The 57,671-nt window shown below is 51.3% G+C and carries 46 protein-coding genes (1 of these 46 running past the window's edge); 26 read left to right on the top strand and 20 right to left on the bottom strand.

Annotated features, from left to right (window positions below; all coding sequences use genetic code 11):
* Positions 1-356 precede the first annotated feature (356 nt).
* From QET40_RS02415 to QET40_RS02440, 6 genes are all read right to left on the bottom strand, one after another.
* The gene (locus tag QET40_RS02415) at positions 357-584 is read right to left on the bottom strand and encodes a hypothetical protein (RefSeq protein ID WP_280125580.1); all 228 of its coding nucleotides are present in this window, start codon (positions 582-584) and stop codon (positions 357-359) included.
* Between the two features lie 151 nt (positions 585-735).
* On the bottom strand, positions 736-1,110 hold the full coding sequence (gene rbfA / locus QET40_RS02420; protein ID WP_280125581.1) for a 30S ribosome-binding factor RbfA: 375 nt from the start codon (positions 1,108-1,110) through the stop codon (positions 736-738).
* Between the two features lie 18 nt (positions 1,111-1,128).
* A complete protein-coding gene (infB, locus tag QET40_RS02425; RefSeq protein WP_280125582.1) occupies positions 1,129-3,210 on the bottom strand; it encodes a translation initiation factor IF-2 in 2,082 nt (693 codons plus the stop codon).
* 54 nt (positions 3,211-3,264) lie between these two features.
* Positions 3,265-4,527, bottom strand: a complete 1,263-nt coding sequence (nusA, locus tag QET40_RS02430) for a transcription termination factor NusA (protein ID WP_280125583.1) — start codon at positions 4,525-4,527, stop codon at positions 3,265-3,267.
* Between the two features lie 186 nt (positions 4,528-4,713).
* The gene (locus tag QET40_RS02435; protein WP_280125584.1) at positions 4,714-5,202 is read right to left on the bottom strand and encodes a bifunctional nuclease domain-containing protein; all 489 of its coding nucleotides are present in this window, start codon (positions 5,200-5,202) and stop codon (positions 4,714-4,716) included.
* 43 nt (positions 5,203-5,245) lie between these two features.
* A complete protein-coding gene (locus QET40_RS02440) occupies positions 5,246-5,755 on the bottom strand; it encodes a gamma carbonic anhydrase family protein (protein WP_280125585.1) in 510 nt (169 codons plus the stop codon).
* Positions 5,756-6,144: 389 nt separating this feature from the next.
* Between QET40_RS02440 and QET40_RS02445 the strand changes: the two genes are divergently transcribed.
* Both QET40_RS02445 and QET40_RS02450 read left to right on the top strand, forming a co-directional pair.
* Complete coding sequence (locus QET40_RS02445) at positions 6,145-6,744, top strand: DUF1287 domain-containing protein (RefSeq protein WP_345783045.1); 600 nt, start codon at positions 6,145-6,147, stop codon at positions 6,742-6,744.
* The gene (locus QET40_RS02450) at positions 6,737-6,982 is read left to right on the top strand and encodes a helix-hairpin-helix domain-containing protein (protein ID WP_280125587.1); all 246 of its coding nucleotides are present in this window, start codon (positions 6,737-6,739) and stop codon (positions 6,980-6,982) included. The genes QET40_RS02445 and QET40_RS02450 overlap by 8 nt, the downstream gene beginning before the upstream one ends.
* A gap of 22 nt (positions 6,983-7,004) precedes the next feature.
* On the opposite strand, the gene QET40_RS02455 is transcribed toward QET40_RS02450, so the two are convergent.
* Positions 7,005-7,349, bottom strand: a complete 345-nt coding sequence (locus QET40_RS02455) for a cupin domain-containing protein (RefSeq protein ID WP_280125588.1) — start codon at positions 7,347-7,349, stop codon at positions 7,005-7,007.
* A gap of 275 nt (positions 7,350-7,624) precedes the next feature.
* Between QET40_RS02455 and QET40_RS02460 the strand changes: the two genes are divergently transcribed.
* Positions 7,625-8,110 carry a MerR family transcriptional regulator gene (locus QET40_RS02460; RefSeq protein ID WP_280125589.1) on the top strand — a complete coding sequence of 162 codons (486 nt, stop codon included), beginning with the start codon at positions 7,625-7,627 and terminating at the stop codon, positions 8,108-8,110.
* A 241-nt stretch (positions 8,111-8,351) separates the two neighbouring features.
* Here QET40_RS02460 and QET40_RS02465 read toward each other — a convergent pair whose 3' ends face one another.
* From QET40_RS02465 to QET40_RS02485, 5 genes are all read right to left on the bottom strand, one after another.
* Positions 8,352-8,942, bottom strand: a complete 591-nt coding sequence (locus tag QET40_RS02465) for a flavodoxin (RefSeq protein WP_280125590.1) — start codon at positions 8,940-8,942, stop codon at positions 8,352-8,354.
* A gap of 71 nt (positions 8,943-9,013) precedes the next feature.
* Complete coding sequence (locus tag QET40_RS02470) at positions 9,014-9,550, bottom strand: flavodoxin family protein (protein WP_280125591.1); 537 nt, start codon at positions 9,548-9,550, stop codon at positions 9,014-9,016.
* Positions 9,551-9,964: 414 nt separating this feature from the next.
* Positions 9,965-10,942 carry a hypothetical protein gene (locus QET40_RS02475; protein WP_280125592.1) on the bottom strand — a complete coding sequence of 326 codons (978 nt, stop codon included), beginning with the start codon at positions 10,940-10,942 and terminating at the stop codon, positions 9,965-9,967.
* 222 nt (positions 10,943-11,164) lie between these two features.
* Positions 11,165-12,097, bottom strand: coding sequence for a glycoside hydrolase family 16 protein (locus tag QET40_RS02480; RefSeq protein ID WP_280125593.1), 933 nt, complete (start codon positions 12,095-12,097; stop codon positions 11,165-11,167).
* 86 nt (positions 12,098-12,183) lie between these two features.
* The gene (locus tag QET40_RS02485) at positions 12,184-13,173 is read right to left on the bottom strand and encodes a metallophosphoesterase (RefSeq protein ID WP_280125594.1); all 990 of its coding nucleotides are present in this window, start codon (positions 13,171-13,173) and stop codon (positions 12,184-12,186) included.
* 280 nt (positions 13,174-13,453) lie between these two features.
* On the opposite strand from QET40_RS02485, the gene QET40_RS02490 reads away from it, so the two are divergent.
* Positions 13,454-14,728 carry a serpin family protein gene (locus QET40_RS02490; protein WP_280125595.1) on the top strand — a complete coding sequence of 425 codons (1,275 nt, stop codon included), beginning with the start codon at positions 13,454-13,456 and terminating at the stop codon, positions 14,726-14,728.
* Here the strand turns inward: QET40_RS02490 and QET40_RS02495 are convergent.
* On the bottom strand, positions 14,710-16,128 hold the full coding sequence (locus QET40_RS02495) for a DASS family sodium-coupled anion symporter (protein WP_280125596.1): 1,419 nt from the start codon (positions 16,126-16,128) through the stop codon (positions 14,710-14,712). The two genes, QET40_RS02490 and QET40_RS02495, sit on opposite strands and share 19 nt — an antisense overlap.
* Before the next feature lie 216 nt (positions 16,129-16,344).
* Here QET40_RS02495 and QET40_RS02500 point away from each other — a divergent pair, with 216 nt between their 5' ends.
* From QET40_RS02500 to QET40_RS02560, 13 genes are all read left to right on the top strand, one after another.
* Positions 16,345-16,674 carry an autorepressor SdpR family transcription factor gene (locus QET40_RS02500; RefSeq protein ID WP_280125597.1) on the top strand — a complete coding sequence of 110 codons (330 nt, stop codon included), beginning with the start codon at positions 16,345-16,347 and terminating at the stop codon, positions 16,672-16,674.
* Positions 16,675-16,682: 8 nt separating this feature from the next.
* Complete coding sequence (locus tag QET40_RS02505; RefSeq protein ID WP_280125598.1) at positions 16,683-17,390, top strand: DUF1648 domain-containing protein; 708 nt, start codon at positions 16,683-16,685, stop codon at positions 17,388-17,390.
* A 276-nt stretch (positions 17,391-17,666) separates the two neighbouring features.
* Positions 17,667-19,079: a hypothetical protein gene (locus QET40_RS02510; RefSeq protein ID WP_280125599.1), complete on the top strand. Its 1,413-nt coding sequence runs from the start codon at positions 17,667-17,669 to the stop codon at positions 19,077-19,079.
* Positions 19,080-19,556: 477 nt separating this feature from the next.
* Positions 19,557-19,835 carry a DUF3892 domain-containing protein gene (locus QET40_RS02515; RefSeq protein WP_280125600.1) on the top strand — a complete coding sequence of 93 codons (279 nt, stop codon included), beginning with the start codon at positions 19,557-19,559 and terminating at the stop codon, positions 19,833-19,835.
* A 164-nt stretch (positions 19,836-19,999) separates the two neighbouring features.
* A complete protein-coding gene (locus QET40_RS02520) occupies positions 20,000-20,419 on the top strand; it encodes a DUF4190 domain-containing protein (RefSeq protein WP_280125601.1) in 420 nt (139 codons plus the stop codon).
* A 173-nt stretch (positions 20,420-20,592) separates the two neighbouring features.
* Entirely contained in the window at positions 20,593-22,947 is a 2,355-nt protein-coding gene (locus tag QET40_RS02525) for a hypothetical protein (RefSeq protein WP_280125602.1), read from the top strand.
* A 435-nt stretch (positions 22,948-23,382) separates the two neighbouring features.
* The gene (ilvC, locus tag QET40_RS02530) at positions 23,383-24,363 is read left to right on the top strand and encodes a ketol-acid reductoisomerase (protein WP_280125603.1); all 981 of its coding nucleotides are present in this window, start codon (positions 23,383-23,385) and stop codon (positions 24,361-24,363) included.
* On the top strand, positions 24,350-25,246 hold the full coding sequence (locus QET40_RS02535; RefSeq protein ID WP_280125604.1) for an ATP-binding cassette domain-containing protein: 897 nt from the start codon (positions 24,350-24,352) through the stop codon (positions 25,244-25,246). Before ilvC ends, QET40_RS02535 begins: the two co-directional genes overlap by 14 nt.
* A gap of 26 nt (positions 25,247-25,272) precedes the next feature.
* Positions 25,273-25,941 carry a FadR/GntR family transcriptional regulator gene (locus QET40_RS02540; RefSeq protein WP_280125605.1) on the top strand — a complete coding sequence of 223 codons (669 nt, stop codon included), beginning with the start codon at positions 25,273-25,275 and terminating at the stop codon, positions 25,939-25,941.
* 148 nt (positions 25,942-26,089) lie between these two features.
* A complete protein-coding gene (locus QET40_RS02545; protein ID WP_280125606.1) occupies positions 26,090-26,311 on the top strand; it encodes a hypothetical protein in 222 nt (73 codons plus the stop codon).
* A gap of 189 nt (positions 26,312-26,500) precedes the next feature.
* Positions 26,501-27,871, top strand: a complete 1,371-nt coding sequence (locus QET40_RS02550) for an alpha-L-fucosidase (RefSeq protein WP_280125607.1) — start codon at positions 26,501-26,503, stop codon at positions 27,869-27,871.
* Positions 27,872-28,042: 171 nt separating this feature from the next.
* The gene (locus QET40_RS02555; protein ID WP_280125608.1) at positions 28,043-29,230 is read left to right on the top strand and encodes an efflux RND transporter periplasmic adaptor subunit; all 1,188 of its coding nucleotides are present in this window, start codon (positions 28,043-28,045) and stop codon (positions 29,228-29,230) included.
* A 36-nt stretch (positions 29,231-29,266) separates the two neighbouring features.
* The gene (locus QET40_RS02560) at positions 29,267-32,398 is read left to right on the top strand and encodes an efflux RND transporter permease subunit (RefSeq protein WP_280125609.1); all 3,132 of its coding nucleotides are present in this window, start codon (positions 29,267-29,269) and stop codon (positions 32,396-32,398) included.
* Positions 32,399-32,422: 24 nt separating this feature from the next.
* Here the strand turns inward: QET40_RS02560 and QET40_RS02565 are convergent, their stop codons facing one another.
* A complete protein-coding gene (locus QET40_RS02565) occupies positions 32,423-34,906 on the bottom strand; it encodes a PQQ-binding-like beta-propeller repeat protein (RefSeq protein ID WP_280125610.1) in 2,484 nt (827 codons plus the stop codon).
* 385 nt (positions 34,907-35,291) lie between these two features.
* Between QET40_RS02565 and galB the strand changes: the two genes are divergently transcribed.
* The 3 genes from galB (at position 35,292) to QET40_RS02580 (ending at position 41,269) form a co-directional block, all read left to right on the top strand.
* Positions 35,292-38,246 (top strand): beta-galactosidase GalB, encoded by a 2,955-nt coding sequence (gene galB, locus QET40_RS02570; RefSeq protein WP_280125611.1) that lies wholly within the window; start codon positions 35,292-35,294, stop codon positions 38,244-38,246.
* Between the two features lie 20 nt (positions 38,247-38,266).
* Entirely contained in the window at positions 38,267-40,621 is a 2,355-nt protein-coding gene (locus QET40_RS02575; protein ID WP_280125612.1) for a beta-galactosidase, read from the top strand.
* A gap of 147 nt (positions 40,622-40,768) precedes the next feature.
* On the top strand, positions 40,769-41,269 hold the full coding sequence (locus QET40_RS02580; protein ID WP_280125613.1) for a hypothetical protein: 501 nt from the start codon (positions 40,769-40,771) through the stop codon (positions 41,267-41,269).
* A 21-nt stretch (positions 41,270-41,290) separates the two neighbouring features.
* Here QET40_RS02580 and QET40_RS02585 read toward each other — a convergent pair whose 3' ends face one another.
* On the bottom strand, positions 41,291-41,923 hold the full coding sequence (locus QET40_RS02585; protein ID WP_280125614.1) for a GyrI-like domain-containing protein: 633 nt from the start codon (positions 41,921-41,923) through the stop codon (positions 41,291-41,293).
* Between the two features lie 98 nt (positions 41,924-42,021).
* Positions 42,022-44,469: a sugar-binding domain-containing protein gene (locus tag QET40_RS12530; RefSeq protein WP_345783044.1), complete on the bottom strand. Its 2,448-nt coding sequence runs from the start codon at positions 44,467-44,469 to the stop codon at positions 42,022-42,024.
* A 515-nt stretch (positions 44,470-44,984) separates the two neighbouring features.
* Between QET40_RS12530 and QET40_RS02595 the strand changes: the two genes are divergently transcribed.
* Positions 44,985-46,772: an alpha-L-arabinofuranosidase C-terminal domain-containing protein gene (locus QET40_RS02595; RefSeq protein ID WP_280125616.1), complete on the top strand. Its 1,788-nt coding sequence runs from the start codon at positions 44,985-44,987 to the stop codon at positions 46,770-46,772.
* 51 nt (positions 46,773-46,823) lie between these two features.
* Here the strand turns inward: QET40_RS02595 and QET40_RS02600 are convergent, their stop codons facing one another.
* Positions 46,824-47,375: a GNAT family N-acetyltransferase gene (locus QET40_RS02600; RefSeq protein WP_280125617.1), complete on the bottom strand. Its 552-nt coding sequence runs from the start codon at positions 47,373-47,375 to the stop codon at positions 46,824-46,826.
* 14 nt (positions 47,376-47,389) lie between these two features.
* Positions 47,390-48,316: a metalloregulator ArsR/SmtB family transcription factor gene (locus QET40_RS02605; RefSeq protein ID WP_280125618.1), complete on the bottom strand. Its 927-nt coding sequence runs from the start codon at positions 48,314-48,316 to the stop codon at positions 47,390-47,392.
* Positions 48,317-48,353: 37 nt separating this feature from the next.
* Here QET40_RS02605 and metK point away from each other — a divergent pair, with 37 nt between their 5' ends.
* The 3 genes from metK (at position 48,354) to QET40_RS02620 (ending at position 52,156) form a co-directional block, all read left to right on the top strand.
* Entirely contained in the window at positions 48,354-49,532 is a 1,179-nt protein-coding gene (gene metK / locus QET40_RS02610) for a methionine adenosyltransferase (protein WP_280125619.1), read from the top strand.
* 30 nt (positions 49,533-49,562) lie between these two features.
* Positions 49,563-50,978: an adenosylhomocysteinase gene (ahcY, locus tag QET40_RS02615; protein WP_280125620.1), complete on the top strand. Its 1,416-nt coding sequence runs from the start codon at positions 49,563-49,565 to the stop codon at positions 50,976-50,978.
* Positions 50,979-51,118: 140 nt separating this feature from the next.
* Positions 51,119-52,156, top strand: coding sequence for a low specificity L-threonine aldolase (locus QET40_RS02620; RefSeq protein ID WP_280125621.1), 1,038 nt, complete (start codon positions 51,119-51,121; stop codon positions 52,154-52,156).
* 26 nt (positions 52,157-52,182) lie between these two features.
* Here QET40_RS02620 and QET40_RS02625 read toward each other — a convergent pair whose 3' ends face one another.
* Complete coding sequence (locus QET40_RS02625) at positions 52,183-53,565, bottom strand: sulfatase-like hydrolase/transferase (protein ID WP_280125622.1); 1,383 nt, start codon at positions 53,563-53,565, stop codon at positions 52,183-52,185.
* Positions 53,562-55,634, bottom strand: a complete 2,073-nt coding sequence (locus QET40_RS02630; protein WP_280125623.1) for a glycoside hydrolase family 2 TIM barrel-domain containing protein — start codon at positions 55,632-55,634, stop codon at positions 53,562-53,564. The genes QET40_RS02625 and QET40_RS02630 overlap by 4 nt, the downstream gene beginning before the upstream one ends.
* A 169-nt stretch (positions 55,635-55,803) precedes the next feature.
* On the opposite strand from QET40_RS02630, the gene QET40_RS02635 reads away from it, so the two are divergent.
* Both QET40_RS02635 and QET40_RS02640 read left to right on the top strand, forming a co-directional pair.
* A complete protein-coding gene (locus QET40_RS02635; protein ID WP_280125624.1) occupies positions 55,804-56,526 on the top strand; it encodes a GDSL-type esterase/lipase family protein in 723 nt (240 codons plus the stop codon).
* A gap of 18 nt (positions 56,527-56,544) precedes the next feature.
* A protein-coding gene (locus tag QET40_RS02640) for a glycoside hydrolase family 2 TIM barrel-domain containing protein (RefSeq protein ID WP_280125625.1) crosses the window boundary here: on the top strand, positions 56,545-57,671 show its 5' end (the start). The gene runs 2,818 nt beyond the window's last position; 1,127 of the gene's 3,945 nt are visible here — the first part of the coding sequence; its start codon is at positions 56,545-56,547; its stop codon lies off the right edge, out of view.

The raw sequence follows: 57,671 nt of genomic DNA on the forward strand, positions 1-57,671 counted from the left end.
GAAATCTTGCAGGCGAAGTACAAACATTTTCTCTCTGTGGGAAAAACACGAAAGTGTGCACTTATTGCCTGCTGTCATTCTCTAATCATTTATCTCAATAGCTTAACGAAAAAAATAATTCCCCCGGATGCAGCGTCGCACGCTGCCGGGGGGATTGGGGGCGAGTAGCCCCCATTTGTCTATTTCTGAATTATAGTTGACTCTTTTTCGTTCCAATCAATACCTAACAGCCGACATGAGAAAACCGACAAATCAGAATTTTCTCGAGAAACAAAATCATTTCCTCAGGAAATACACAATCAGTCGCCAGTTCCGAAGAGCTGACGACTGATGAATGATTTGCCGTCCTGGTGAGATTATCTCTTGATTTCTCTTATTTGATAATATCCCGGACGTTTCTGGTCCATCTTGGCAAACATCTGTTCCGCTTGTTCCCGAGTCTTGAACGTAAAATTACCTTTTTTTTGGACGAAGCTGCCAGGTTTTATTTCTGTAGATTCATGATAAATTTCCCAAATCCCTCCAGCTACCGTATCTAGTTCTTCTTCGTTCAGTTCCTGCTTATTCATAGAATCGTTGTTCATTGTTTTGAATGTTGGTTAGTTCACTAGTACAACGAATACCATGTTTGAAAGGTTACATGATTTTACCCTAGTAGAAACAAAAGAAAACCCCGCTCGAAGAGATTCCTTCGGGCGGGGCTAAGTTTCTGCGTTTGCGTTACGAGGAACTCGCTTATTCTTCTCCTTCAGGAGCGGGAGGTGCCTTCGGAAGGTTCTTGTCGATATCCTCAAGGAGGTTCACCATATCCACGCCGCGTTGCGCGGAATCGTCCAGTCGGAATACAAGCCGCGGTGTATTGCGGAGCACCACCCGCTTGGAAACGAGAGACTGGACCATGCCGTGACGGGCATTGAGTTTCTCCAGAACCTGGTCGGGATGCATGCGTCCAACGACGCCGATCCAGACCTTGCCTTCCTTAAGATCCTCCGTGATTTCCACTCCGGCAACGGTCACGATCGTATCCGGAAACTCGAAGTCGCGTTGAATAACCGTGCTTATTTCACGGCGCATCAATTCATTTACCTTATCCAGTCTGCGTGTACTCATGTGGAATAGACAATCCTATTAGAGAGTCTGTTTAATTTTTTCCAAAGTATAGCATTCGATCACATCGCCTTCTTCGTATTCGTTGAAGTCGCCGAGGCGAATACCGCATTCGAGGCCAGCCTTGACTTCGTCCACTTCATCCTGGAAGCGGCGGAGCGTCGACATCTTGCCGTCGAAGATTGCCTGACCATCTCGGAGCACGCGAGCTTCGCATGTCCTCTGCACTTTGCCGTCGGAAACCATACAGCCGGCAGCACGCCCTTTATTGAGCTTGAAGACCTGCTTGACGTCGGCATGGCCGATGATCGTTTCGCGGGTTTCCGGCTCAAGAAGACCGAGCATGGTATCACGCACCTGGTCGATGAGTTCGTACACAATGGAGTAGAGCTTCACCTGCACACCTTCGCGTTTCACCATGCGAACGGCATTGGATTCCACCTTCACATTGAAACCAAGAACGACGGCATCGGAAGAGGACGCCAGCAGAATGTCGGATTCGGAAATGGGACCGGCAGCCGTTTGGATGAAATGGCACTCCACCTTCTCGGACTTAATGTCTTCGATAGCCTTTCTAATAGCTTCGACTGAGCCTTGGACGTCCGCTTTGAGCAAGAGCTTGAGCTGAACTTTCTGGGAGCCATCGCCCATGAGAGCACGGATGTCTTCCATGCGAGACTTCCTAGGTGCATTCAAACGAGTTGCGCGGAGATCAAGCTGGCGTTCTTCAGCCAACTTCTTGGCAGCACGTTCATTCTCCATTTCAACAAGTTCATCGCCGACATTCGGAGTTTCGGCAAAACCGATAATCTCCACCGGTGTTCCGGGACCGGCAGATTTGATTTTCTTGCCGCTGTCGCTGTTGAGTGAGCGGACTTTGCCTGCAAAGGGGCCGCAAATGAAAGGCATGCCTACCTTGATGGTTCCGCTTTCGACAATAGCCGTCGCAGAGCTGCCACGCCCTTGTTCCACACGGGCTTCGATGATAGAAGCCCGGCAATTAGCCTTCGGGTTAGCTTTCAACTCCAATACTTCAGCCTGCAACACAAGCAGATCAAGCAGATCGGGAATGCCTGCACCCGTCAAAGCGGATACTTCCACGCATTCAATATCGCCACCGAAATCGGTCGGCACCAAGCCTTCTTCCATCAGACCGGTCTTGGTCTTCATGGGATCTGCTGCCGGCAAATCGCACTTGTTGATGGCGACGATCACCGTCTTTTTCGCAGCTTTAGCGTGGGCGATGGCCTCGCGTGTTTGGGGCATAATGCCGTCATTGGCAGCCACGACCAGCACGACAATATCCGTCACATCCGCTCCGCGGGCACGCATTTCAGTGAAAATAGCGTGCCCCGGAGTATCGATAAATGTCAACAACTGGCCTCCGTGATCTACGGAATAGGCACCGATGTGCTGGGTAATGCCACCCGCTTCCCCTTTGGCCACACGGGAACGGCGGATGTAATCCAACAAGGATGTCTTGCCATGGTCAACATGCCCCATGACAGTAATGATAGGCGTCCGGATTTTCAGAACTTCCTTGGGTTCTTCGACAACCGGGACGGGATCGGGTTCTTTGGGAACTTCCGGCAGAGGTTTGACTCCGCCGCCTTTTTCGCGTTTTTCGCGTTCGAAGACGAATCCATGGATATCACACAGTTTACCAACGACTTCCGCATCAATTACGGTTGAGGGATTGCCGAAAATACCCAAGCCCATCAAGTCCTTGATCAAGCGAAAAGGTTTAATTCCCATCATAGCAGCCAGATCCGAAACGGAAACCGGGGGTTTAAGGTTAATGACACCCCCCGGTTCTACGACACCGGGGTTACTATCGGCAGAGGGAAGGGGCGAATCAACTTCGGGAGATTCGGCAACAGGCTCGGCAGGAGTCTCTGGCTGAGGACGGGACTTCTTTTTACCCGAAAGGAGATCGAGAGCCTGCTTCTTTTCTTGTTTGACTGGAGTATCCGTGGCGGGAACCGGCGTCTCGCCGGCCGCTGCAGGTTCAACCTGCTGTTTCTTGCGAGGTCTCTTCGGCTTGGAACCGATGAGATCAAGCACTTCTTTTTCTGACTCGCGATTATCTTTTTGACCGGGCATAGATATAAAATTTTTTCTTGGAAATGCCGGTGAGGTTGTCCTCTCCGGCAGAGTTTACTGGTTCGCTACGTCGTGGACTTTTCCCATAACGGCTTCCGCTTCTTCCATGGAAATGTCAAGGTTGTCGGCGATATCGGCAGCCTCGAAGTCAACGAGGGCGGCAACCGTCGTACCACCCATGGAGGCAAGACCGTATGCGAGTTCCTCGGCAATGCCGAGCTGTTTACTCAGGGCCTTGGCTGCTTCTGCCAATTGCTTGGCAACACCGGCCTGAGGATCATACACGCGGACTTGAACATCCCAGTTCATCAGACGGGATGTCAAACGCGCGTTTTGTCCGCGACGTCCAATGGCCTTAGAAAGGTCCCTATCGTCATTGACAATGACTAGAACCGTCTTCGTATCGGAGTTCGCGGTAATTTCACGGGGTTCCACCGGAGTCAACGCACTACGCACGAACTCGGTGGGATCTTCCGTCCATTCGAGGATGTCCACCTTCTCGTTATTGAGTTCGCGGACGATATTTTTAACTCTTGCACCACGCAGACCAACGCAGGCGCCAACAGGGTCCACCTTGGAATCATTGCTGAAAACGGCCACTTTGGTACGGTACCCGGCTTCGCGGGCGATGCCGCGGATCTCTACCGTGTGATCGGCAATTTCCACGACTTCCGCTTCAAACAGGCGGCGGACAAGATTCGGATGGCTGCGGGAAAGAATTACTTCCGGTCCACGGCCTTCCACACGCACTTCAACGACGTAGAAACGCATCCGGTCACCGACGGAATATTCTTCCGTCGAAACCCGCTCCCGGGAGGGCATCACACCTTCGAACTTGCCCAGATCAATGTAGATATCGCCTTTTTCAAAACGGCGGACGGTACCTGTCACCAAGTCACCGGCACGATCCTTGAATTCATCGTAAAGCATTTCCTTTTCAGCATCCAAAAGTTTTTGCATCATTGTCTGCCGAGCAGTTTGGACAGCGATACGGCCAAAATCCTTCGGAGTCACGTTCACGTCAATGATATCCCCTATAGCAGCTTCGGCATTCAAGCGGACAGCCATGTTGACGGGAATCTGATTAAACTTGTCCTTGTATTCGTCTTCCGGCACGACTTCCAAAGCCGCGACAATACGCACCTTACCCTTGTTCGTGTTGATTTCTGCGCGTAGATGCTCAATCGAATTGGCACCGGGGACCATTTTCTTGTACGCGGAAAGGAACGCGGAGGCAAGAGCCGTCAGGATTCTGTCTCGGGAAAGACCTTTTTCTCTCTCGTAGTAGTCAACCAAGGCGGTAATATCGTTCGTCATGTGCGTGAAATGCTGATTGTTAATGAGGGAGACAAAAAAGAGCGGGTCATTGACCCACCCTCCTGAATGACTCCCGGGGAATGTTTTCGCGGAGATTAGATCATGCTCCCACTAGTTTGACAAGGATAATTCCTGTCTCCCTAAACTCTCATAGACAATTATTTTCGAAATCCAAAAATACGCCCGTCAAAAGAAATCGGGGCCCTCGCCATCAGGGGAGGATTTCCGGATTTCCTGCAATTTATCCGTGACGTCCTCCATGTCCGACCAAATATCGGAACGGATTGTAAACGGACATCCCTCAAGCAAAGACATAGCTAGGGCATCTCCCGGTCTGGAATCCAACTCCAACACCTTTCTTTCGGAGATTTCATTCTCCATTTCAACAATCATGCGACAGTAATAGATCCCTTTTTCGCTACGAACGATACAGGAACCACGCAAGCGAATCCCCATGCCCTTCATCATATCCCGCATCAAGTGGTGGGTCATCGGGCGGGGAATAACCTGTCCGGACAGATGGAGATTGATGAAGGCGCCAACAGCTGAATCAATAAAAATAACGACTGTTTTCCCCTCTCCATCCACTGGAGCAAAAAATGTAGCACAGCCGGCCGGAGTCGGCAACAAGGCAACGACGCGGACAGGAATAGAGAATGTTCCGGGATCCGGCATAGGAAAAAGATGAGGCGGAAAAAAGATTCACGCCATCAACAAGTTATGAATTCATATATCCACGTGAAACGCGAACGTATTTTTCAGCCCAGGCATGGTTTTTTACCTGGGATTCCGGGCCGAGATCCTTGACCACTTTGGCCGGAGATCCAAGAACCAGGGAATTGGGAGGAATCACCGTTCCCTTCGTTACCAGCGCCTGCGCTCCAACGACGGAACCCTCTCCGACTACGGCACCATCAAGGACAATGGCTCCCATTCCGATCAGGACGTCATTTTTGATTGTACAGGCATGCAGAATGGCGCCATGACCAACAGTCACGTAATCACCCACGATACAGCCATAGTTATCAGCCACGTGGAGGCAACTATTATCCTGAATATTGGAACACTTACCCACGGAAATATTGTTGATATCCCCCCGTAGCGTTACATTGTACCAGATACTCGCGTTTTCTTCGATATTTACCTGTCCGATCAGATCTGCGCTAGCGGCTATGTATGCCGTTGCGTCAATGACCGGAGTCTTCCCCTGATAGGATTCAATTGCCATACGCCATGGCATACTGGCAATTACCCCTGAAAGCCAGCAGAAAGATGTCCATACCTTCAAAACCGGACTATGTTTTCTCCGTCATTTCCCCGCCCAGACATCCACGGCTTTCCTCAAATATTCCACGATTGCTCTCTCACGCTCCGGCTCCATGCAGGCCCTTCAATGCTGTTCGTGCGAAAACAAAATACCGGCACAGATCCTCAAACAACAGGCAACAACGGAAAAGATACACGCACCCAACTTTCTATTTCCTGTTATATCCTCATTGCCCACAATCAATCACGAGATAGAGCCATGGAATTTCTTCTTTCCCCGTAGCCTGAAATAATCTATGAATAATCATGAGAATTTCTTGTTCAGCCTGGTTTTTCGCTATCCTCCTGTTCATGGTTGGCACCGTTTCCGGGACACCTCCGGAACCGGCTTTGTTCCTCGTGACAAGCGCGAGATCCCAAATCGGCGTCACAGTCTCGTACGATCCGGAATACCGCTCCATCTCCTACCCCAATGGCGACGTTCCGCAATCGACCGGGGTTTGTACCGATGTCGTTATCCGTGCCATGCGCCGGCTCGGATTCGACCTGCAAAAGGAAGTCCACGAAGACATGTCCAGAAATTTTTCCCAATACCCTAAACTATGGGGACTAAAATCCACGGACAAAAATATTGACCATCGTCGCGTCCCCAACCTCCGTACGTTCATGTACCGCCGCGGCTGGGCCATTCCCCTTTCCCCAAAATCCTCCGGCAAACAGGATCCCGGTCGCTACCACCCCGGCGATGTCGTAACTTGGTTGCTCCCGGGCAATCTTCCGCATATCGGCATTGTCTCCGACAGGAAATCACCTGAGGGAATTCCGCTCATCATCCACAACATCGGCGCCGGCACTCAGGAGGAAAACTGCCTGTTCTCCTTTTCCATCACCGGGCACTTCCGCCCCAAATGGAGCAAAACGACGACATCAACACATACTTACCATGGGTGAATTACGCAATATTCCAGGCGTCGGCAAAGAAACGGAAAAAGATCTCATCATGCTGGGATTCACAACCATCGCATCCCTCAAGAACGCCGATCCCGAGGAGCTTTACGAACGCGAATGCGCCATGCGGGGAATCCGTATCGACCGCTGCCAGCTTTATGTATATCGTTGTGCCGTTTATTTTGCTTCGACGGAAAATCCTGATCCGGAAAAACTCAAATGGTGGTATTGGAAAGGATAAACAAATACCCCCTCCAACGCTTTTAATCTTCCGGAGGAAAGGCAACCGTCAGGAGCATTTTGAAATCTTCAACGGCATAAACGGAATGAGGAAGCCCCGCAGGTAGAACGATAGCCTCACCCTCACGGAGGATGGAATCCGCGCCGTTCAAAGTAATTCGGGCCACTCCATCAAGCACCTGGATCAGTTCATCGCCAATGGACGAATGCGTACTCACGCCCTCCCCTTTACTGAAAGCAAACAGAATAAGCCGAACGATTTCATGCTTCGTCAAGGTCTTGCTAACGATCTCCCCGGGAGAATAGGAGACTAATCCGGCCAGAGACAAAGCCGACCCCTCCGGTATATTTTCTAGTTCTGTTGTCATAATTTGTACTCAATGAGATTCGTGTTCCGCAAGAACTTCTCGCAAGCCCTTTCTCCGGGCCAAACACGATCTTCCAGAATGCGGAGGCCATCACTTGCGTCCGAAGTACCTCCAACGCTTTTGATTCCAATCTGCATTTCACACACTGAGACCATCCCCCAGTCGAGGATGTTCAAATCGGTGTCTGTCTTCCAGACAGACAGAATGTCAACAAATGGTTTGAGACTCTCCTTCCCATGGATTATTAAAGTTACAGTAAGAATAACCCAGCCCATATGATAGAAAGCCAACGCAAGGAAGGAACCTTCCCCAACTCCTACGACCAAACTCCCTGCTATACCGTCAAACAAGTCGCCGACATGGTGGAACTATCCACCTACACGGTTCGATATTATGAAAATGCAGGCCTCATTCCCGGAGTGGATCGTAGCGGGAGCAACGCTCGCCTGTTCTCGGAATACAATCTAAACTGGTTGCGCCTGGTCCACTGCCTGCGCATGACCGGACTTCCAATTGAAGGAGTAAAACGCTACATCAACCTCTGCCTGGAAGGAGATTCGACAATTATGGAACGGGCGGAAATCATCTCCCGTCAGGAAAAAAACCTCCGAACCCAAATCCGCATGCTGAACAAGCAAATGGAAGTCCTAAAATACAAGAAGCGTTACTACAAAGAACTTCTTGAAAACCGGGAGAACGACGTCTGCAATCCTCTCAATCACATTCCTCAGGAAGAGCCCCATATCAAACCGAACGATTAAAACAACAGTTGACTCAATCGTTGAAGGGAGAAAAGAGACAGGCAACAACAAAAACCCATCCCTTTTCCCCCTTTCTCCTATCACCTTTCAGTACTTTACTGACAAAATTGATTGCGGAGGCGTATTCCCTATCCGCTACGAGAGATCCCCACGGCCCCCCCCGAAAGCAAACGACGGAAAAGCACACTTATATGAAAAATAGATGGCCTCCCCGGCAAAACACGGTTCTTCAGCAATCGGGTTATTCTTTGATGGTAACTGATTCTTGAATCCACTTGGCAATGGCTGCCCGGTAGCTGCGAATGCCCTTCCCGGCAAAAACTCCGCTCTTAAGAAATACCGAGCCCGGACAAAGTTTCCGTAAGTTTTCCTCACAATGAGCCAAACCACCGCCGCCATGCGTCACGAACGGAATCACAGTTTTCCCGGCGAGGTCATATCCGGCGGCAAAAGAAGCAACCGGAGGAGCAATATTGCTCCACCAATTGGGAGAACCGATAAAGATAACGTCGTACTGTCCGATATTGTCTACTTTCGTCGCCAAATCGGGACGGAATCCATCCTTGATCTGCTGTTTGGCCACCTGGGTACAAGCATTGTAGTCTTGGGGATAAGCCTCCGCCGGCTTAATCTCGAACAGGGTACCTCCTGTTTCTTTCCGAATCTGTTCCGCAACAAAGCGGGTATTTCCACCCCAGGAATAGTAGGCAATCAGAATCCGGGATGATTCAACTGACACCGGAGTCCGGAGTTGTGATCGTTCCTGTCCCTGACCGACAAGGGTTGCCAGAAGAGAGGAAACGCATAAACCGAGGAATGTTCTCTTTTTCATATGTCGATATTCTATGAATGAATTGCTTAACACGGAAGACCGGGGCGCCCTCCATCATTGATCCGATCAATTCAGGCCCCCATCCCCATGGACTTAGCCTCCTCCAAGGCAGGAGATCCCTTGATGTCGCCAACTTTCCAGGCACCGATACCATAGACAACACCTCGTTCGACGGCTCCTTCCAGACAATCCAGAAATCCACGGAAGCATTCTACAGTTCGCAACATGGCCTCGCGATTATCGTCTGCGGCTGCCAGAATAAAATAAAATTCCTTGTCCCGGATATCCAGATAACGGGGAACCGTGCGGTCGATGAAGGTTTTCATCTGGGCATTCAGAGTATAGAAATAAACAGGCGTCCCCAGAACGATGACATCAGCCTTCAAGAGTTTTTCCAGCATCTCTGCCATGTCGTCCTTCTGCATGCAGACATGGGTATCGTTGCATACGCCACAACCACGGCAGTAGTTGATTTTTTTGTCAGAGAGGCGCACTTTCTCCACCCGGTGCCCGGCATCAAGAGCCCCCTGCATGAAGGCATCGCAAAGAAGATCGGAATTACCTCCTTTGCGGGGGCTAGCCGAAATAATCAAAATATTTTTCATCATCAAATCAATAGGTTAAAATTAAAGGTTGGTCATGAAGACAGTTCAAACGACCTGCTTCGAAAAGAACTCTCGTCAGTACGTACATATTAAAACAATCCATGGTCTTTCTGAATTTGGAGATTGATAAGAACCAGTCACCCAAGGCGGAACCCGCCCTGTATCCGACCGGACTTTAACTCTATCAAAAACCCTACAGTTACTCTAATGGAAGATTTTTTTCACTCTCCTCTGAAAAAATTTCATCAAGAAAATCTATACACTTATTTCGAATAAGTTATGAAACAAAAAAAATCATTTGCCCTTTCATGAAAGTAAATGGAAGACACATCGAAAAGAAAAAGCATCCACCTTCTAGCCTGTTTTCCCGCCAAACCACCTTGATCAATCGCAGAGCCCCCCCCGTCACCACAACCACTAGTTCATCTTGTCGAGGACTGGCATCCAACCCCGCCTATCCGGATGGAACAGATAGATTTTTCCCAATGCCAGAGACACATAAAAACTCTCTTTACTGTTCCCTTCCCCTTTGAATAGATGAACCCTTCTAGCGGGAGAAGAGGATACATGAATCCACTTTTTCTTGGGGCGAGTCGGATTATAGAGGCTTGTGACTTCAATTCCATCCTTGGTAAACGTCCACTTTTCATCATTCTTTTCCGTCTTCCAGTTTCCCAGCAACTCGCCGTACGGACAAGTATCCTTCCTGGCAATCGGGCGATTCCCCAAAACTCCAATATAATCATTCAGTGCCTTAAGTTCATCCGCACTAGCACCCTTTTCCAATAAAACAGGGATTTGCTTGACGAGGTAGGCCACGTAATTCGTTGTAAGGTCTTTTGTCTTCCGGGAGCATTCATCCACAAAGCGCCTGCGTATTGTCCCTAATTCAGTTTCACAATTCACCCCCTTGCGCGACGGAGCAATGCGAGACATGGGCAATGAAAACACTTTAGACCTTTGCATTAAGTTATTCTCATCCAGGTAGAACCAAAGACGATCACCATTGTTGAACACAAGGACTTCGGAATCAGATGATTTTAGATCCACCTGAAATTTTTCCACGGAACCGTCCGGAGAGCGGGAAACCATCACCATGTCCATATTTAGAGTATGCGACCAATCTCCTCCCCAACCTGAAGCCATGAAGTAAGAAAAATTCTTTTCCGCACTATTCCCCCACACATATGTACCGTTCGTCAACGAATCGTAATAGTCCTTGACCTTCTTGGCCGTTGCAAAGTCGGAGGAATTCAGACATTTCTCCTGTAACTTTTTCAATTCAGCCAAATGAGCTTTCGTCAGGTCTGCGCAGATATTCCGACATTTACGGCGGTACGTTTCGTCGAGAGACTGGACAGAGGCAGGAAGATCCGCCCCCAGACAGCTCATCACGAAACAAAAGCATATCACTTTGAAAATTGTCCTGTAAAAAAACATTGTGTTGTTTTATTTATGGACTTATTTCAGAAGAGAAGTCAACACCATTATTGATCCCAGAAAAGAACAAACGCCCCCCAACAAGACGCACCTGACCAAAGAGCAAGAACAATGCCGATCATAGCATAGCTCTTACCAGTCGGTTTGCCTATGACAAGAGAATGCGCTAAAACTTCCCTACCGCATCTTTCCTTCCAGGTCGATCGTCCCCGTCTCCGGCGCATCTACCCTTTGATAAACACGGACATAATCAACTTCGAAAGTCGCCGGCCACTTGATCTTATCCAATTTGCCTCCCGCCTTGCCAAGGGCCAAATTCAAAATAATGGCCTGCGGCTGATGAAAGGGATTCTCCTGCTTCTCAAACAAGGCATTCTTCGTTTTGTCTAACATAGTGCGGTTCAAAAGAATGTCATCTACGTAGAGAGAAATGGAATCCTTATTCCAGTCCATGCGGAAAACATGGAATTTACTGTCCCACAGCGGATCCTTCTCCCTCAAGCGATCCACAGGTGTCCTTGTTGTACTCCATTGTCCTATAGACTTCCTCTCCGATGCCCAGCACAAATTGGCCAGATACGTTCCCTGATAGTATTCCATAATATCGATCTCGCCACAGCTCGGCCATCGTTCCGTGATCCCCACCGTCCAAAAAGCAGGCCACATTCCCTCCACGGGCAGGAACCTCCCCCTGCATTCGAATCTGCCGTAAAGCCAGGCAAACTTTTTTTTCGTCGTCAGGGAAGCGGACGAATACTCCGCCTGCTTGCGATTGAGATGCCAGCTTTTACTCTCCTTTTTGTATCTGGGGTTATTGATTTTTTCCTTCCTTCCTTCTATGACAAGGTTCCCTCCCTTGCAAAAGGCATTTTTTGCCTGGTACCACTGGGGTTCCTCATTCCGCACAAAGCCTTCCTCATAATTCCATTTTTTCGGATCCGGGCGGCCATCTTTGTCAAATTCATCATTCCAGACAAGTTTCCAACCTGTGTAGTCGGCTTTTTCCACAACCAGAGGCGCCTTTTTAGTCCCCTTGTCCTGATTGATAAAATCCTCGGCCAGAGAGGAATATCCCATCGCCGTTCCCAAAAGAGCTATCATCCATAACATTTTCATTCTACACTATCATACGGCGTCAAAAGATCCGATTTTACATTTTCCTTCCTTTTTCTGCACATCAAGAGAGAATCCGGGGCTCATCGGTATACGATCACTCTGTCCTTGATCCCCGGATAGAGTTTGTCCGCCTGTGGATAATTCTCACGAATTGGAACCGGCGGAAGAAATTCACTCTGCGTACCTTTGATCTCTATCGTCCCAGCCTCCGAATCAAGAGTGATAAATGCGAAAAGGGGGTGCTTATACTCAGCCATATGTCCGTTGGAGAACGCAGCTGCATGTCCGATCCAAAAGTAAGAAGCACTATTAATCTGAATATATTGAACTCCTTCGATAACTTTGTGGTTGTCGATATGGTGATGCCCGCAAATACTGGCAATGACTTTGAATCCTTCCGGTTTGACGGCATTCACCTCTCGGATGATCCGTCGTACATCCCCGGTACTGGAAGAACAGGGGGCCTGCCAAATGTCATCGAAGGCCTCATGGGAAAACAGAATGGACAGCTTGCGCGTTCCGAGCAGATCCTTTTTCAACCACTCGAGTTCGGCATCGCTTAACAACTCGTTGACAACCGGCAAGCCTTCCCGCTTCGAAGGCCGCTTGTCGTAGAATCTCCCTCCCTGCTTGAAGTAGTTGGCATCCAGCACGACAAAATGGTATCCGTCCACGTCAAAGGAATAGAAATTCCCCGGCATCTGCAGTTGCTTCACCAGAGCTCCTTTGTCGCCTCCGTCCATTTCGTGATTGCCTAGAACATGGTACTTTTTCCCTGGGAAACGGTTCCAGACTTCCAGCATAGCCTCCACATCCTCCGGTTTGCCATGAGTCATATCCCCGAGCTGGATAATAAAGTCCGGCCTCTTCTCAATAGCCTTGTCAATAAAGATTCCCAACCGTCTCTCCGCATCCTTTTGAAGACCTTTGTGAATATCGGAGATAATGCCGAATGTCACCTTTTTACCCTTCCCTATGTCGGGAACAGTTCCTGCGGACAGACTGGCAACAGCCGGGAACAATAGTAATTGCCCTAAAGCGGAGATAAATTGACGACGGGAAGTATCCATATAAAAATCAGGGATTTCAGATACTTACGTCCCACCAATCTCCAAAATTTCATCACCTTCGACATTTACATTTCCGTTATCTGCTCGACTCTAGAAAAAGCACTCGCCCTCCTACACATTCTGAAATCATCCGCCATACAGGCGCCCTCCTCAAGAAATTCATATTGACGAAATACCCCTGCCAATGGATAAAACCAATATTCAGGCATAATTTTCTGCCTTCGCATGACATGGCAAAATAAAATGCCACGCAGTACCGATTTTAAAAAAGACTCCAATCATGAAAGCCATCATTCCCCTTCTTGCTGGCGCCCTGTTCGCCATCTCAGCCACCGCACAGCCCCAGGAGGCCAATTCCATCAATATCATGGGGTTGAAGATCTTGCAAAGTCTTGTACCTCCAGGAAGCAGTACCAATATCACCGTTTCTCCCTACTCCATCGCTGACATGCTCCATATCATCCGTCTGGGCACTCAAGGTACCACCCGTACGGAGCTAGACGCCGTGCTGGGAAATTCCGAACAATTCAATACAACGCGAACTGTCCTGAACAAAGCTCGGCCTGTCAAACAATCCTTTATATCCAGCACCTTCTCCAACAAGAAAGAATCCCCCTTCACTCTGATTTCGGCACGAAAACTATTCGTCGACAACCACTTCAAGATCAACAACGCCTACACTAACCAATTCGAGGAAGAAGTCATTGCTCGGCAACCCTTCTCTGAAAATCAGGAGCAGGCCAGAATCTCCATCAATCAATGGGGAGCTAAGTCAACCAACAACTTGATCAAAGAAATTATCCCGCCGACAATGGATCTGAGTCAATCCAGAATCATTGCCGCCAATGCCCTTTATTTTCTGGGAAAATGGGAAGTGCCATTTAAAAAATTCGCTACGACTAAACAGGATTTCCTTACTCCTCAAGGGAAAACGACAGTCGATATGATGTCTGACAAAAGAATCATGCCCTACAAAATGATCCCCGGAGTAGGAACCAGCATCTCTCTTAGTTACAAATGGCTTCAAGAGCCCGGTTCTCCCGAGCCCGTTTTCATCGCTGTCCTTCCCGAATCCAAAAAAACAATCGGAGACTTTTTGGGCGCACTCTCTCCCCGGCAACTTGAACAATGTATCCCGGACCAAAAAGAATTAGTGCTCCTCGGCCTCCCGAAATTCAAAACGGATGGGGATTCTCTCTCTATCAATCCAGGTTTACAGAAAGCGGGTCTCCATGAATTATTCATCGAAGGAAAAGCCGACCTCAGCCTCATTTCACCAACTCTCCTTCATCTGGTCAACGTATTGCAGAAATGTTTCGTCAGTGTCGATGAAGAAAAAACGGAAGCTGCCGCCGTTACAGCAGGGATCATAGACGAATGCATTCCCGTAAGCGAACCACCCTTCAAAACACTCACCTTCGACCGCCCCTTCCTGTGGTTCATCTATGACAAAACAACGGGAAGTATCCTCTTCATGGGCGTCCAGAACAATCCGGGGGAAAACGATGCCAGCCGCGATTCTGAATCATTGCCTCCCTACATCCAAAATAAATAAGCCCAGCCGGCTTTGACGAAAACCAGCACGATGTTAATCGCAAAGCCCACCTTGATCATCATGGATTGAGGCACTTTGCCCGTAGCAAAAGCCAAGGCGTTGGGTGGCGTCGATACCGGCAGCATGAATGCGCAGGAAGCTCCCACACCAATCAGCAACACGAGAGGTTCCGCCGGAATCCCCATCTCGGCGGCAACGGTCACCATCAGGGGGCAAACGAGTGCGGCAGATGCCGTATTCGAGCAAAACTCCGTGAGCATCGTGATAAACAGGCTCACAATCAGGAAGAGTACAATCAGGCTTTGCCCCGTCCCCAGCACGGCAACTTGGGAAGCAAGAAACTGACCTGCTCCCGTCTTGATCAATATCGTACTCAAAGTGATGCCGCCACCAAAAAGCAGAAGAACGCCCCAGTCCGTGTTTTTGACAATTCCCTGCCAGTTGATCAAGCCGCACACAGGGAGCAACACCACGGCGCACAAGGCAATCAGAGCATCAATAGATGGGATTCCCCCCGGTACAAGGCCGGAAATAAAACCGCTAAACATCCAGCACAGGGCAATGACGGTGAAAACTCCCAGCACGCGTTTCTGCTTGGCATCCAGGTTGCCATGTCCTGCAACGGCACTTGCCTCCACCACGTCATCGGGCGATTTGATTTTCAGAGAAAGACAGGGTTTGAGCATCACCCACATCAATGCAAAGACCACCACGGAAAAGACACAGGCCACCGGAACACCAATCTTGAGCCAAGCCGCAAATCCCATGTGCAATTCCCGGGCTGCAATCGCATTGGGAGGTGAGCCAACCAAGGTTCCCATCCCTCCGATGGAGGCACTGTAGGCCACACCCAACACGGCGAAAATCCAGGTCGATTTATACTTGCTTTCATCCACTTCACCCAAAAGACCAATAACCAATGGCAACATCATGGCCGCCGTTGCCGTGTTGGACATCCACATCGACAAAAAGGCCGTCGCGGCAAAAATCAACCCAAGAGCCAAGCCCAGATGGCCCCGCGAAAACCGCAAGATTTTACCCGCGAGCCAGGTGTCAATTTTCTGCTCATGCAAGGCTCCCGCCAGCACAAAACCACCAAAAAACAGAAAGATCGTCGGATCCGCAAAACCCACCATAGCCGATGCCCCGGGAAGAATCCCCAGGATCATCGCCAAAATCGGTACCAGAAGGGCAGTAATCGTCACATGAACCGCCTCCGTCAGCCACAAAATGCCAATGAAGACGAGGATAGCAACACCTTTGGCCGCATCGCCATCCAGAGGGAGCCATTTGAGGAGTGCCAGAAAGAGAAGCACATCGCACAGGATGATTACATACTTGCAGTGCCCTTTCTCCGTATCCTTCGTATCATGCTGAATAGTAGGTACTTTTTTCTTCATAGCCCATGTTGTCCTTCTCTTCTAAATCCTTGCTGTCAGCAGTCCGGGGGAGAGCTGGTATGGTTCACAGTAGCAATCTTCAAGCAGCAGGTCAATAAGCCCTCGTGCCTAAAATGCCATTTCTCGGCCCTGCCATTCTTCTAAAAATTTCGGCATCTTCTTGACCTCCTCAAAAAAACAGATAATAAATCATTTAACATTCAACTTAAATGTAAAATGAGTACGGAAAGCAGTTTACAAAATACGCTCAAGGCATTAGCCGATCCCACGCGAAGAGAGATTCTGGAGATTTTGAAATCCGGGCGCCAATCAGCAGGAGACATCGGCAAACGCTTCAACATCACCGGTGCTGCCATCTCCCGCCACCTTTCCGTTTTAAAGGAAGCGGATTTAATCCGCGATGAACGAGAGGGCAAATTTATCTTCTACGAGCTCAACCTGAGTATTATGGAAGAGCTTCTCACATGGTTTGGCAACTTCCAGTCCACACGGCAGAGCAAACAATCCCAGAGTAAAGGATCTTCCCGTCCTGAACCTCAACACTAATCTCTCCCATGGATGCGCTTCAATCCCCTCAGCGCCCTTCACTCTTCAAGGGTGGCCCCATCCTGACCGAACTTACCATTGCGCTTTTGCCCTGGGTCTTCCTTGTCATCATCTACAAGGAACTTCCTGCCCAGGTTGCCGTCCACTTCAACGCCGAGGGTATTGCCGATCGCTATGCCACCAAAGAGAGTTGGGAAGTGCTGTGCCTCCCCTCCGTCGGTTTTATTGGATTCATCATCGGACGCTTTATTCGTTTCATGTGCATGCTCTCAGGCCGTTTCGATAAAAAGTTCTGTAACGCCAAACCTCTAGAGCGTTTTTGCACCTACACAGAACTCTTCTCGGTGAGTCTGTTATCCGGCACAGCTCTTTACCTTTTGCAAAGCTGCAGAGCCTCATTGGAAACGATGAATATTGAGTTACTCCTGCGTATCTTCGTAGCAGCCATCTCAATTCTTTTCATCCTGGTCGGGAATCTCTGTCCAAAAATACGCCCCAACAAATGGTTCGGAATCAAAACTCCCCGGGCATTTTCCAGTCCGAATGCCTGGAATAAAGTTCAGAGCGTCGGAGGAAGACTCATGTTCTGGTGCGGTGTCTTCAACCTGCTAATTGTCTGTGTTCCTTTTATTCCCACAGGAATAGTAGTAACCTGCAGTTGCATCACCATGGTCCTCATGCTGTTTGCCATCTTCCTCTATCGCCCTAAAATGTGAGCAAGGAGAAATCGGAGCCAAGCCTCGAGTCTGACAACTCACTCCATCGCATTGGGACTCAGCACGGCAGTCTGCCCTGAACCGTAACAGTACACGTCGTTCCAACCCAAGAGATTTTCTAAAAAGAGGAACATGCTGGCCGTACTGAGAAGTCGAGGTAGCATTGCCCCAATCCAAGACAAAGCCAATCTTTCTAAGAACAGAAAAAATGAAAGTAATTCCTCAATCAAGACGTATCATCTCATCATCAACTCTTTCTCCTCCTTTGATTCTCCTATGAAAACAGCTGTTTTTGCCCTATGCCCCTGCCTTCTTTTATCCGCCTTCGCTCAGACTTCCCCTTCCGCCGGAAATAAATCCGGCAATCCCGCTTCCACTCAAATTGCAGACCTAGCCTCGCAGGTCATTGCTCCGGATTGGGATCGATTGAAGCCGAGTCCTCTCACAGGAGAATGGGAACGGGGCGTGCAAGGAATGTTGTTAAACGCCAATAAATTCGCCCTCAACACTTGGTATCATGATCGCAAGGGATTCGACAAACAGGATAGTCCCTACCTGGATTTCAAAGGTCGTGCCGAAGCACAAATCCGTCCCGTAGCACACCAGGTATTCGGATTGGCGACATCCTTGAAATGGAACCTCTACGATCCTGCCATCACCGGGATCTCCCGCGAAGAAGCCACCCGCCGCACCATCCGTATGATCAGCTCTCTCGCCCACCACCACAAAGCCAATCAAGGTAAAACCGGTTGGGGGGATGCATGGCAAAGTGCCCTGTGGGCTAGTCAGGCCGCCCTGGCAGGATGGTTTCTTTGGGACGAACTGGATGCTTCCACGCGCATGGAACTTACCCGTATGACCGAGCACGAAGCCGACCGCTTCATCAACTACAAAACGCCCTACTACCGCGACAAAACAGGCAAAATCATCACACCGGGCGACAGCAAAGCCGAAGAAAACGCCTGGAACTCCACCATCCTTGTTGCGGCCAACGTCATGATGCCGCACCATCCCAACTGGCAAAGATGGAACGACAAGGCTATCGAACTTCAAGCCTCCGCCTACTCCGCCCCCGGCGACTGGAATCTCCCGGGATCAATCAATGGATTCCCCTTCAGCAAGTTGAATGGCAGCAATATCGATCCGGACGGCACCGTCATCAACCACAACATCCTGCACCCGGACTACATGACAGCCATCATGGGCAGCGCCACTAATGCCTGGATCTACTGCATCGGCGGCATGAAATCCCCGAAGGCTTCGCTTTTCAACGGCAACAGGGTCTATCATGCCCTCACCGATTTGCTCGTCAAGGATGGCAAAACCATGTACGTCTCCAACCAGGGGCAGGCCACAGCTACCATGTACTACCCTCAGGGCAACGACTGGGGCAACAATCGCCAGGCAAACTACTGGCTCATGGACATCATGGCGGATCTCTTCCACTGGGATACCCAATCCTCTATCAAAGGCCATGATTGGGCTCGTGCCCGCCAACAGGAAATGCAAGCCATGCAGGCCCGCACGACCACAGGCCAATACTACCAGAAGCGCGACGAAGACACCTTCCCCTCCCGGGAAGAATGGATTTCCTACCACCTCGCTTTCGGCTACATCGGCCTCTGGCTCCACCAACACCAACTCGTCAAATTCACCGACGCGCCTCTCAAAGCACCAGTTGCAAGGTAAAGGTGAATAGTATCGTGTCCTCCTTGCCAGAAGAGGCAAGGAGGACACTACTTAACAACTAGTAATTTACATTAAGCATATTACAGGTTTCAATCCACGTGTGAGTCACACGAACATGTCCAAGAGAGACCGCCAAGGACAGGAACAAGTATGGAGACTCCAAGAGGGAATGTCACTCGCAAAACACCACTGTCCTCCACAAGCCAACATTCCTGTAATATGAATATTAAAATTTTATTCCTGTACTATTTTAATGAAATTCTAGTTTGTTTTATGTTGACAAGTATCGTAAATCGACGTAAGGTACGCCCAACGGAACAAAAAAGGTAAGGTACAGCGAATACCTTACCTCAATGTTCCGATAACCCAATCTCGAAGAAGAGTATTGGCATCAGTTTAGCTAGTGAGCTAGACACCTTATATGGGTTCATGATGATGATGTCAACTTGGAATCGGGATCCAACACATATTCACATTATGAATACTGCCCAAAAATTAAAATTGAAGCCGTGGTGCTACATAGTAACCTCCACTCTCGAAATTGACTCCATCTATGTAGCCGGGGGAAATATCATTCCCGGGCTTTACAAGAAGGAGGTACTCCATGACTATGTCAAACAGGGGGGGATCATATACGTCAATATCCCTGATTATCCGAAACTCATCGCTGCTACCAGTGCACGAGGAGAAAAGTACGTCCGTTCCGCACCTAACGATACCCCAAATGATAATCTCCTGAAATTGCCTTGCATCTAAGGTCAATCGTTTGACACATTGTTATTGAAAGGCCAGTGCTGTTGAGAAGATAAACTCAACAGCACTGGCTATTCATAGCCCATTTTTAGAAATAAGCCAACTTCCACAAATTTGTCTCGTTTCCGGATGCAAGAGGGACTAAAGAGTAAGGAAATTACATGACCATGGAAACGCCCGAAGGACATTCAGAGGCTCAGAAGCAGCCAATCGTACCACAGAAGACAAACGGAATGTGCATAGCGGCATTCGTCCTGGCTCTTGGAGCTATTCTGACTGCTCCATTCGTCATTCCTGGCTTTCTGGCAAGTATTCTCGCCCTTGTTTTAGGTATTCTCGGTATTAAGAAAGCAAAACGGGAAGGCCATTCGGGAGAAACACTCGGAATGTGGGGTATTGTCCTCTCCTGCCTGTCCTTGCTGGTTAGTCTGACTCTAGCCGGAATCGCTACGTGGTTCTTCCTCGAATTGAAAAAATCCGACGAATTCAAGCAAGAGATCCGGGAACAAATTGAGCACCAGAAGGAAATTGATCCGGAAGGAGCCAAAAAAGCCGAAAAAATTTTCCATTTCCTCGGCTTGGATTAATAAACAAAAAATCGAAGTAGAGCATTCTTCGGTCAAGAATTTTCCGTCATCGTACCGTCATTCGGAGCCGATGCCGCGATTATTCAGGATTTTCTTTTCTTGATTCCCATTTGAACCTTGATTGCCTGTCTGATGCAAGTTTATGGTTATACCTAGGTATTCTCTAAATCGCCATGTCCCGCTTTTTCATTCCCCTTCTCCTTACCACGCTAGTACCACTGTTCCCTGTCTCAGCGGAAAGAAATCCGTTTGGCTCAACAGTCAACGGTCCGACACGTGACCAAATCATCCCTCTCCAGAAAAAAGACATTAAAACTCCGGCTATTTCCCCCCAAGAAGACGGAACGTTCCTCCTGACAGCCGATAAAGCCCAGCTTCGAGGAGAGGGAACCATCGAACATGAGTACGGATTTCCCACCATTGGCGTATTCAAAAAGCGAGGGAATCAGGCTGGCTGGTTACTGAATGTTCCCAAGGATGGCACTTACATAGTCGAAGTCCAATACACTTGTCCTCAAGGAACCCATGCTCCATCCTCCCTTGTCGATGTCCGATCGGGGGACAAAGTATGCCCGTGGGATATCGTTCTTACAGGCGGTTCATGGCAGCATTTTGTCAAGCGCCACATCGGCAAGATCCAACTTTCGGCAGGAGAACAGCCTTTCATCCTGACTCTCACTGACAACTACGGTATCAACATCGGCAATATCCGTCTCATTCCAGATCCCGGGTTGGAAGTAAAACCCGACAAGACCGGAACATTCACACTTCTTCCCGAAACGGCCGACCTCACAAAAGCTTCATGGAGTAGTTCCAAAAACATCATCGTCGGAACTTATGGGATTGCCTGGATTGTCAATTCCCCCATTCCGCAACGCTACCGAGTCATTCTCAACGGGGCAGTTCCCAGCGGTGCCGAATTTGAACTTTCCTGCGCCTCTCTCTCTACGATTGTCAACATTCCCTCTACAGGAAGCTGGGATAATTTCAAGGAACAAACAATCTCCACGATCACGCTCCCTGTAGGCCCCACTACTATTTCACTGAAAAAAAAGAATGGAGGTTTGGATATTCGATCCGTCACCCTTCAGCCGACAGGAGAAAACTTGAATGCCAAAGTTAAGGAATTGGAAACCAAACCGCTCATCGGCATGGACAAGGAAGACATGGATCTCCTCTGGGGCGGAAGTGTCGCAAAAGGTTCCCAAGATTTTTTGAAACTTCACGGAATCAACGAAGCCGAGACCGATTTTTACAAGGAGATTGAACTTTCCTGTAAAGCCTATCAGTGGACATTGCCGGACATGACTGTAACGGGCGTTTTCATGGACGGAAAGAGTATCAACCTGATCGTGAAAATGCCCAATCAAACATTCGCAGCATCCAAAACCCTCCTCGCGAAACTCCTTCCCGGCGTTGCTTTTGCCTCTGCTCCCACTACAACCGAACCTCCTTATATCGTCCCGTCTAAAGACAATACCTATCAGTTCCTGTACTGGGGGGACTGCTTTGAACTCCGGGCTCCCAACATCGTCAATGAGGCCAGGGAATCCGCCGAGAAGGAATTCAAAAACACTATCGGTAAAGTCCGTCTGGGCATGTCCCTGAGCCAGTTGAAAGAAATCCTGGGAGAAGGAAGACCCCGCAGCGATTTTGATGCAGAACGTTCCGGCCCCGGTGACATCGATCAAAACCTTTACAAAGGAATCACTAAACGCTGCAACGGAAACATCTGGGGATACCCCGAGAAGAAGGACTTCTATATCACAGCCATCCTATTCCAGGATAAGTGCATAGAATTCGATATCAGCCAACGTGGAGGATTCACAACCGAAGAGGCCCTCTCCCTCGCCCAAACCTTCATCCCCGGCGTCCAATTCAATGTGACACCCGCCCGGATGCAACCCCAATATGCCTACTACTCCACCAATTATGGCAAGGGTTACAAGATGCAATATCGCGGGGCCTTCCTTGAATTGAAAGCATCCGCCCTTTTGAAAGCCCTGCTGCTGGAGGAATTGGGAATCGTCAGCAAAAAGCCGGTTCTTCCGGGAGCAACCGACAGCAGTGCCTCCCCCTCTCTCAAGCAATCGTCCCTGGCCCTGACCAATCTACTCCAGAAGAGCCCCCTGTTGAAAAACACACCCATTTTCGGGAAATCCGCTGAAGCAGTGGATTCCATCCTGGGCAAATCGGAAGAGATCGACCCCAGCCTCACCATCCAGCCGACTCGCGTCTGGAAAATCAAGAACAGTACCTTCCGCCTGACCGGAACATTCTCCAAAAAGAACGGAAAGGACATCCTCAATAGCATCTCCATTGTCGACGAATCCGGAGCGATCACCCCGGCTGTCGCCCTTTTTGTTGCCAGGAAGCTGATTGCGCCCTACACGACAACCTCCATCTCCAGTGCCCAGATGAACGCTGCTTTCACCCTGACATCCTCGGATCCGCAGCAAAGATTTACCCTCGAATGGATCCCGGACAAAAACAACTCCGGCATCATGCGCATCGCCGACAAGGATTAATATCCCCCATCCCATGCACATCCCGAGCATGTCGGAAAATTCACTGCCATACAGAAACGCTCCGAATGCAAAATTGACGGTCCGATCGGAGAACTCTCCTGGATTGAGGACATCAAGTGCCAATTCCAGGGGAGTTCTATCCCACAATTATCACACCCTGCGCAACCGTTCCGTCCCGGTCGATATCTTCCCCCGTTCCCGGAATTCCTATCCCTTGTGAACCCGGCATCGCCTTGGGCGACCCCGAAACACCCGGGGTCCCCTCGGTCCGCAAGAAGCTACAGTTCCCTATGGAACACCCTGTAGCCTCTTGCTGAAATGGTTAATTTTCTGTCTCCAACGTTTTTCCCCCTTGCTTTTTGGAGAAGCCGGACTAGATTGAATCCACCAAACATAGGATGTTTGGAACTTTCCCTCATTAACAAGGAGCAAAACATGGATATCATTCACGACAATGCCGCTGACCTCAGCGTGTTGAACGGCAAGACGATCGCAGTACTCGGATACGGCGCCCAGGGACGCGCCCAGGCGCTTTGCATGCGCGACTCCGGCGTAAACGTCATCATCGGCGTCCGCCCCGGCAAATCCTTTGACGCAGCAACTCAGGACGGGTTCAAAGTCATGAGCATCGCCGACGCCGTCAAGGAAGCCGACATCATTCACATCCTTCTTCCGGACGAAATGCACGGCCCCGTGTTCGAAGCCGAAATCAAGCCGAACCTGACCGCCGGCAAGGCTCTCGCCTGCTCCCACGGTTTCGCTTACGTGTTCAAAACGATCGTTCCTCCCGCCGACGTCGACGTCATCATGGTGGCGCCCAAGGGTCCGGGAACTGAAGTCCGCAAAGTGTTCGAACAAGGTTTTGGCTGCCCCGGCCTGATCGCCGTGTTCCAAGACGCTACAGGCAAAGCCAAAGACATGGCTCTCGCTATGGCCAAGGCCGAAGGACTCACACGCGGCGGCGTTCTCGAATGCACCTTCGAACAGGAAACCTACGAAGATCTCTTCGGAGAACAAAACGTCCTCTGCGGCGGCATGGTCGACCTGATGAAGTATGGTTTCGAAACACTTATTGAAGCCGGCTATCCGGCTGAAATGGCTTATTTCGAATGCATCCACGAAGCCAAGCTCATCGTGGACCTCATCTACGAAGGCGGCATCCAGAAGATGAACTCCGTCATTTCCAACACCGCCGAATGGGGTGAATACTACAATGGACCGCAGATCCTGACCCCCGACGTCAAGGAACGCATGAAGGAATCCCTCAAGCGCATCGAAAGCGGCGTATTCGCCAAGGATTGGCTGGCCGAAGCCAACAGCGGAGCCAAGGTTCTCCAAGCCAAGAGAGCAGAACTCGGACAGCATCCTGCCGAAGTCGTCGGCAAAAAAATCCGCAGCCTGTTTGAAAAACACTAAACCATTCTGTCGCCTTACTGACGCTGCCGCCGGTTCCGGATTTGGTCCGGCGGCAGTTGCCATCCCGACAACCAAGCCTATGGACAGGGAATCCGCCGATTCGGTTATCAATGTGGAAAATGCAAATGTCTTCCTGGGAGGACGTGAAATTCTGCATGATATCTCCTGGCAGGTCAAACGCGGCGAACGCTGTTTTATCCTCGGAGCCAATGGAGCAGGTAAAACGACGCTCGTCAAAATGCTCATGGGATATGCCTGGCCGCTCTACGGAGCTAAAGTCCAGGTCCTAGGCAAAACATTCGGCAGTATCAACCTGTCGGAACTCCGTAAATCCATCGCCTGGGTTAGCCCGTTCATGCACCAATGGCTTGCCGACCGCGAATGGACAGGGCTGGAAATGGCCCTCTCCGGGCTGGACGGAACCATCGGCCTGTTCCGCAGCACAAGCAAGGAAGAAGAAGACCGAGCGCGTAGCATCATGCAATCGCTTAAGGCGGAGCACCTCCTTGACCGTGCCGTTCACATCATGTCCTCCGGGGAACAAGTCAAGGTCCTTATCGCCAGGGCATTGATGACCGATCCCGAGCTCGTCATCCTTGACGAACCCAGCGTTTATCTCGATATCACCGGAAGGGAATTCCTCCTCAATACCATTCAAGAACTTGCCGAATCCCGACCGGAACTTACCATTGTTTTCATCACCCAGCGCATCGAAGACATCCTGCCTTCTTTCACTCGCGGCATGATCCTCAAATCCGGTGCCATCTGTGCGGAAGGCTCCCGTGACGAAGTCCTGACCGAGGCCAACCTCCATACCGCATTCGATCTCAACATCCGGCTCATCAAAACGGATCAAGGCCGTTTCTGGACAGTCATCGAATAATCCTCTCCCTGCCCCTCCCTTCGCGTATGGAATTGAAAAAACCCGTTCGTATCTCCCTCTCCCGGCAAGTCCTCAATGCCATGGAAGGATTGATCCGGGAAGGCCGCTGGGCCGTCGGAGACCGGATTCCCGCCGAACCGGAACTGGCAAAATCCTTCTCCGTCAGCCACAATACCATCCGCGAAGCCCTGCAGTCCCTGATTCATGCCGGAATTCTGGAAGCACGCCCCGGAGACGGTACCTACGTCATCGCCAATGATCGTTTCGCCGTTGCCATGAACAACAAATTGCGTGAGGCGGAACTCCACCAAATCCTGGAAGCGCGGCGGGCTCTCGAAAAGGAAATAGCCAGGCTCGCCGCCGCCAACCGCACGGATGCCGATCTCCGTCAATTGGAACAGGACTGGCAAACCTGCCAGGCTCGCTCCGGCCAGGGCATCGAAGACGATATGCGCTTTCATGCCTCCGTCGCCGCCGCCACCCACAACCCTGTCCTGGCAGAATTATACCGCGTCATCGTCAGCTATCTCCAGGACAATCTGGAACACATCCTGGCAGAAAAACAATACGATGCCGGAGCCATGCAATTGCATGCCGACCTTCTGGACGCCATCCGCAGCCACGATGCCGACACGGCGGAAGCCATTATTGTCCGCATCGTCGAATTCGATGCCAGTACCATCGCCGGTCAATAAGCCATGTTTCCGGCAGGGTACCAGGTAGGTGCGTGTCTCTGACATGCCCTTTCATAAAATTTTCAACGCTACACCGGATTGTCTTGTCTAAGTATTTGCCTCCTGATAGGGAGGTATCCCTTAATCATCTCAAATCATCAATACAACTATGAAAAAATTCATCGCTATCGCCGTTTGCGCCTGCGCCCTGGGTCTGAATGGTTTCGCCGCTGACACTCCGGCCGGCGACACTCCCGCCAAATGTGACCAAAACTGCCCCAAGGCATGTAAGGATTGCAAAGGCTGCAAGGATTGTAAAAAAGCTAAAAAATGCGACAAAGCCAAGAAGTGCGACAAAAAAGGCGAATGCCCGAAGAAGGCTGAAGCCTGATCTTGCCGCTTTCGTCCAATCCGGAATCCGGAGTCAAAGGACGCCACCAAGCTCCCAAACTGCAGCAATTTCGATTGTTGCAGTTTTTTTGTATCCGACGCATTTCGCGTCACGGAATAAATATCACGGCACATTCGTCTTCAGGAAAAGACATGTAAGAAATACATGCGTCTTACCGTAATTCTTTGTATGAATAGACTCCTTGCCCCCCTTACCGCCGCCACTGTCTGCCTTCTGGGGCTTGCCAATACTTGGGGAGAAACTCCCTCCTCAAAACCAGCCGTTACCCCGACTCCCCAGCAAAGAGAATGGGCTGAGCAGGAACTGGGAGTCATCATCCACTTTGACATGCCCACTTATGTGCCTGGTTATAATTGGCGCCAGTTCGGCACTCATCCGGCTCCATCCGTCTTCAACCCGACCCATCTGGATACCGACCAATGGTTGAAAGCAGCCAGGGACATGGGAGCCAAATATGCGGTGCTCGTCGCCAAACACTGCTCGGGCTTCAGCCTCTGGCCAACCAAAGCCCACGAATACAGCGTCAAAAATTCACCTTGGAAAAACGGCAAGGGAGACATCGTCGCCGACTTCGTTCAATCTTGTCGGAAAATGGGGATCAAACCCGGCATTTACGCCAGTACGGCTGCCAACGGGTACTGTTACGTAGACAACCCCGGCAAAGTTCAACCCGGAGCCAAAATCACCCAGCAGGATTACAACAAAATTGTAGAAACCCAGCTCACGGAACTGTGGAGCAACTATGGCAAGCTTTTTGAAGTCTGGTTCGATGGGGGAGTCCTCCCCATTTCGGAGGGCGGCGCCAATGTCTCTGCCCTCCTGAAAAAGTACCAGCCCGATGCCATCGCCTTCCAGGGACCGGAAGACCACCCGAACCTCATCCGCTGGGTCGGCAATGAAGAAGGTTTTGCTCCTGATCCCTGCTGGGGAACGGCCAACGCTACAACCAAAGCTGACGGTACGATCAAAATAGAAGGTATGGGAGGCTCCGCTACAGGCAGTATCTGGTGCCCGGGGGAAGCAGACCTGACGTTGCGCCGCAATTCATCCTTCCAGGGAGGGTGGTTTTGGACAAAGGGACAGGACAACACACTCTTCAGCGTCGATGACATGATGCACAAGTATATCTGCAGTGTGGGGCGTAATACGAATATGCTCGTCGGCATCGTCATCGATGACCGTGGACTCGTTCCCGATGCCGATGTCAGACGCCTCAAGGAATTCGGCGACCGCCTCCGGCAGGACTTCGCCAACCCCATCGTTACCACGCAAGGCAAGGGCAACAATTTGGAGCTCGTCAACCCGGACAATCGTTCCGTCCGCTATATCGTCCTGCGTGAACGCATTGCCAACGGTGAATGCGTCCTCGGCTACAAAGTGGAATGGGACACCGGCAAAGGCTGGGAAACCGTCTTCGAAGGACAAGTCATCGGCAACAAACGTATTATTCAAGCCGATGGAGCCATTCCCAAAAAAGTTCGCCTTACCGTCACCGACTTCCGGGGAACGCCCGATATCCGTGAATTTTCCCTTTACTAATCTAACGTTCCTCCCAAGGTAGGAAATGCTTTGAAATCGGCAGACATGTCTTAAAACGGAATTAAACCAAACCGAGTTTAATCTATTCAACATATAGAGAATCAATCCGCGGAACAGGTATTGGGACGATATAAATTTCAACGCAACATCAAGAGTCAGTGTCCAACAGGCATGGCTTCCGTTCATCCTTTCCCCCGAATCGGATTCAAATCCTTTTTCCCCCTTGCCTGTATTTTGGGAATCCTGTGTTCCTGTCAACCGGAAAAACCTAAAGAAAACATACCCTATTCCGTCGAAACGGCACGGCCGACAGAAATGAATGTACCTATTCTCCAGGAATGGGTCGGACATTTGACCGGTACCGTCAATGCCAGTATTCTCCCCCAAATCAGCGGTTATCTGAAAAGCCAGGATTACCAGAACGGGGCCATGGTTAAAAAAGGAGATATCCTGTTCCACATAGACGACCAGTCGTTCCGCGACCAGGTACGCCAAGCCGAAGCCAGATTGTCCGAAGCCAAAGCCCAGCTGCAACAACAGGAATACGACAAAAACATCTATGCCCCTCTGGCAGCCAAGGACATCGTCTCCAAACAAAAATACGAAGATACGGCTCTGGCTGTCGAAGCTGCCAAAGCCTCCTTGCTGGCATCACAGGCTGCATTAAGCCTGGCCCAACAAAACCTGGCTTACACCGTTATCACGTCACCGATCGATGGCGTCGCCGGCATTGCGACCGTTCAGCAGGGAGACCTAGTCAGCCCCGAAGGAAAATCCATGACGGAAGTCTCATCAATCAATCCTATCCGATTGAACTTCTCCGTCTCCCAAGAACAATGGTTGAAGCAAACGGGCAACCAGGGAACTCAAAAAGCCGGGCAACCGGGCATTACCAACGGCAGTGAACTGGAGGTCATCCTTTCCGAAGGGAAAACTTATCCGCATCAAGCCCGTGTCGTTGCCATCGACAGCGCTTTTAATCCCACGACAGGCACCATACGTATCCAGGCGAACCTCCCCAATGAAGACTCTCTGCTCAGGCCAGGCATGTTCGTCCGCGTCCGCGCCCGGATCGGAGAAGAACAGCATGCCCTGACAGTCCCGGTACAAGCCATCATTTCCATGCAGGGACGCTTTTTCATCGTCACTGTGGATGACCGGAACAAGCCCCATATGATCCCGATCAAAGTCGGAGGAAAGATCGGAAACAGGCAAGTCGTCATACCCATTGTTCCCAATTCCGTAACGACCGACTCGCAGGTCGTCGTCGAAGGAGTCCAGCAAGCCATGATCGCAGCGGCGGAAGGAACAACCACGCTGATGGTCAAGCCCTATGATCCTGAAAACAAAACCCTGTAATTCCAAACTTTACATCCTACTCCTAGGGAGGACATTATGGCACAATTTTTCATCAAACGTCCGATCGTCGCGATCTGTCTCTCTATCATAATCGTCATGCTGGGTACATTTTCCCTGCTGCGGCTGCCGATTGCCGAATATCCGGACATCATTCCTCCCGTCATCCAGGTTTCCGCCACCTATCCCGGAGCAGATTGCGAAACAGTCGTCAAATCCATCGCTTCCCCGTTGGAGCAGCAAATGTCCGGTGTGGACAACATGTCCTATATGTCATCCGTCAGCACCAACAACGGACAAATGAGCATGACTGTCGTATTCGACGTCGGCACCAACCCGAACATGGACCAGGTGCTCTCCTACTTGCGTTACGGACAAGCCAACTCCCAACTTCCCGGAGAAGTAGCGGAACTGGGCGTTTCCCTGCGAAAATCAAGCGGATTGCCGACCATGGTCGTCAGTTTCTATTCCCCGGACAAAAACTATGACAGTCTCTGGATTTCCAACTACGCCAACATCAACCTAGTCAATGCCATCAAACGCGTCAAGGGAGTCGGCGACGTACAGGTCTTCGGCTCCGGCAGATACGCCATGCGTATCTGGCTGAACCCGGAAAAACTTTCCGCTCTCAACATCAGCGTCACGGAAGCCATGCAGGCTGTTCAGGCGCAAAACACAGTTAATCCCGCCGGCAAGGTCGGGGCCCAACCCGCCCCTGAGGATCAGCAATTTACCTATACCGTCAAAGCGCCCGGCCGCCTCAACACGGTTGCCGATTTCGGAAACATCGTCGTCCGGGGCACAGGGGATTCTATTGTCCGCCTGAGAGATATCGCCCGCGTAGAACTCGGGGCGGAGACCTATGAACTCAGCGCCCGAGTCAACGGGTCGCCCACGGCTGCCATTGCCATTTATGAAGCCCCCGGAGGCAATGCCCTGCAGTTATCTGACGATATCAGAAAACTCCTGCAGGATACCCCTCTACCGCCCGGACTCGATTACCTCGTTTCCATGGATTCCACGAAAGCTGTCCAGGCCAGCATTACCGAAATCGCACAAACTCTGCTGATCGCTCTCGGCCTCGTCATCCTTGTCGTGTTCGTCTTCCTCCAAGGTTGGAGAGGCACCATCATTCCGTTTTTCGCAATCCCGGTAGCTATCATCGGAACCTTTGCATTCTTCCCGTTATTCGGTTTTTCCATCAATACCATTTGCCTGATGGGCATGGTCCTGGCTATCGGGCTAGTCGTGGATGACGCCATTGTTGTCGTAGAAGCCGTCCAGAACCACATCGACTCCGGAGAATCCCCCAAAGAGGCCACTGCCAACGCCATGAAGGAAGTTGCCGGTCCCATCGTCAGCACGGCGCTCGTCATTTCCTGCGTATTCCTGCCGACCCTTCTTCTTCCGGGAGTGACCGGTAAATTATTCGGGCAGTTCGCCATCACGATCGGAGCCTCCATCATCATCTCGGCCTTCTGCGCCCTATCCCTGAGCCCGGCTCTGGCAGCCATGATCCTACGAAAGGAATCCTCTTCCAATCATAAACTCCTGGGGCCCCTGTACCGTGCATTCAATACCTTTTTCGACAAGGCCCGTAATCTCTATGTCGCCATATGCGGCAACCTGACCAGGCGGATCGTTCTCTCCCTCGTTCTGTTAGCCGGCATGACCGCCTTGATCTTCCCCATCACGCAACGCATTCCCGGAGGGTTTCTTCCCAATGAAGACCAGGGCTATCTGTTCGCCGGCATCCAACTTCCGCAGAACTCCTCCCTGAACGTCACGGAAAAGGCTTCCTTCCAGGTGGAAGAAATCATCAGATCCATTCCGGGCGTCCAGGACGTCACCACCGTCAACGGTTTCAACTTAATGACATTCGTCCAAAGCCCGAATAACGCTTTCTTCTTCATCTCCCTGAAACCCTGGAACGAACGCCGTTCGCCCGGCGAAAGTGCAGACGCCCTCTGCGGACGCATCACGGAGGAACTCACCCGCCGCATTTCCTCCGGCATCACCTTCGTCTTTCCTCCTCCTCCCATTCCCGGAGTCGGAACATCCGGAGCCGTCTCCTTCCTGTTGGAAGACAGACAGGGAAAAGGAGAAAATTTCCTCACAGCCAATACTACCGCCTTCATCAATGCCGCCCGGAAGCATCCCGCCATCGCCTCCATCAACAACTTCATGACGCCGTCCATCGAACAATACAAACTCGACGTCAATACGGAACAAGCATCCCTGCAAGGAGTGGACGTTGCCGACGTCTACAACACCATCCAGGCCTACATGGGCAGCATCTTCGTCAATTACTTCAACATCTACGGGCAACAGTGGCAAGTGTACATGCAGGCTGACGGGAACTACCGCAACAGCATCGACAAACTGAACCTCTTCAACGTACGAGCTGCCAACGGAGATGCTGTCCCTATCAACTCTGTCGTCAGCACCGGCAAGACCTGGGCTCCCGAATTCCTGATGCGCCAGGACATGTACAATTGCTCGATGCTCAATGTATCGCCAGCTCCCGGTTATTCCTCCGGGGATGTTATGGCCGCTCTGGAACAAACCTTCCGCGATACCATGCCGGCGGGCATGGGGTATGGATACTCCGGCATGAGTTTTCAGGAGCAACAAGCCTCCCAGGGGTTAACACCGGGTATTATCTTCATCGTGTCCTCCATTCTGGTATTCCTGATTCTGGCATCTTTGTATGAAAGCTGGACCCTGCCTCTGGCCGTCTTCATGACAGTTCCTGTCGCCCTTCTCGGCTCGGTTGCCGCCTTGCTGGCTTTCGGACAGGAATTGAACGTCTATTCGCAAATCGGTCTGATCGTCCTCATAGCCCTGGCCGCTAAAAACGCCATTCTCATTGTAGAATTCGCCGTTCTTGAAATTCGGCAAGGCAAGCCTCTGATGGAAGCCACCCTGGATGCGGCACGCATCCGTCTACGGCCCATCCTGATGACGAGTTTCGCCTTCATTCTGGGTTGCGTACCGCTGGCAGTCGCCTCCGGTTCGGGGGCTGCGGCCCGCCAGGTCGTCGGCATCGGCGTCATCGGGGGCATGCTGACAGCCGTCTTCCTCGGCATCTTCCTCATCCCTTCTTTCTTCCACATGATAGCCAAGTGGACGGGATTGGGAGCATCGTCTCCGAACAAAGAGCAATCCTGATCCGGCCAGTCTCCGTATCTCCCTCTATTTCCCGGCGACCGGAGTCAAGGCATACACATTACCCGAGAAGTCGGCCACAAAGACGGCATTGCCGGAAATGGCGGGAGAACTCAGGAAGGGGGCTCCCGTCATCGCCTTCCACAGAACGTTGCCGCTCTTGCGGTCCAACGCCGTCAGGGAACCGTCGGAGGCCGTCGCCAGAACAGTAGCATCTCCTGCCAGGACAGGGCTCGTCTCAATCGTTGCTGAAACCTTGCGCGTGTAAGGAGCCGTATACACCAGGGCATCACCGGGAGCATGCCGCCACTTTTCGGTAAGAGTTTCGCGATCCAGCGCAATCAAACCGTCTCTGGCCGAACCGAAGATAATTTCCTGATCCGTCACCAAGGGAGTCGAAGTCACATCGACGGAAACGGGCAGCTTCACATGATTCAGCACATTGCCCGTCGCCGTCTCCAATACAAACAAACCGTCCTGCGAGGTTATATAGGCTTTATCTCCATGAATGGCGGCGGAAGCCCCACGATTACGCAACCCGTCACGGTCGATTTTCCAGAGCAATTTTCCCGTCGCGGCATCGTTGCCAAACAAGGCCTGCCACTGCGAACCCGAAATCAACACCCCATTGCCAAGGGACATAGTCGTCGTCGTCCCCTCGCGCTGATCCCAACCGGAATTTTTCCACAACTCCTTTCCATCCTTGACGGAACAGGCTGTCAATCCTCTCCCGCTGCCCGCATACACGATCCCCTTGTCTGCAACAAGTCCCTCGATTAATCCTGGGACATCCTTGACGTTCAGCTTCTTTTCCCAGCGGAGCATCCCGGTTTTTCCATGAATGGCATAGAGATAACCGTCAGAATCCTGGGCAAGCACGGTATCGCCATCCAAAGCAATGGTATTCTTGACCGAATTGCGGGTCGGATAACGCCACAAAAGTTCCCCTGTCCGGGCATCCAAAGCATAAATTCCGCTTCTTCCCTTCAAGTCCTCATCCATTGCCGCCACATAAACCTTGTCTTCCCGGACAACAGGAGAAGCCATGTAAACATTGGCTCCGATATTGGAAACCCATGCCAGCTCATAGGGGGGCAGAGGAGCCCCCGGCACAGTACCGGAGTGTTCCGGATTTCCCAGCAGATTATTCCAGGGGTTCCCTGTCCGGACCGGATTGGCGGCAAAAGGAGTACAGATGAAATTCTCTTCCGCATCAACTGTAAGACCATGCCCGAAATCAACCCGGGTTCGAAGTTGAACCTTTTTACCGGCAGCCCCGGCAGGCATCGGCACCTCGGCAGACCAGTTCCAATCCGTCCGGCGCGACAAAGCAACCTCCGGCAGCTTCTTCCCGTCCACCGTCAGAGAACAAGTCACCCCTTTCGTCGGAGAACCGGCATGATAGGCATTGACCAGTACCGTCAGGGAACCATTCTTCGACAACGGTGATTTTCCATTCTGCACGGATGCGACATGCACGGCTCTATCCAGATAGGCATATCGCAAATTCGATGACGGATAGCCTTCGACATCAACGTGAATATCGCGGAAAGCAGCTGTCGAATGGTCGATTCCTCCCTTGTCCACCGTCCCCGTACACATGGTAAAAACTTCTCCCTGGAATCGCATATGGTTGATATGCCAGTGCCCATAGATCCAAGCCTTTAGATTGTGGGCATTCAGGTCAATCTCCTCACCCTTGCCGATGCCATATTTGAATTGATCGCCCGTCGTAAGAATATCGTGGTTAAAAACGATTACAGGCTTACCCTTCGGAACCAGAGCCAGATCATTCTTCATCCAGCGGTACACATCCTCTTTGGTATAACCGGGTTTGCGGTCGCCCCCAAGCATCGGGGTGACAATGTAATGCGTACTTCCGGAATCAAAGGAATAGAATGTCGGACCGTACACGTTCTCGAACACCTCTTCCCCATACTTGCCCGCCACCAGATCGTGATTGCCGATACAGTAATACACGGGACAGGGGAAATTGCCCGTATTCATCAAATTAATATGCTCCTTCAGCCCTTTTTCATAACAGATGTCGCCCGTATGGATCACGAAGGAAGCCCCGGTCTTCTCCGCATATTCCCGGAGACCGTTCACCCAGTCCTCATGCTCCCCGGTATTGAAAATTTCCGTATCCGTAATGTGCAGGAAACTGTGTTCCTTGCCCGGCGTTCCCTTTTTGTTCGGGAGAAGGGCGAAATCATACTGTTCCTTCCCATCTTCGATTTTCCGGTAAAAAGGATACGCCTTGCAACCGTCCGGAACAGTCATGAAAAGGAACCGTTCCACTTCATGCCCCGGCAGCACATACCGGCCGTTCTTGTCCGTTTTGACGGCGTGAAGGCCATCCGACACAACAACGCCGGCTACAGGAACTTCTCCCGGATCATGAATGCCATTGGCATTCCTGTCTGCAAAAACAATACCGGAATAATCGGCCCATGCGGAAGACGCGATCAAAGCAACAACAAAAAGAGCAAAAAAAGGGGGCTTTTTCATGGAACGTTATTCATTTTATCCATGACAAATTCAAATGCAATTTCTAATGTTCGCAATCCTCCTATCAGGAAACGCCTCGCAGGAAATATGAATATCTTCGCCAAACATCAAAGCATAGCGGAAACTGCCATCTCATAAGATCCCATGATGGAAATATTTAGAATACTATTGATTTTTACAGAAATCCGCGCCATCTTTAAAATACTATTAATATCCAAAAATTCACCCAGGACATTATACCACAAAAACAATAATGTGAATATATTACAATTATTATAATTTGACACTGAAGAGATCTCGTGACACCTTGCAAAGAATACATTCCAATCCGTGGAAAAGTTGTTCATCGCGGAAATTTTTCCTGTTTTTCCACGTATATAGGAACATGCAGCCGCATTCTCTTTCATCAATCCTTTTCATTGTAAGCGCCGGTATAACCATAGCTGCGCCTTTGCAAACCTCCAAGGTTTCATCCATGGATGAAGGGTGGAAATTCGCTCGTTTCGGAACGATGCCGGACGGCACCATGAAGCTGGAACCCGGAGCTCCGTCGAGAACAGTCTGGGCCTCTACCAGCCAGAACGACAATACCGCGGCCATGGCACTGGACGGGAATCCCGGCACCCGCTGGTGCGCCACCCGTAGCGGTGCGGGACAAACGCTCTCCGTGGACATGGGACAACCGACTCCCGTCGCCAAAGTTTCCATCTTATGGGAAAAAGAGGGAATACACCAATTCAAGTTGGAAGGATCCTCCGACGGAACCAACTGGAAAACTCTTTACGACGAAACCAAAAACAAAGTTTCTTCCGACCGTACCACCTGCGATATCCGCAGGGAAAACGCCCGGTTCTACCGCATCACCGTCACTGATCATACTCCGTCCATGTGGGCCAGCATCCGGGAACTGAACTTCTTCGACGCCATGGACAAGGAACTGGTTCCCCGGCCATCCGCCGAGTCACGCATGTCTCCTCCCTCCGAACCGGGCTACAACGATGAAAAGTGGCGGACGCTGGATCTCCCGCACGACTGGGGTGTCGAAGGTCCGTTCCGCATGGAATTGCCCAATAATACAGGTAAACTCCCCTGGGTCGGCATCGGCTGGTACCGCAAGACTCTGGATGTTCCCGCCGATGCGCAGGGAAACCGTTTCTACCTGGACTTTGACGGAGCCATGACCTGTCCTCAGATTTTCGTCAACGGGCAATTGGCCGGAGAGTGGAAATATGGCTACGCCTCCTTCCGCGTGGATATCACTCCCTTCCTCCGCTTCGGTCAAACGAACACGATCGCCGTCCGTCTGGACAATCCCCCCAATTCCTCCCGCTGGTACCCGGGAGCCGGGATTTACCGCCATGTGCGCCTGACGGAAGCCAATCCCGTCCACCTAGACCACTGGGGAGTTTACGTCCGCACTCCTGAAATTACAAAGGACCAGGCTACCGTCCTAGTCGATACGACAGTCGCCAACAACAGTGGCAAGGCAGCCATTCCAACTGTTATTCAGAAGATTCTGGACGGAGACAAGGTCGTCTCCACTGCTGAATCAACGGGGAAGGAAATCGCACCGGGACAAAAGGAAATCGTCCAAAATATGCTGAACGTCAAATCACCGATTCTCTGGGATCTCGACAATCCCCACCTCTATACGGTCGAAACAACGGTCATGCTCGACGGCAAACCGGTCGATTCCGCCCAAACCAATCTCGGCATCCGTACGATCGAATGGACTGTGGACGACGGGTTCCATCTCAACGGGAAGAGAATCCCCATCAACGGAGTCTGCCAGCACCACGACCTCGGGCCTCTCGGCGGTGCAGTCCACAAGCGCGGCTACGAACGCCAGGTGGAAATCCTCAAGGAAATGGGCACCAACGCCATCCGCACCACGCACAATCCCCCTGCCCCCGAACTGCTCGACGCCTGCGACCGACTGGGCATGCTTGTCATGGACGAGTTGTTCGACATGTGGGAAAGTGCCAAGAACGAAAACGACTACCACCTCTACTTCAACGATTGGCACGAACGGGATCTCGTTAATTTTGTCCGCCGGGACCGCAATCACCCCAGTGTTATCCTCTGGAGCGGCGGCAATGAAGTCCACGAACAGTGGAATCCCGCCAAGCATTACATTTCCAAGCGACTTACCGAATTGTTCCACCGCGAAGATCCATCCCGCCTGGTCGGTATCGGATGCAGCGGAGGCGAGGGCATCAGAAACGGATTTGCCGACACCGTAGATGTCTTCGGCGGCAACTATCGTGCCGGGCAATATCCGGAATTCAAACAAAAGAAGCCCGACCAGCCCGCATTCGGCAGTGAGACTTCCTCCTGTATCAGTTCCCGCGGAGAATATTTCTTTCCTGTCAGTTGGAAGCAAAACGGAGGGTTCTTCAATTTCCAGGTCAGTTCCTACGACCTCTATGCGCCGGGCTGGGCTTACAAGCCGGATGTCGAATTCCGCGCCCTGGACGCCAACAAGCGCATCGCCGGTGAATTTGTCTGGACCGGGTTCGACTACCTCGGCGAACCGACACCTTACAACCACGACGCCACCAACGCCCTGAACTTTTCCGATGAAAAGGAAAAGCAAAAGGCCATGGCCATGTTCGAGAAATTGGGTAAATACGCCCCGTCCCGCAGTTCCTATTTCGGCATTGTAGATCTCTGCGGCTTCAAAAAAGACCGCTTTTACCTCTACCAGGCACGCTGGCGCCCGGAACTCAAAATGGCTCACATCCTGCCCCACTGGAATTGGCCGGACCGCGTCGGAAAGGTGACTCCCGTCCATGTGTACACCAGCGGAGACTCGGCAGAACTCTTCCTCAACGGCAAAAGCCAGGGAGTCCGTACCAAAGGAACCGCTGACGACAATGCCTACCGTCTCGTCTGGCACGACGTCAAATATGAACCGGGAGAACTCAAAGTTGTCGTTACCAAAGACGGCAAGCCATGGGCCACGGACATCGTGCAAACTTCCGGTCCGGCAACAAACTTCACCGTAGAGGCCGACCGAACGGAAATCGCCGGTGACGGACAGGATCTTTCCTACCTCACCATCACGATGAAGGATGCCCAGGGCCGTTTTGTCCCGACAGCCCAGACTCCTCTGAATTTCACGGTGGAAGGCCCGGCGGAAATCGTCGGAGTCTGCAACGGAGACGCAACGGATTTCACTCCTTTCCAAGGAAATAAAATCAATGCATACAACGGCATGGCGCAAGTCATCATCCGTGGCAAGAGACACGCCTCCGGCAATGCCACCGTAACGGGAACAGCCCAGGGCATGCCCGCTACCTCCACCAAATTGACCATCGTCCCGGCACAGCAAAACTAATCCATAGACACAAAATACATATGAGAAAACTACTGCTTCCCGTCTGTCTGAGCACCTCGCTCCTTTTGGCCGGCATGGCCGCCGCCACCGAGGCACCTCTACCCAACCATTCTTCCCATACCGTAGGAATCAACGACAACGACTTCCTGATCGACGGCAAGCCGATTCAAATCATCTCCGGGGAAATGCACTACCCGCGCGTCCCGAAAGCATATTGGCGCGACCGTATGAAACGCATGAAGGCCATGGGATGTAACACTCTTTGTACCTATATCTTCTGGAACATGCATGAGCCCAAACCGGGAGAATGGGACTTCTCCGGGAATCTCGACATCGCAGAATACTGCCGAATCGCTCAGGAAGAAGGATTGTGGGTCATCGTCCGCCCGGGACCGTATGTTTGCGCGGAATGGGAATTCGGAGGTTTCCCCTCCTGGCTGCTTAAAGGCCGGAAAATCAAGGTCCGTTCCACCGATCCCGGGTACATGAAGCCGACTCTCAACTACCTGAAGAAAGTAGCCGCCGTACTAGCCCCTCTCCAGGCATCCAAAGGAGGTCCCATCATCATGACCCAGGTGGAGAACGAATACGGAGCCTATTCCAACGACAAGGAATACCTTCGGGCGCACCTCAATGCCCTGAAAGAAGGAGGACTTACCGACGTCCAGTTCTACACGGCCGACCAACCTACCGACGGATGCCTCAAAAACGGTACGCTGCCGGATCTGCCCGCTGCCCTCACCTTCGGCGGAGGAGCTAAAAACGCCTTCGAACTCTTCCGCAAGCACAGACCGAAAGGCCCCCGCATGAATGGGGAATTCTGGTGCGGATGGTTCGACCACTGGGGAGCCGTCCACAACCCGCGCAACACGGAATCGTACAACAGCGAGTTCAAGTGGATGCTGGAAAACGGAATTTCCGTCAACTTCTACATGGTGCACGGAGGTACGTCCTTCGGCTTCATGTCGGGAGCCAACGGCGGCAATAACAGCATGACGCCGGACATCACCTCATACGACTATTCCGCTCCCATCAGCGAATCCGGCAAACTCAATGCACGCTTCCAAGCCTTCCGCAAAACCGTGGAGGACCACCTCGGACACGCATTGCCTCAGCCCCCGCCCGATCCGGAATTCATTGACATCGCTCCCATCTCATTCTCCCAGTCCGCAGGCATGTTCAACAACCTGCCCAAGCCTGTGGAAAGCGCCAACCCCATCGTCATGGAAGATCTGGATCAGGCTTACGGCTTCGTCCTCTACCGCACCAAGGTCACGGGGCCCCAGGAAAATGCTCCGCTGACCATGACCCGCCTGATGGACCGCGCTATCGTCCTGCTGGACGGGAAACGCGTCGGAACGGCGGACCGCCGGCACGGTACCAATACCGTCAAGCTGGATATCCCGGGCGGAGAACACACGCTGGATATTCTGGTAGAGAACCTCGGGCGCGTCAATTACGGAGGCGCCATCACCACGGAGAACAAGGGGATTACAGAAGGAGTCACCCTCGCCGGCAAACCCGTTACCGGATTCAAGAACTTCTCCCTGCCCTGTGCCGACAAGGAAGTAGCCGCACTCCCCTTCTCCACAAAAGTCCCCGCAGGTGACCAGCCGATCTTCTACAAGAGTTCGTTCAAAGTAGACAAGCCCGGAGACACCTTCCTCGACATGCAGGACGGATGGACCAAGGGTGTAGTCTGGGTAAACGGTCACAACCTCGGGCGTTTCTGGTTTGTCGGTCCCCAGCAGACCTTGTACTGCCCTGCTCCGTTCCTCAAACAGGGAGAGAATGAAATCATCGTCCTCGACCTCGAAGGAGGCAAAGGAACCGTCAAGGGAGGTTCGGAACAAATCTGGAAAACAAACAAGGAGAAAAACCTCTTCAAACTCAACCGCAAACACGGCCAAACCGTCACACCCGGCAAGACCTCCCTCGTCCATGAAGGAACCTTCCAAGCCGGAGAAACCTGGCAGGACATCAAGTTCGACAAACCTGTCACAGGACGCTACTTCGCCATCGAAGCCCTCAGTGCCATGGATGGACAAGACTACGCCGCCATCGCCGAGTTGGAAATCCTCGACGAAAAAGGCAATCCTCTCAAAAAGGAAGAATGGAAAGTCGCCTATGCCGACAGTGAAGAAGTAGACGCAGAACCCGGCAATGCCGAACTCGTCATGGACCGCCAGCCCGTCACCTTCTGGCACACTGCCTGGAGCGACAACGGGCCCAAGTACCCCCACCTGCTCGTGCTCGACCTCGGAGGCAACAAAAAGATCTCCGGTTTCCAGTACCTTCCCCGTCCCGGTGCTTCCGGTGGCAAAATCAAGGACTACCGCGCCTACGTCAGCCTCAAACCCTTCCCGGGCCAATAAAGGCAGGCAACCAACAACTCATCCCACAACCGGAGCGGCTCACCACCGCTCCGGTTTTTTTATGGAGGTACAAGAGAATTGAGGAAAGCCGCCCACCTCATCAAAAATATATTGCCTTTCATTGGGAAATTTAATATTTGAGAGAATATGAAAAAAAGTATAAGAACATTATCATTGGCATTATGCCTCATGGGAGTTTGCCATGGGGCAGATGAATCATCCAGTGCGGGTGCTACTCCCCGACAAATTCCCGAGATACCCGATCAGGCAATCATGTATTCCTTGTCGGGCGCAGGTTGGAAACCGGATAAAACCATGCAGGCTTTTTGCAAATGGTTCAAACCTCAGGAAAAAGGGATCAAACTCAGCGACAAGTACAAGGCTATTTATTTTGCGATTGCCTTTCCGGAAATCAAACATTACGGAGCCGCTGTCTATATTTATGAGCTTCCTGCTGATGTTGCCAAGGCCATGCAGTCCGCTCTTAAAATAAAAAATTCAGCACTCATTCAGGAAATCAAAGCACCCATGATGCATACGGCGAGAATTGTTTCGAACCGCTTGATCATTATTCAGGCTCCCGCTCGAGAGTCTCAATTTACAGAAAAATTAATCAATAATATTGAGAAATTTGTCCACATTAAATAACCACTCCGAAGAAATTGAGACTCACCCCTTGACCTTGTAGCGCAGAACTGTTTTCAAGGCATCCGGGGCGACCTTCCGGGGATCAGACAGGTAAATTTCACGGTGTGATGCGGATGTCCTGTTCAGCCCTTTTTCCAGGCAGAACTGTTCCATCAAGGCAAAGCTTTCCGGCTCGTTGTCGTAGGATCCCACATGAAGCATCTGGACACACTGCCCTTCTTCGACGGAGACAAGGGTGACTTGCTTCAACAGAGAGGAGGGATCTTTTTCAGCCGCGATTTCAAGAGCCAGATCGAACACCCGGCTCGTCACAAAATCGGGTTGCCGAATCATCATCGTATAACGAAGACGGCTTTTGTCAGTCAACACTTGCGAGGCATCGCCCTCGGGCATACTCCATGTGGCTTCCAGAGGGTACACTGTGTATTCAAAATATCCGGGAGGCACAATGCCTTTTTTGGGCATCATCCTGATGGCGTAGGCTATGGAGTACAGAACACCGATGCCATCGGCAAATTCCCGGGCATTCGGATCGCCATGCCCGTCCAATGCCAAATAGAAGTACGGCGGCACCGTTACGACAACAGGTTTCCTGCCAGGAAGGTAGAGTTCCTTTTCCCGTTTTCTCCATTCATATTTTACTTCTCCCATCATGTTCTGCTAACAAAGTCCTCATGGCAGGGCAAACATATTTCCGTCGAATGCGGTATAAGCACAGTCTCGCCAATCATTACCCAGAAAGTGCCGAAAGATCATTCCACAACCAAATTTACAGTTGCAGGAGTCAATCCGGGTGAACTGAATACAACCGATACGATTCCTTTTTCACCGGAGGTCTGGATATAGCCAAGAAGCCTTCCCCGGTATGCTTTACGAGAGGCACTGGTATTATTGCTCATGTCCGTATTGCTTCCCGCCTCCAAACCAAGCAACTTCCCTGGTCCAGTGACGGAACAGGATATCTCATTTTCAGCCAGAGGAACAGAGTTGCCACCCCTGTCACGGATATAAACGATAACATGCGCCAAATCCTTGTCTCTCCCCAATTTCATCCTGTCGGCAACAACCTCCAGGCACGCTGCTTTTCCTGCAGTCTTAATCGTATGCCGTGTTTTTTCCTTTCCATCGTCAAGACCGACGGCTTCCAATGTTCCCGGTTCATAATCGAGGTCCCAGGTTATTACTCCCGTTTTATCATCGTAGTCCTTTACGTTGCCTACTTGCCTGCCATTCAATAAAAGTTTTGCCTGCGGACAATTCGTATAACACATAATCCTTATACGGTCTCCTTTTTCATAATTCCAAATCGGCCATTCGTCTATGGAGTAATCTGAAGTTTGTTGCCGGCATTGGCATGTTCCGATGCGGATCAAGGGAAATTGAGTCCACAAAGCCTTCCGGAAATAGGCCCTTGGCTTCATAAAACCGGCCATGTCCAACAAGCCTTGGAAAAATGGTCTGTAGAGTCCCCGGGAAGGCCACACTTCCGCTTCTCCCAGATAATCGACTCCAACCCAAATAAATTGTCCAAAAACATAATCATTGTCCCGGGCAATTTTCCAGGCTTCCAGAGTATGCGTGTTCTCGCTCCCATAAATAATCCGGGATGGATATTTCTCATGGTCTTGCGAATAAGCTCCCTCCGTATAGTTGTATCCCACAGCATCCAAAGCCGCTGGCAATCCGGTTTTATTTGACATGGAAATCCCAGCCAGTGCTGCAGATACGGGCCGCGTAGGATCTACCGACTTAACTTCGGAAACAAGGCGCTCGGCAATGGTTCCAAGACGTTCCGCAGAAGGCTTGTTGAAAATGACTCCCTTTTCCAATCGGCCCGGTTGCGACATGCCGATACTGTCTTTGCCTCCCAAAACAGGATGGGTATAGGGATCGTTAGGGTAATCGATTTCATTGCCAATCATCCACATGAAAATAGAACAGTGATTTCTATCTCGAAGAACCATATCCCGGATATCCCGACTACTCCATTCATCAAAATACCAAAACGATCCTTGATATCCAGGTTTTCCAGTGCAGAAACCTTCCTCCCATTTTCTTTTCGGATACTCCCATTCATCAAATGAATCCGGAATTACGAGAAATCCCATTTCATCACACAAATCATACAAATAGGGGACATGAGGATTATGGCTCATCCTGATTGCATTGCAACCCAGAGTTTTAATCGTCTCTAACCGACGTACCCAAACTTGCCTGGGAACAGCGGATCCTAAAGCTCCGGCATCATGATGTATGCATACTCCTTTAATCTTTATACTTTTCCCATTGATAAAGAGCCCCTTGTCAGGATCCATGGAGATCTTTCTTATGCCAGTACGGAAAGAAGTCCCGTCAATATTTTTGTCCCCCTGGAAAAGAGAAACTCTGATCGTATAAAGCCGAGGATCCCCGGGACTCCATAACAACGGGTTTTGCAGCGTCAGGGAAATCATTTGAGAGGTAGCGCCGTTTCCTTGGACTTTCAATGGAGAGGTTGTTTGCGCAACGCATTCACCATCTTCGGAAAACAACCCTACACAAATTGCAAGTAATTCGTCTCTTTCCGTTTCATTTCTCACGGCAACATCCACATCCAACACGGCCTTTTTGGAAGTCGCCGTCCGCGTCCTGCAAAAAACACCCCATTTGTCAATATGCACCGGATTCGAATAAATCAGATAGACATCACGGTATATTCCAGATCCGTTGTACCAACGGGAATCTGCACCCATACTGTGATCAACGCGTACCGCAAGATTATTCTTTTCCCCATATCGGACATAAGGCGTTATGTCGTACAAAAACGACACATAGCCATTCGGACGTTTTCCAACCAGCCGACCATTCACATAAACCTCGCTGTTGTTATAGACTCCCTCAAAATAAATAAAGACCTTTTCCCCTCGTTTCTCCTCCGGGATTTCCAGACATTTCCGATACCAGGCAATCCCTCCCGGAAGATAACCAGCATTTGCCGGCCATTTCGGATCGGGGGTTGCCTCAATACTCCAGTCATGAGGTAAATCAAGGCTTCTCCAAAGATGATCGTCGTACCCCGGTAATCGCGCACCGTATTCATCTCCCAGGCAAAATTTCCAATTCTCATTAATCTTTTGAGATATTCCGAAAAAAGCATCCGCCTTTGCAGAAATCAAGCAAAGAGCCATCACAGCCACGAAAGCGAAAATGCGAAATAACATAGTATTTTTCTTTTATCAGGCAGAATTTTATACGTCAACAACAAACAAAAAACAGAAAAAGAAAATACATTATCCCATCTTATCATATGGGAACTGTATTTATAAAAACAAATCGCCATCGAACAACTTATTTATTTTAATAATATTATACAGCATGAAAACATTTCCATATCATATCGAATACAGGAAAAGCAAAGAAAAAGACACTTCCCTCCCCCTCCTTTCCAAGGAAAATTCCGTCTACATCCCATCACGGAAAAACTTTCTTATTTCTATGGAAAATGAAAAGGGAGATATGATTTTCACGTATCAATAGACATGAAATTTTTAAGTATCGTCTTTTTCCCCATAATTACCCTACTGGCTTCAGTGGCAGGAAAAGCCGAAGAAAACTCTGCCGCCCCCTTTCGGGTCACTATAGATGTATCGTCTCCGGGAACGAAGTTTCTCCGAATCGGTATGGAATTTTCTTCGAGGATATCAACTTTGCAGCAGATGGAGGCCTGTATGCCGAATTGATCAAAAACCGCTCTTTCGAATTTCCTCAGGCCTTCATGGGATGGAAAATATTCGGCAATGTGGCGTTGCAAATAGAAGATGGACCTTTCACCCGCAATCCACACTATATCCGTTTGTCTCCGGCCTCTCATCGAGAGAGGAAAACAGGAGTGGAGAATGAAGGATTCCGTGGCATAGCTTGGGAAAAAGGGAAAAAATATCGTTTTTCCGCATGGGGAAGAGTTGGGGTAAATCAGACAACACCTGTCGTCCTGCAAGCTTGTCTGATTGATGAAAAGAATAATTCTGTTGCCCAGACAGATATGGTAATTACCCAAAAAGAATGGAAGAAATACATCGTTGAACTGGTCCCTTCAAAAACAGTCGATCAAGGTAGTTTCCGGCTGCTTTTAAACTCGCCAGGCATCGTCGATTTGGACCATTTGTCTCTCTTTCCGCGCCATACATGGAAGGAGAGGGAAAATGGCCTCAGAGCCGATTTGACAGGCGCATTGAAAGAGCTGAATCCCGGTTTGCTCCGTTTTCCAGGAGGATGCATCGTCGAAGGAACTTCTCTTGCTACCCGATACAATTGGAAGGATTCCATCGGTCCGGTAGAAAACCGGCCTTTAAATGAAAATCGTTGGAATTTCAGTACCAAAAAACGTCTTTCTCCAGATTATTATCAAAGTTACGGGTTGGGATTTTACGAATATTTCCTTCTTGCCGAAGATTTGGGAGCTACTCCCCTGCCTGTCCTCAACTGCGGCATGGCTTGCCAATTCCAAAATGGGAAAGAAGCTCATGCATCCCTGGAAGATATGGATGTCTACATTCAGGATGCTCTGGATCTGATCGAATTCGCCAACGGCGATATTTCAACGAAATGGGGAGCGCTCCGGGCAGAAATGGGACATCCTCGGCCATTTCATCTCAAGTACTTGGCTATCGGCAACGAACAATGGGGAGATGAATATGCAGAACGCTTGGAGCGGTTCCTTGCCACATTGAGGAAAAAGCATCCCGAAATAAGAATAATAGGAAGCGCTGGCCCAGGGGCGTCCGGGCAGGAATTCGATAATCTATGGAAACACATGAGGAGCCTGAACGTCGATCTTGTGGACGAACATTATTATGCTTCCCCCGACTGGTTCAGGAAAAATGCCCGCCGCTATGATACCTATCCAAGATCCGGGCCCAAAGTCTTTGCCGGAGAATATGCATGCCACACTCCGGAGAAGAGCAACAATTTCTCCAGTGCCCTTCATGAAGCGGCCTTCATGACCGGTTTGGAGCGCAATGCGGATATTGTCCCCATGGCAACCTATGCTCCCTTGCTGGCTCACAAGGATGCCTGGCAATGGAAACCGGATTTGATCTGGTTCGACAATCGGTCACTTGTCCTCACTCCCAATTATTATGTACAGCAAATGTATTCGACCTACGCCGGGAACCGGATTCTCCCACTAGCGGGAGAGGACGGAAAACCGCTCGCGGGACAAAAAGGACTCTATGGAAGTTCTGTCTTTGACGGGGAAAGAAAGTCCATCATTGTCAAGCTGGTCAATATGAATCCATCAGACTGCACAATTCAACTCAATTTCAAGGGGCAGGATGAGCAGATTCCGAAAGGGAGCGGAATTGCTATCCGGCTACATTCGGACAATATAGAAACTCAAAACAATTTTGAAAAACCCGACAATATTCGACCGGTTTCCACCATTCTCCCAGCACTAGAAAAGAATCGGCTGGATCTTCGAATACCGGCTTATTCTTTCGGGGTTTATGTCTTCCCGGCAGAATAGAATCATACCTCCGGGGGCTTTCAACTAACGGGAGACTAGCACGCAAAAGACCTACCATCCCAGAAGCGTTTTGTCGGCACGGTACAAAACGTGACGCAGCAGAGGATGGCTGGCAGGGACATTGGGATGGTCGAACTCACCCACCTTCTCCATGCCGGCTCTTTCCATCACCCGACTGGATCTCATGTTCGGCAACGCCGTGAAGGAATAGACCTCCGGCAGATTCAACTCGCACAAAGCATACTTCAAACAGGCGGATGCCGCCTCCGTCGCGTATCCATGCCCCCAGGCTTCAGGAATCAGCCGCCAGCCAATCTCCACACAGGGAGCAAAGGGGGCATCAAAGGTCACGCGATGCAGGCCAAGAAGGCCAATGAGTCGGTGATCCTCTTTTCGTTCCAGCGCGTAGAGCCCGTAACCGGATTCCCGGTGCTCGGCGAGGATGCGGGCAAGGGTGGTGAGGGATTCCTCCATCGACAGGGGAGCCAGGAAGTAGCGCATGACTTCGGCATTGGCATTCATGGCGGCAAATGCCGGAAAGTCCTCCGGCTTCCATGTGCGGAGGATCAGGCGCTCGGTCTCAACGATGGTCGTGGTGTTCATGGCGGGAAATTGCTTCATTTGCTTTTGGGTTTCCAGGCGACTCCCATGAGGGTTTGGAAGAAGGGGGCTTCGGCTTCCTTGTCTACGATGTCGGTGAACACGTGGCTGAATCCTGCTTCCCTGAGCATGGATTCCATCTGCGCCTCGCTGAAGCCCAGCCAGGTATCGGCATAGAGGTCGCGGACTTTCTCAACGTTGTGGCGGAGGAGGTCGAGAATCAGAAGACAGCCGCCCGGCTTTAAAATCGTCCAGGCGCTTTGCAGAGCCTTCATCGGGTTGCGGGCATGGTGCAAAGCCTGGCTCAACATGGCGAGATCCACCGTACCGGGATCGATGGGCGGATCTTCAATATCGCCGAGGCGATACTCCAGATTGGTCAACCCGTGTTCCCGGGCCATTTGCATCCCCAGTTCAACCATGCCGGGCGAATTGTCTACCGCAATCACCTGGCGGGCACGCGGGGAAAGAAGCTGGGATACAAAGCCCTCGCCAGCCCCCAGATCGGCAATCACCTCGTAGTTCATAATGCGAAGCAATCCCCCGGCCAGCGCCTTCCAGGAACGTCCCGGCGCATAGTTGCGTCCGAAACGCCCGACGACATCGTCGAAGTAGGAACGCATCTTGTCCTTACGCTTCTCCAAAATGAAATGCAGAGCCTTGCGATCCTGTTCCACATCCGGCAATTCTTCACAGGCCTTCGCAGCGACCCCGCGCAGGCTCTCGTCGAGACAGGAGACGTAGAACACATTTTTCCCCGTACGGGAATCTGCGACAAGGCCCTCCTTCTTCAGTTGGGCAAGCTGCGTCGAAATGCGGCTTTGCCCCATATTCAAGACTTCCTGAAGTTCCGCTACGCTGAGCGACTCACCGTCCAGGACATTGAGAATGCGCAGACGTGTCGGGTCTGTCAGCAGCTTGAGCGATTTCAGGATTGACTTCATGGAAAATTAATATATCAACGCATCACGATTTAACGATATGAAGACACCCCACATTTTTACCTCGGAATCCGTCGGCGAAGGACATCCGGACAAGGTGGCCGATTACATTTCGGACTCCATCCTTGACGCCTGCCTGGAGCAGGACAAGTACAGCCGGGTGGCCTGCGAGACGCTTGTGAAGAGCAACATGGTTGTCGTCGCCGGTGAAATTAGCACGAAGGCGGCGATCAATCCAGAAAAGATTGCCCGTCAGGCTATTCGGGAGATCGGCTATTGCTGTCCGAAAGACGATGATGTGTTCAATGCGGATACGGTGTTTTTCATGAATATGCTGACCGAACAATCCCCGGACATTGCCCAGGGAGTAGATGCCAGCCATGCGGAAGGCAAAGGCCATGCGGAACAGGGCGCCGGAGACCAGGGAATCATGTTCGGCTATGCGACAAATGAAACACCCGAGTTCCTGCCCGCTCCCATCGTGTTCTCTCACAAGCTGCTTATCGAACTGGCCCGCAGGCGCAAATCCGGCGAAGTATCCTGGCTGCGTCCTGACTGCAAGTCCCAGGTAGCAGTCGCGTACAACGAGGAAGGCCACCCTGTCCACATCAACAATGTTGTCATCTCCACCCAGCATACGGAAGACGTGGATCATGCCACGATCCGCAAATATTGCATCGACCTGATCCGGGACGTTCTGCCGGCAGTGCTTCTGGACGAACAAACGGAATATTTCATCAACCCCACCGGTAAATTCGTCATCGGCGGCCCCCATGGCGACACCGGACTGACCGGCCGTAAAATTATCGTGGATACCTACGGCGGCCTCGGCCGCCACGGCGGCGGCGCTTTTTCCGGCAAAGATCCTTCGAAAGTAGACCGTTCAGCCGCCTATATGTGCCGCTGGGTCGCCAAGCATGTCGTCGCAGCCGGACTCGCCGACCGTTGCGAGCTCCAGGTTGCCTATGCCATCGGCTACCCATCCCCCGTTTCCATTCGTGTCGATACATTCGGCACGGGCCGCGTCAGCGAAACAGCTATCGAAACCGCGCTGGAAACCGTCTTCTCCTTCAAGCCCGCAGATATGATCAGCCAGCTTGATCTGCTCCGCCCGCTTTACCGTCAAACAACCCATTACGGACATTTCACCAAGGGAGACCTCCCGTGGGAAACCCTCGACGACGCACGCCTGTCAAAACTCCGCTCCCTGCTGGGATAATCCACTTTTCCATTCAATCCTCTAACGCCCATGTTTTCAGAAACCGACACCTACAAAGTCCGCGACATAACCCAGGCCGACTTCGGTCGTAAGGAAATCGATATCGCCGAACACGAAATGCCCGGCCTGATGGCCATCCGAGAAAAATACGCCGCAGAACAACCCCTGAAAGGAGTCCGTATCACCGGCTCCCTTCACATGACCATCCAGACGGCCGTCCTCATTGAAACGCTCGTCGCCCTCGGAGCAACCGTCCGCTGGGCAAGCTGCAATATCTTCTCCACGCAAGACCATGCCGCCGCCGCCATCGCCGCAGACGGCACGCCCGTCTTCGCCTGGAAGGGAGAGAGCCTGGAAGAATACTGGGAATGTACCTGGAAGGCTCTCAGTCACGAAGGTGGCTTCGGCCCTCAGTTGATCGTCGATGACGGGGGAGACGCAACTCTTCTCCTGCACAAGGGTTACGAAATGGAAAACGGCTGCAGCTGGGTCGACTCCCCCCCGGCATCCAAGGAAGAAGAAGTCATCAAAAACCTCCTCAAGCACATCGCACAAGAACATCCCGGCATTTTCCACAAGTGGATGCCCGAAATCAAAGGTGTTTCCGAAGAAACGACGACGGGCGTTCACCGCCTGTACCAGATGCATGCCGCCGGCAAGCTTCTCTTCCCCGCCATCAATGTCAACGACTCGGTAACCAAATCCAAGTTCGACAACCTGTACGGATGCCGGGAATCCCTCGTGGACGGCATCAAACGCGCCACGGACGTCATGCTGGCAGGCAAGGTCGCCGTCGTGTGCGGTTATGGAGATGTCGGCAAGGGATGCGCCCAGGCCTTGCGCGGTCTCGGCACCCAGGTCATCGTCACGGAAGTGGATCCGATCTGCGCACTGCAGGCAGCCATGGAAGGCTACCGCGTGCTGACCGTGGAAGACACCCTGGGATGGGCCGATCTCTATGTCACAACCACGGGCAACTGCCACATTATCCGTATTGAGCACATGGCAAAGATGAAAGACCAGGCCATCGTCTGCAATATCGGACACTTCGACAATGAAATCGAAGTCGCCAAACTGGAAGGGTTCCCCGGCATTCAAAAACTCAATATCAAGCCTCAAGTCGACCGGTTCACCTTCCCGGACGGACATTCCATCTATCTGCTGGCCGAAGGTCGTCTCGTCAACCTCGGTTGCGCCACCGGCCATCCCAGTTTCGTGATGTCCAACAGCTTCACCAATCAGGTTCTCGCCCAGATTGATCTCTGGAAAAACCGTGAAAACCGTTCCGTCTCTGTTGAAGTCCTACCCAAGTTGCTTGATGAAGAAGTCGCCCGTCTGCACCTTGAAAAAATCGGTTGTAAACTGACGACGCTCTCCCAGGAACAAGCCGATTACATCGGTGTCAAGGTAGAGGGCCCTTACAAGCCCGAATTCTACCGTTACTAAGCACCCGGTTCTCCATCATCATCCAACGCCGCCTGTCCGAATCTCCGGATTGGCGGCGTTTTTACATCGGGCATATTCCTTTACTCGGACAGCAGGCAGGATTATGGTTCCCGCGTTTTTAAGAACGAAGGCAAAAGACAATGATTCTATTCAACTGTGACTACAGTGAAGGCGCCCATGCGGACATCCTCCGCAAGCTGGCAGAAACGAACATGGAGCAAACTGCCGGGTATGGAGAAGACCCCTATTGCGAAAAAGCACGCGACCTGATCGCCACTCTCTGCCACAGAGACGATCTGGACATCCATTTCCTCGTCGGAGGCACCCAGACCAACTTCACGACAATCGCGGCAGCACTGCGTCCCCACCAATGCGTCCTATGCTCGGATTCCGGGCATATCAATGTCCATGAATCGGGAGCCGTGGAATCATGTGGTCACAAAGTCTACGGGATCCCATCCCCGGACGGCAAGCTGACGGCACAACAAATCGACGAGGCCTGGCATGCCCACTGGGACGACGAAACCCACGAGCATATGCCCCAACCCAAGATGGTTTATATTTCCTTCCCGACCGAGTTGGGTACCATTTATTCCCGCCGGGAATTGCAGGAAATTTCGGATATGTGCCGCTACCGAAACCTCTATCTGTACATCGACGGAGCCCGACTGGGGTATGGCCTCTGCGACAAAGACTCCGACCTGGATCTTCCCATGATCGCTTCACTCTGCGATGCCTTCTACATCGGCGGCACGAAGGTCGGCGCCTTATTCGGAGAAGCGCTCATCCTGCGCAACGATGATCTCAAAACCGACTTTCGCTATATCATCAAGCAAAAGGGAGGAAGGCTCGCCAAAGGCAGATTGCTCGGCATCCAGTTTCTGGAGCTTTTCCGCGACGGACTTTACTTCCGCCTGGCAACACACGCCAATCGCCTCGCCGTCATGATCCGCGATGCCTGCCGTGCCAAGGGATTGCCGATTCCCGTCTCCAGCGGTACGAACCAACAATTTATCACGATGCCGGATGAAGTTCTTGATGAACTGCGAAAGAAGTACGGATTCGCCTATCTACGCCGCGAGGATGCCGCACACAGTACCGTCCGGTTCTGTACAAGCTGGGCTACCCGCGAGGAAGACGTCCTGGAGCTGCTTGCGGATATTGACCGCTTGTGTTGACAGGGATTCCCCTGCGCCCGGTTCTATCATTCAGGCTGACGCCCCGGTTTGGCCTTGTCATACTGCTTCATGAGACTGGCGGACCAACTGACGGCATCGGGATAACGGCATGGAGGAGTCGTCATCAAGTATGAGCCCAGTTTATCGGCCAGCGGCGCCGCATTTCGGAGGCATGCCGGAAACAGATTTTTCATCTCCGTCCTGTCCTGATCAATATCATACAACTCCGGAAGACGGTTCGGGACAAGCAGGTATTTGAGGTTGCCACGGAGAATAGCGGACGTATAATCCGTACACCAGTAAAGAGTTCTGGAAATTTTACTATCAGCTGATTTCAGCATGGGCATCATATCCTGTCCGTCCAGTCCTTCCGGGATGGCAACGCCATTCAATTTGAGCAAGGTTGGCAAAAAATCCACTGTCGATATCACCTGGCCACACACAAATCCCGGACGGACACGTTCATCGTTCGGAAAACGGATAATCATGGGCACTCGCACTCCGCCTTCATAATGAAGTCTCTTTTCCCCTTTGAACGGTGCGTTACACGCAGGGCCATCGGGAGCCCCCCCATTGTCGGATAAAAAAACCACCATGGTATCGCGCGATTTTCCCGCTTCGTCCAAAGCTTTCAGAATTCTGCCTACCGCCTTGTCCATCCCATGAACAACGGCGGCATACTTCCGGCGAACAGGATCGGATATCCCTCGAACCACCTCCAAATCCTCGCGCTTCGCCTCGTAGGGCGTATGGGGAGCATTGAAGGAAACAAACAGGAAAAAGGGATTGTCCCGGTTTTTGTGTTTTTCGATAAACCGGATACTTTCGCGGGCAATATCGTCCGTCAAATAACGAACCTGCGTATCGCTCGAGACATTCGAAACAATTGCCGACGGATTTAATCCTCCAACCTCTTTTTTCTGAGGAAAATAATGACGGGAACCTCCCAGAAACCCCCACCAGGTATCAAACCCGCGATCCACCGGCGTCTGTCCTTCAGCATGTCCCAAATGCCATTTGCCGATCACGGCACAAGCGTAGCCGAGAGGCCGGAGATATTCCGGGAAGCACTTCTCCGACTTCGGCAATCCATAATGAGAATCGGCCAGATAATTCATCTTGACGTTCGGATTGGTTGTAATACCGAACCTTTTGGGAAACCTTCCCGTCAACATGCCCATACGGGACGGAGCGCACATCGGAGCCGTTACGTAAGCCCGGGAGCAAAAGACACCGTCACGCGCCAGGGAATCGATATGGGGAGTCGGGATTTGCCGGGATCCCGTGCAACCCAAATCGCCATATCCAAGGTCATCCGCCATGATAACCACGAAATTGGGCCCCGCAGCCATCGCCTGGAACGACAGCAGCAGCAAAATCACCATCTGAATACCAAAATTCATCTTCATTTTTTCACATCTCCGTCATTGTTTCCTTTCGAATCAGGCTGGTATATCCATTCGGCTTCATCCCTGTGGAGCTGGCCCTTGTCATCTTTCGAGATGACCTTCACCACGTTCCTTCCACGTTTGAGAGCAACGGGAGGAGTGGCGAAACCGTTACGGCAGTAAGAGGAAACACCGGGAACTTCCTTTTCATTGAGGAAAACCTTGTTGTTTTTCATGTTGGAATAGAAACGGATGGCCACTTTTTCATCAGAAGTGGGAGTTGCACGCTTCTCCTGAAGATGAAGGACGGGGATGTCATCCCGCCAATTGGCCTTGTAGAAGTAGAAAGCATCCTTGGGAACCTTGCGATCAAATGTCACCAGCCCCTTGTCATTAATACCGGGGCGGTCCCCCTCGTCACGCCAGACACTTGCAAAGTCAAACATGTTCCAAAGGAAAGTTCCCCAAGTCGTTTCCCTGGAAGCAATCTTGTCCCAGAGGATTTCATGAGAACGGGACTGCCACTCCTCCGGATGCCATTTGCCTCCGGCCTTGGGAGCCTTGGAAATGTTGCGGTCATGATGCTTGATGGAGGCGCCGCTACCATATTCGCTGATAGCGACAGGTGTATTGGGATAGCTTTTATGCAATGAATCGATCGCTCCACCCATGCCTTCCGGCCCCCCGCCATACCATCCGGGATAGGTATTCAGAGCCAGCAGATCGGCAATAGAGCAGAGATCCTTGTTGCCCGGCCTGTTAACGGCCACAACCGTCTTGCGATACGGATCTTCCTTGTGGGCAAGAGCATTCAATTCGCGAAGAAGAGGCAGGGGATCATCCGTACTGCGATGGAGCAGTTCATTGCTCAATCCCCAGACGACAATCGAAGAATGGTTGCCGAGCTGGCGGATCATCTCCATGAGCTGCTGCTTGGTCGTCTCCTCAACCGCAGGGTCTTTCGGCTTGCCAACGGAATCGACAAAGGGAATTTCCTCCCAAAGGATCACGCCTTCGGCATCGCACATGGCAATTAACTTCGGATCATGAGGATAGTGGGCCAGGCGAATGGCGTTGGCTCCCATTTCCAGAATGAGATCCAGATCGCGTCTGTGTTCCTTTTCCGTCAAAGCCCACCCTTTGCCCTCCCAGTCCTGATGACGGCAGACACCTTTGATTTTCAGCGCTTTCCCATTCAAAGAAAACCCCTTGTCCGGATCAAAAGAGACAGAGCGGAACCCGATGGGATAACTGAGGAGGGTACTGTTGTCACCGGAGGAAAGACGGACATCCAGCTTGTACAAATAGGGATCTTCCCGACCCTGCCAAAGATGAGGGGAGGGCACCGTCATGTCGACTTGATGCTCGCTTTCCCCCGGAGTCAGGCGGATGGGTTTACTTGCCTTCAGTATGGATTTTCCTTGAGCATCGTACAAAGCTATTTCCAAAGTTCCCTCTCCTCCGTCCGGCAGGGCACTATCCACCGTCACAGACACGCCAAGATCGGCAGACTCGTTGGAGACATTGTGCTGGGTGATCCTGACTCCGTCTGTACCATTGGCAATCGGGGAAATACAGACAGGATCGCGTTCGATCAACTCCACATTGCGGTACATGCCTCCGTAGACCGGAAAATCGCCGCTGATCGGCAAAATCTCCCGTCGTAGCGAGTTATCCGCCCGTACTTCCAGCACATTACCGGCACCGGGCTTGAGTTTCCCCGTCAACTCTGTCCCAAATGAAGTAAAAGCTCCTTTGTGCTCTGCCAGCTTCTCGCCGTTGAGATAGACCTCCGCAAAGTTGGAAACAGCACCGAACCTGACAAAAACGCGCTTCCCGTCAAATCGGGCAGTATCCGGCAATTTGATGCGGTACGTGCCAGGCCCACGGTAATAGCCGAAATCTTTGTTGTTCTCCTTTCCTCCGCCCTTCTGGGCATCCTGAGCGTTCCAGCAGTGGGGCACAGTAACCTGTTTCCATTCTGCCTGGGGATCATCAGGAGATGTTTTCGTAAAAATCCAGTTGGACAAGGTCATTCCTTGAGCGGCCAAAGCCGTCAAGAACGAACCAATAAAAAGAGACCATTTCATGGGAACAATTGGGACGTTAAATGAACGATATAATATATCCATCCGCAAAACAACCGCTTTTTTTCTCGCAATTACCTGGGAAAAAGCGAAAAAGGCGATCGTTTTCGCAAGAAGAACCTTTTCTCCTCCGTATTCTGTGTACTGAAATATTCCAATTCAATTCCATCCTATGAGAAAATTTATTCTGTCTGCCGTCCTGTTTCTGGGATGTTCTCTGTCCGTAGCAACCGCCCAGGCATCGCCCATTGATCCCGAAACCAAGAGCCAGCAAGCCTGGTGGAAAAACAGGTATGAAGACCAAGTCAAAGCCTTGAAGGAACAGCCCTGCGACATTCTGTTCCTAGGGGACTCTATCACCGACTACTGGGCAACGACCGGGAAAAAAGTATGGGACTCTGCCTGGGTGCCGCTCAAGGCTCTCAACTTCGGAATTTCCGGAGACAAGACGGGAAACCTGATCTGGCGCATTGATGACTCCAAACTGCCGACATTGAGTGATCCCAAAGTATGCGTCGTCATGATCGGCACCAACAATACTGGACATTACAAATGTGGCGAAGCTCCGGAAAAAACGGCCATAGGCGTTTTGACCGTCGTCCAAAGGCTCCTGCTCCGTTATCCGGATACTCAAGTCGTCCTCTTGGCCATTTTCCCGCGAGGAGCTACGCCGCAAGATCCCATGCGTATCCATAACGATAAAATCAACAAAATTCTGGCAGCAACACGTCTTCCGCGAATGCACTTTGTCGATATCAACAAAAAATTCCTGGATCCGCACGGACAGTTCCTGCCCGGCGTTACCAGAGACCAACTCCACCCCACGGAAAAAGGCTACCAGATCTGGGCATCCTCCCTCCTGCCTACCGTCAAAAAAATCCTCACTCAACAATAATCCCCACATTGTCCCCTCATGCAAAACTTCACTTCTCCCTCCGCCACGCATCCCGGCTGGATTGCTCCGTCTCTGATATGCGTCCTGTTCTCAGCCACGGCCATGGCCTCCGTGCCCGATTGGGAAAATGCTGCCGTGACCGGCATCAACAAGGAACAGCCGCGCTCCTACTCCCTCCCCCGCGCCGATAAAACCAAGTCCCTAAACGGCAAGTGGAAGTTTCAATTTTCCATGACGCCCGACGAACGTCCGGTCCACTTCTACGAAACCGGCTTCGACGTAGGATCATGGGCCGATCTGCAAGTGCCCTCCAACTGGCAACTTGCCGGCTATGGATCCGCCCTCTACACCAATGTCCGCTATCCCTTCAAATCGGATGCTCCCCGCGTGATGGGTGAACCGCCAAAAGATTGGACCGCCTACAAGGAACGTAATTCCGTCGGTTCCTACCGTCGCGATTTCAACCTTCCGGCCTCCTGGAAAAATGACCGTGTCATGGTGCGTTTTGACGGCGTCGAGTCTGCCTTCTACGTCTGGGTCAATGGGAGGAAAGTCGGGTATTCCCAGGATTCCTATACGGGAGGGGAATTCGATATCACTCCCTATGTTGTACCGGGCAAAAATACCATCGCCGTGGAAGTGTACCGCTGGAGCGACGGTTCCTATCTGGAAGACCAGGACTTCATGCGCCTCTCCGGCATTTTCCGCGACGTTACCCTTTTCGCTCAACCCCAGGTCCACGTTCGCGATGTTTTTTTCAAAACCGGGCTGAAGTCTCCGGACTACACCACCGGTACGCTGGAAACAAGCGTCACTGTCCGTAATTCCAGTGACCAGAATATCCCCGCTGGAGGCAAATTCTCCTTCTCTCTCACCGGGTTAAACACAAGTATGAGCTGGGATGGCCCTCATGGGACGCGAACAATCAAAACGGTCAATAATCAGGATCTGGGCTCGGAATCCATCACGCTTCCGGCAATTCCCGCCGGCAAGGAAGTCACCATCACATTCAACAAGGAATACCCCGGTGTCAATGCCTGGTCAGCGGAAACCCCCAATCTCTACACAGCTACCTATTCCGTCAACGGTCAAGATCCCCGTTCAGTCAACATCGGGTTTCGATCCGTGGAAACTGCAGAAAACGG

This window comes from Akkermansia sp. N21169, from assembly GCF_029854675.1.
Classification (GTDB): domain Bacteria; phylum Verrucomicrobiota; class Verrucomicrobiia; order Verrucomicrobiales; family Akkermansiaceae; genus Akkermansia.

Coding starts and splice junctions, on each gene's coding strand:
- QET40_RS02415 (WP_280125580.1), bottom strand. CDS start 584: ATGAACAACGATTCTATGAATAAGCAGGAACTGAACGAAGAAGAACTA.
- rbfA (WP_280125581.1), bottom strand. CDS start 1,110: ATGAGTACACGCAGACTGGATAAGGTAAATGAATTGATGCGCCGTGAA.
- infB (WP_280125582.1), bottom strand. CDS start 3,210: ATGCCCGGTCAAAAAGATAATCGCGAGTCAGAAAAAGAAGTGCTTGAT.
- nusA (WP_280125583.1), bottom strand. CDS start 4,527: ATGACGAACGATATTACCGCCTTGGTTGACTACTACGAGAGAGAAAAA.
- QET40_RS02435 (WP_280125584.1), bottom strand. CDS start 5,202: ATGCCGGATCCCGGAACATTCTCTATTCCTGTCCGCGTCGTTGCCTTG.
- QET40_RS02440 (WP_280125585.1), bottom strand. CDS start 5,755: ATGGCAATTGAATCCTATCAGGGGAAGACTCCGGTCATTGACGCAACG.
- QET40_RS02445 (WP_345783045.1), top strand. CDS start 6,145: ATGGTTGGCACCGTTTCCGGGACACCTCCGGAACCGGCTTTGTTCCTC.
- QET40_RS02450 (WP_280125587.1), top strand. CDS start 6,737: ATGGGTGAATTACGCAATATTCCAGGCGTCGGCAAAGAAACGGAAAAA.
- QET40_RS02455 (WP_280125588.1), bottom strand. CDS start 7,349: ATGACAACAGAACTAGAAAATATACCGGAGGGGTCGGCTTTGTCTCTG.
- QET40_RS02460 (WP_280125589.1), top strand. CDS start 7,625: ATGATAGAAAGCCAACGCAAGGAAGGAACCTTCCCCAACTCCTACGAC.
- QET40_RS02465 (WP_280125590.1), bottom strand. CDS start 8,942: ATGAAAAAGAGAACATTCCTCGGTTTATGCGTTTCCTCTCTTCTGGCA.
- QET40_RS02470 (WP_280125591.1), bottom strand. CDS start 9,550: ATGATGAAAAATATTTTGATTATTTCGGCTAGCCCCCGCAAAGGAGGT.
- QET40_RS02480 (WP_280125593.1), bottom strand. CDS start 12,097: ATGTTATGGATGATAGCTCTTTTGGGAACGGCGATGGGATATTCCTCT.
- QET40_RS02485 (WP_280125594.1), bottom strand. CDS start 13,173: ATGGATACTTCCCGTCGTCAATTTATCTCCGCTTTAGGGCAATTACTA.
- QET40_RS02490 (WP_280125595.1), top strand. CDS start 13,454: ATGAAAGCCATCATTCCCCTTCTTGCTGGCGCCCTGTTCGCCATCTCA.
- QET40_RS02495 (WP_280125596.1), bottom strand. CDS start 16,128: ATGAAGAAAAAAGTACCTACTATTCAGCATGATACGAAGGATACGGAG.
- QET40_RS02500 (WP_280125597.1), top strand. CDS start 16,345: ATGAGTACGGAAAGCAGTTTACAAAATACGCTCAAGGCATTAGCCGAT.
- QET40_RS02505 (WP_280125598.1), top strand. CDS start 16,683: ATGGATGCGCTTCAATCCCCTCAGCGCCCTTCACTCTTCAAGGGTGGC.
- QET40_RS02510 (WP_280125599.1), top strand. CDS start 17,667: ATGAAAACAGCTGTTTTTGCCCTATGCCCCTGCCTTCTTTTATCCGCC.
- QET40_RS02515 (WP_280125600.1), top strand. CDS start 19,557: ATGAATACTGCCCAAAAATTAAAATTGAAGCCGTGGTGCTACATAGTA.
- QET40_RS02520 (WP_280125601.1), top strand. CDS start 20,000: ATGGAAACGCCCGAAGGACATTCAGAGGCTCAGAAGCAGCCAATCGTA.
- QET40_RS02525 (WP_280125602.1), top strand. CDS start 20,593: ATGTCCCGCTTTTTCATTCCCCTTCTCCTTACCACGCTAGTACCACTG.
- ilvC (WP_280125603.1), top strand. CDS start 23,383: ATGGATATCATTCACGACAATGCCGCTGACCTCAGCGTGTTGAACGGC.
- QET40_RS02540 (WP_280125605.1), top strand. CDS start 25,273: ATGGAATTGAAAAAACCCGTTCGTATCTCCCTCTCCCGGCAAGTCCTC.
- QET40_RS02545 (WP_280125606.1), top strand. CDS start 26,090: ATGAAAAAATTCATCGCTATCGCCGTTTGCGCCTGCGCCCTGGGTCTG.
- QET40_RS02550 (WP_280125607.1), top strand. CDS start 26,501: ATGAATAGACTCCTTGCCCCCCTTACCGCCGCCACTGTCTGCCTTCTG.
- QET40_RS02555 (WP_280125608.1), top strand. CDS start 28,043: ATGGCTTCCGTTCATCCTTTCCCCCGAATCGGATTCAAATCCTTTTTC.
- QET40_RS02560 (WP_280125609.1), top strand. CDS start 29,267: ATGGCACAATTTTTCATCAAACGTCCGATCGTCGCGATCTGTCTCTCT.
- QET40_RS02565 (WP_280125610.1), bottom strand. CDS start 34,906: ATGAAAAAGCCCCCTTTTTTTGCTCTTTTTGTTGTTGCTTTGATCGCG.
- galB (WP_280125611.1), top strand. CDS start 35,292: ATGCAGCCGCATTCTCTTTCATCAATCCTTTTCATTGTAAGCGCCGGT.
- QET40_RS02575 (WP_280125612.1), top strand. CDS start 38,267: ATGAGAAAACTACTGCTTCCCGTCTGTCTGAGCACCTCGCTCCTTTTG.
- QET40_RS02580 (WP_280125613.1), top strand. CDS start 40,769: ATGAAAAAAAGTATAAGAACATTATCATTGGCATTATGCCTCATGGGA.
- QET40_RS02585 (WP_280125614.1), bottom strand. CDS start 41,923: ATGATGGGAGAAGTAAAATATGAATGGAGAAAACGGGAAAAGGAACTC.
- QET40_RS12530 (WP_345783044.1), bottom strand. CDS start 44,469: ATGTTATTTCGCATTTTCGCTTTCGTGGCTGTGATGGCTCTTTGCTTG.
- QET40_RS02600 (WP_280125617.1), bottom strand. CDS start 47,375: ATGAACACCACGACCATCGTTGAGACCGAGCGCCTGATCCTCCGCACA.
- QET40_RS02605 (WP_280125618.1), bottom strand. CDS start 48,316: ATGAAGTCAATCCTGAAATCGCTCAAGCTGCTGACAGACCCGACACGT.
- metK (WP_280125619.1), top strand. CDS start 48,354: ATGAAGACACCCCACATTTTTACCTCGGAATCCGTCGGCGAAGGACAT.
- ahcY (WP_280125620.1), top strand. CDS start 49,563: ATGTTTTCAGAAACCGACACCTACAAAGTCCGCGACATAACCCAGGCC.
- QET40_RS02620 (WP_280125621.1), top strand. CDS start 51,119: ATGATTCTATTCAACTGTGACTACAGTGAAGGCGCCCATGCGGACATC.
- QET40_RS02625 (WP_280125622.1), bottom strand. CDS start 53,565: ATGAAGATGAATTTTGGTATTCAGATGGTGATTTTGCTGCTGCTGTCG.
- QET40_RS02630 (WP_280125623.1), bottom strand. CDS start 55,634: ATGAAATGGTCTCTTTTTATTGGTTCGTTCTTGACGGCTTTGGCCGCT.
- QET40_RS02635 (WP_280125624.1), top strand. CDS start 55,804: ATGAGAAAATTTATTCTGTCTGCCGTCCTGTTTCTGGGATGTTCTCTG.